Source organism: Nitrincola sp., from assembly GCF_048264025.1.
In the GTDB taxonomy this organism is placed as follows: Bacteria; Pseudomonadota; Gammaproteobacteria; order Pseudomonadales; family Balneatricaceae; genus Nitrincola.
In genome coordinates, this window is record NZ_JBLXDN010000022.1 from 1 (window position 1) to 57,671 (window position 57,671).

Here is a 57,671-nt window from a genome sequence, read left to right on the forward strand (position 1 = left end):
CTATCAGCACCAAACTGGTCAGGCTATAGCGGCCTGACTTAAAGCAAACTGCCTCCACAAAACCCGGTACGATTCAGCTGGTGATGGCAGAAACGGTTTTAAAGGATCACTTAACAGCCGGTCTGATTGAAAAATTACCACTTACACTTGGACAAACGCTTGCGCCGTTTGGCTTGCTGACCAGAAAAGACACGGTTTATGGCGAACCCATCACTGGATTCTGCGAGATTATTAGGAATAATGCCCGCCAGTGGAGAAAACTTGAGGCGTAAATCAAGGAAATCAAGGGGTCAGCCAGCTTGATCTACTGATACAGTTAGGGTGTAAGCGCCTAGTCATGTGTTGTCGCAGACCTTAGCTGAAATCAAACACACTGATCCGTGTTTGCTAGCCAGGAAGGTAGCAAAGAGTTGAATCGGTTTATGCGAAAGGATAAATATGCGCAAATATCTATTATTAACTGGGGTATTGTTTTCTTCTCTGGTGCACGCGACGTCGAAGGAAGGCTGTTACTCATTCGAAGAAGCTATCTTTAGCGCTGTATCAGAGGAATCGGCGTTAAAAGAGACTTATGTTCAGGTTTCTAAGGTATCTGATCAGTACTTTGCTGAAGGAGTTATTTGGGGTGCCAACTTCCATATCTGTCATTTGAGTTCACCTTCAGAAGGACACGAAGGTCCGTTACCGCTAAAAGTAGAGGGTGACAATTTGGTCTACGAAGAGTTAGATCCTGAGTACAATATTAATTGTAAGCTCGAGATCTCTTTTGCTGACGGCGCATTAAAGATTAGCGACAATAATCACCATTGCTCAAATTATGTTTTTTCTTGCGGTGCTCGTGTTGGGTTAAATGATATTGAGTTACCCAAAAGCGCTAAAGAATGCCCAGTTCCCCTCACATACTGAAGATCAACAATCAAGGCGATCACAAGGGGTTAGCCACCTGATCAAGTTGGCTGACCCCTTGATATAATGGAGGAATGTTTGAAAGACACTATTATGCTAGACCTTGACGGTGTCATTCGACATTGGTCGGATGTTGAGGTCAATAACGCAGAAAGGGAACTCGGAATAGCGGTGGGCACTTTGTATTCTTTTGCATCGTCTCAGGAGTTGTCATCACTGGCTACGATGGGAGCGATTACTCATGATGAATGGTGTGATCGAATCAGAGCGGCGCTGTCTTCTGAGTATGATGTAAATATCGCTGAACGGCTGGTATCGGCTTGGTATACAGCAAGCTGTGAAATCGATTTTACCCTTCTTGATAAAATCAAGCGCTTAGCTCCTATGAGCAAGCTGGTTTTAGTGACCAATGCGACATCGCGTCTTATAGCTGATCTGGATAAAGTAAATTTACTCTCAAGGTTTGATGTTGTAGTGAACTCTTCGACAATAGGTGTCGCGAAGCCAGATCCTAAGTTCTTTGAAAAAGCCTTGGCTTTATCTGAGAGCCAGGCAGCTCACACAGTATTTGTAGATGACAAACTCAGCAATGTACATGCCGCTAGTTCGTTGGGTATTGAGAGCTTTCATCATCAAAATGTCGTGGATACACTTGAGTTTATCCGCAAGCGTTTCACTTCTACGGCAGTTTAGTAAAGGCTGCGTTCTGGATAGCAGAGTCCACACAGTCAAGAGCGCTTGTCGCAGGCATTAGATGCCATGGAGCTATGTTAAGGGGGATAGGTGGTATAGGCAGCGCTTCCGTTGACAGATAAGGCTAACGACAAAACTACTAGCCTATCAGATACTACAAGATATGAGAGTCTAATCATCTAGGCTATCATAGGTTCACGACAAAACCACTAGTCTCTCAGATATCACTAAAAATGAGAGTCTAGATCGTTAGACCTTCATAGATTGACGACAAAGCCGCTAGTCTCTCAAACTCTACGAAAAGTGAGAGTCTAGAGGGACATCGTTCTTTTATAGTGACGATAGCGTGTCTTTAGAATCCTATGTATCAATATTTGACATGCAAAAAGACGTAGATATACTGGATAAAATCATTTGTCATTAATAATTGATATTATTTGAGAGGCTAGTTGGGCGTATGGATCTAGATCTAGAGAACGCGGTGCATTACCACTACGATCAATTTCCACCTAATCAACTGGATTATGGCAGTTTTGTTAATGCCTTACTTAAAGCAACCGACGCGATTGCCCGCTATGATCAGATGCTCAAAAATATGCACAACAGTGAGATATTACTGGCCCCATTAAGGAATCAAGAGGCCGTTATTTCCTCAAGGATGGAGGGCACTGTGAGTACGATGGATGAAATCCTTAAGTATGAGGCAGATCATGAGAATGATGCGACAGGTACGTCTACGGCTCGATCAGAGGTAATAGAAACCATTCTTTACCAAAGAGCATTAAAAGCAGCACAGGGAGCAATGAGCGATGGACATCCTATATCTCAGTCCTTTGTTAAATCGATTCATCAACGGCTGCTATCTTTTGGCCGAGGAGCTTCAAAATCTCCGGGTGAATTCAAAACAGAACAAAACTACCTCGCCGACAGGAATAAACGAAAAATACTGTTTATCCCTGTTCGTCCCGAGAAACTGCAGGATGGCTTAGATACACTGTTTGAATATATCAATAACAGTTCTGACCCCGCTCTCATTAAAGCTGCAATGACTCATGTTGAATTTGAGGCATTGCACCCGTTTAAAGATGGTAATGGCAGAATTGGCCGCATGTTAATAACGCTTATGTTATGGCAATCAGGAACGATAACGGCACCTCATTTTTATGTGAGTGGTTATTTTGAAGAAAATAAAGATGAGTACATTGACAGGATGAGGCATGTATCGGCGTCTGGGGATTGGAACGACTGGTGCTCATTTTTTCTGGAGGCAATCGAGCAACAAGCAATAAGGAACTTAGTTATTGCTGAAAATATAAGATCTTTATATGAAGAAATGAAGCAAACATTTGCTGATGTTCTAGCGTCGAAATGGAGTATGACAGCACTTGATTTTGTGTTTACAAATCCGGTTTTTCGAAACAACAAATTTACATCAAACAGTGGCATACCTTCAGCTAGTGCCGCACGATTTACAAGGATCCTGCTGGATGAAGGGATAATAAAAACTGTCGAAGAAGCCTCAGGAAGAAGGCCTGCTCTTTATTCATTTGAGCCATTGATGGAGCTTGTTAGAGTATGACGCAGTGAGAGCCTAGCCCAATGAAAGGGTAGAGGTTAGGGACATCTCCGGCAATGGATCAAAAGGTCAGCCACCCGACGATAAATCGAGCTGGCTGACCCCTTGATCTTTGAGATCACAATTTGAATTTATCTACTTCTTTACGTAATGACTCAGCTAATAGCTTGAGATTATGGGCTTGCTTTAGGCCCTCATCCATTTCATCTTGTAATTGCGTAGATGCATCGCGAATCGCATGGGTATTTTGACCTATCTCACTAATCACGCTAGTTTGCTCTTCGGCAGCGGTGGCAATTTGTGTCGTCATATTATTAATATGCTCAATGGCCGAAGCTATCCTTTCAAAGCCACTTCCCGATTTTTTGGTATCATCAACGCTGGTGTTGGCTAGATTATGGCACAGCTGCATGACCTTCACGGCCTTGGTTGTCATCGTTTGCAATGAGCCAATCATGCCGGAAATTTCTTCCGTTGAAGCGTGCGTGCGCTGTGATAATACGCGAACTTCATCAGCTACTACCGCAAATCCACGCCCCTGATCACCTGCACGAGCCGCCTCAATGGCCGCGTTTAGTGCTAATAAGTTTGTTTGTTCAGCGATACCACTAATCGTAGAAACAATCGTATTAATCTTATCTCCCTGTGCACTTAATTCAGTAATAACTTGGCTAGCCAGGTTCACTTCGTCGGCCAATTGGCTGATCGACGTTAAGCTCGCATTAGAAAGCTGTTGGCCTTCGTTGCTGATTTTAACGGTTTCATTAGCGCGATAAGCTGTTTGTTCGGCATTGGTTGCAATTTCTTGTGTTGCCGCCGTCATTTCCTCTACTGCGGCAGCGACAGATATCATTTCATTTTGCTGCACATTGATCTTTTTTGAGCTTTCTTCTGCCGAATGAGCACTGGTTTTGGATTGATCAAATAACGTGTCACTCAAGTGATCAATGTTCTTAATAATGTCGCGTAGCTTATAGATAAAGTTGTTAAAGTTTAACGCGAGCTTTCCTACTTCATCGTTACTGTTTGCTTCAATTACAACGGTTAGATCCCCTTGTCCCTGAGCAATGTCTTCCAAGGCGCTTGAAACTCTCAATAAATCTGCCAATAAAAAGCGTATTAAAAATGTTAGTACAATAATGGATAGGATTATTAAAATAACTACCGCAATCATCTGGTATAAGACCAAATCTTTAATAGGCGCTGTTAAAATGTTTTTATTGCCTAATAATATTAAAGACCAATCTGTCCCTGCGATTTTTACAGATGACATGAGGTAGTCAGTGCCATTTAGGCTGATATCAGCTAATGTTTTAGAGTTAGCCCGGATTTTTCATTAAGGTATAAACAAAAACGGCTGAAAGCCTTATAGTTGTTGGTGTCGAAGCAATTTCAATAAGGAATCAGCCGTGAGCAAAATGTTACCACAGACGATTCAGTTTTCCTCCCTTTCTCGCCATAAAATCGAAGCCCAATTTAGCGGTGGTCATATCACCAGTGATGCCGGTTTACTTCTGTTGCGTGAAGTAGACCGCCAGTTAGGTCTTACTGATCGGTTGGCACGTAAGCTGGTGGATTGGAGAGAGCCTGGTAAGGTTAAACACTCACTGAAAGCCATGTTGCGTCAACGATTACTGGGTATAGCCGCCGGTTACTGCGATCTCAATGATCACACTCAATTACGACAGGATATGGCACTGCAAACCTAGGTAGAATCACTGCAAATGCTCGCAAGTTGCTCAACCCTCTGTCGCTTCGAGTCCCAGATGGATCGTCAGGCTATTCTTGATGCCCATCACTGTCTTTGGGAGCAATTTATTGCCTCACATAAAAAGCCTCCAAAGCGCGTCGTTCTTGATTTTGATGCCACAGATATCCCATTGCACGGTGACCAGCCAGAGAAGTTCTTCCATGGGTATTACGACCATTATTGCTACCTACCGCTGTATGTCTTCTGTGATCGATTTCCGCTAGTCGCCTATCTACGCCCCAGTAAAATCGACGGTGCAAAGCACACGGCCGCCATCCTGAAACTACTGGTCACGTTTATTCGTCAACACTGGCCGGAGGTGCAGATTGTCTTTCGTGGCGACAGTGGATTCTGTCGTCAGTTGGTACTGAATTGGTGTGATCGTAACGGTGTTGACTACATCGAGGGGATCGCTCGCAATGCCCGTTTGGAGGCCATGATTGATAGCAGTTGGGACTATGTTGAATCACAGCATCAGCAACGCAAAACACGGGGTATAAAAGGAGCGACCCGTTGCTTCTGGCGCTACACCTATCAAGCCGACAGTTGGCGACATCCCCGTGAAGTGATCGCCAAAATTGAAGTGACCGATAAAGGCAGAAATCCTCGATTTATTGTCACGAGCTTATCTGGTAGGGACAGCGAACTCTATTGCGAAGAATACTGTGCGCGTGGCGATATGGAAAATCGAATTAAAGATCAACAGCTTGACCTATTTGCCAAACGCACCTCCTCTAAGTACTGGTGGAGTAATCAATGGCGACTCACACTCTCGATGCTGGCCTTTGTATTGTTTGAAGAACTCAGAGAGCACTGCTCTAACAAATATGACACGTTGAGCGTGCAAAGCCTGAGACTCAAGTTGATTAAAATTGCGGCTGTGGTCGTGACTAACACCCGTCGAATCCGTTTCCTCTTGAGTGAGTGCTGTCCAGATCAAAAAGAGTTCTCGCGACTCGTTGAGCGTCTATTACCGAGTTAGTTGACTGAGCGCCCCCTGCTCGAACCAATGGGGGAAAGGGGGAACTGTGCCCAAAATGCGAAAAACGAGTCAAAATCGACGCTAAGTGCCAGCTTAGCGCTGAAAAAATCGGCTACGTCAGACTAATATAGTGATTTCGGTGATTATGAAAAATGCGGGCTAAGCGCAGTAGTCTGCCTCTGGCTGTATTGTTCATGGATCTTGATGGCTTTAAGGACGTTAACGACTCGCTTGGTCATGAGGCGGGGGACCGTTTACTGGCTGAGGTGGCTGTGCGCCTTAATGATTGTGTACGGGAGGCGGATACGGTTGCCCGTATGGGGGGTGATGAATTTACGGTGATTCTTGCCGGTGCTAAGCAGCGTAAGGATGTTGAACTAGTGGCCCAGACTATTATTGATGCGCTTGCGCTACCGTTTCAAAGTGCACAACAGGCTGTGCAAATCTCTGTCAGTATTGGTATCTCTTTCTACCCCCAGGATGCAGCCTCGCCTGTTGCTTTGTTAAAAGCAGCAGACAAGGCTATGTATAACGCCAAAGACACCGGCTCAAATCGGATGTGTTTTTACCCAGCCGTTGGCTCCTCCTCCGGATGAATCTTAATCCGGTAGAGTACACAGTACATCACCGGTAGCACCACCAGCGTTAGCAGTGTGGCTACGCCAAGACCGCCAATCAGCGCGACCGCCATGCTGGCAAAGAACGCATCGCTGATCAGTGGGATCATCCCCAGCATGGTGGTCAGTGCGGCCATCGCTACGGGGCGTACCCGGCTAACGGCTGCGCGCACCACAGCGTGGTAGCGATCTTGGTGCAGCGGTAGTTGCACGTTGATCTCTTCCACCAATACGATGGCATTTTTGATCACCATACCGATCAGGCTCAGTGTGCCGAGTAGCGCCATAAACGAGAAGGGCAGGCCACTGATCAGCAGTGCGCCAACTATGCCGATGATTGTTAGTGGCACCAGTGACCAGATGGCCAATGGCTGGCGGAAGTTGTTGAACAGCACTACGGTGAGAATAAACATCGCGACCAGCCCTAGTGGCAATGAGGAAAAGAGCCCACTTTGGGCTTCGCCAGAGGTTTCATATTCACCTCCCCATTCCAATCTATAGCCTGAGGGTAGCGCTAGTGCATCCACGCGTGGACGAATCTCGGCCAGGACACTGGCAGCCGTCATATCGCTGAGTGGGTGGGGTTCACCATATATAGCCAGCATTCTTTCGCGGTTACGGCGCATGATCAATGGGTCTGCCACTTTAGTGATGACGTCACTTATGACCTGGTCAGCGGTGATGTAGCGTGATTGTTCATCGCTCCATACGTTCAGTGAACCAAGGTTATCCACATCGTGGCGCTGTTCGGGGATTGCTCGGGCAATAATGGGAATCAAATCACTGCCATCGCGATAAATTCCTACTTGACTACCGCTGGTGCTCACCGCCAGTGTGCTGGCCAGGTCTTCGCGGGTAACACCCAGCCGACGCGCGGTATCCTCCAGAAAAACCGGTTGCAGGGTTTGTACGCGATTACGCCAGCTGGAGCGCACACTGGTCATGTGTGGGGTATCACGGAACATAGCTTCAATCTGATCGCCTAACTGGCGCAGAATCTCAGGATCGCTGCCGTAAATCCGTGCCTCCAGTTTGGCTTTGGGTGCAGGGCCGACTTCCAGTGCAGAAATTTTATAGTCGATATCACTATGATCGCGCTGCAGTACCCTTTCAACGTCAGCGATGCGTGCGCGTTGAGTGACTTTGTCATCTGTTTCTATGATCAGTTGGGTGTAGCTGGCGTAGCGGTCTTCCGGCGAATAGGTCAGGGTAAATCGCTGAGCTCCGCCGCCCACCGTGGTGGTTAAGTGGCGAATACCATCCATCTCCATCACGCTTTTTTCCAATTCACTAATGCGACGTTGGGTCTCAAGGATATCTGTGCCTTCTGGTGTACGGTAGTCAACAAAAAAGATCGGCGTGTTTGATGCCGGGAAGAAGGCATTTTTGACCGAGCCAAAGCTGAACATCGCCCAGGCTAGTGCAGCTACCATCAACGCCAAGGTTAGCCAGTGCCAACGGATGGCCGCAATAATGACGCGCCCTACCACTTGATAAACTACACCTTTATAGGGATCTTCTTGACCATCACCGGGTGCGACATTGTGAAAAAACAGTTTGAAATAGAAAGGCGTGAGCGTCAGTGCCGTAATCCAGCTCAGTAGTAGTGAGTAGAGCAGCACGTAAAATAGTGAGCCGACAAACTCTCCGGTAGTATCCGGTGACAAACCAATGGGGGCAAAGGCGGCAATCGCAATCAGTGTGGCGGCTAATAAGGGCCATGCATTTTGGCGGATCACCTGGTGGGCTGAATCGCGAATCGTATTGCCACGTTTCAAGCCCATCAGCATGCCTTCAGTCACTACGATGGCGTTATCCACCAGCATACCGAGGGCGATAATCAGGGCGCCGAGCGATATTTTTTCCAACTGAAGGCCGTGAATGCGCATCAACATAAAGGTGCCGATGATGGTGATCAGCAAAATAAAGCCCATTAAAAGGCCGCTACGCCAACCCATGAACAGCATCAACACTACAATAACAATGGCCACCGCCTCTAACAGGCTCAGCAAAAAGCTGGATACGGCGTCATCGACCACCTGAGGCTGGTTGTAGACGATATTCAGCTCCATTCCTAGCGGGGTGCGAGATTGCAGCTCGGTCAGTCGCAGCTGAAGCTGTTCACCGACCTCGACTACGTTGACGCCGCTTTCAAACGAAACGCCCAGCGAAATGGCTGGTCGGCCCATATCCCGGTAAAGCTGTTGGGGTTGTTCTGTCAGTTCACGGCTAATATCGGCCACATCGCTCAGCCGCACCAACTCACCCTCACCCTCACTGATAATGATTGCACGCAGATCATCCATATTCGCCGCACTACCTGTCGGAGTGATGCGAAAGCGCGTACCTTCCTGTTTGAGATGCCCAGAGTCGGACACCGCGTTTTGGGTGTCGAGCAACTGCTGCAGGCGGGCGAGGGGCACATTCAGTGCAAGCAGGCGTTCGCGGTCAACTTCGATATAAATACGCTCTTCGTGTTCGCCGCTTAGCGACACTTTCGAGACTCCTTTAACCAAGGCGAGTTCGCGTTTGAGGAAATCAGCATGGTCAGCAAGATCTGGCATGCTGTAGCCAACGCCGGTCAGGTTGATCATCAGTCCGAACACATCACCAAAGTCATCGTTAACGAAGGATTGGCTGGCCCCTGGCGGCAGTGCTACCTGAGCGTCCTGGACTTTACGCCGAAGTGAGTCCCACAGTTGTTGTAGCTCTGCATTTTTTACCGTACTTTTAAGCTCGACGGTAATCTGCGAGAGGCCATCGGAACTGACTGAACTGACGCGCTTGATCGATGACATTTCCTGAATCGCTTCCTCCAGGGTCGATGTGACTTCCTGCTCAACTTCTTCTGGTGTTGCACCAGGGTATTGAGTTGTAATCAAGGCATTGCGAATAGTGAATTCGGGAAATTCCAACTGGCCCATGCTGAAAAATGACAGCGCACCACCCATAAGCAGCACTATCGTCATTAAATAGCTGGCTGTTTGGTGGCGTAGAAAGTAGTCAACCATATTACAGCCCCTGTTCCTTTACCCACGGGATTACTTTGGTATACGCCTGTATTTGGTGAGTGCCGGCGGTGACAATGCGGTCACCCGCCCTTAACTCACCGCTAACTTCCAGTCCGTTGGAGGTTAACCGATTGACCTCTACTGGCACGGCTTCAACCTGCTCGGCTCCGACATAGCGCCATACCTGAGCCTGGCTGGGGTTATCACCGGAATAGCTCACGGCTTCAGGAGGGAGGTGCCAAAGTGGTTGAGCTTGATCGGAATGTAGTCTGCTCAAATCCAGTCGAACAGTGGCACTCATACCATCTAATAGGGTGATGTCGTCTGGTTGGGGTAGTGTCAGTTTTATTTCGTAGGATAGGCTTTGAGCGCTGGCTTGGGTGGTATAAGAGGCTAGTTCGGCAGGATAGAGGTTAACACTGTTGCCAAAGCGCACTTCAAACACTAAGTCATCACCGAAAGGGTGTCCGTTGTTACGCGGTATGCGTTGCACTATCTGCTCGGGCAGATGAAATACTACATCTAACTGCCCTGGCTGCTGGATCACGGCGACAGTCTCCTGTACCTGAACAAACTGGCGGTTATCCACGGGCACTTGGGCAATCACACCATCATAAGGTGCGCGTAATTGCGTATGCGTGACCTGCTCCTCCGCCTGCTCAAAAATGGCGCGGGCGGCTCGCCACTCACTTTCGGCTTCATCAAACTGAGATTGGCTCACGGCACCACGCTCCAAGGTGTAACGCATGCGGTCTAGTGTGGCTTTGGCCAAGCCTAAGCGCGAGCGTGCACTATCCAGCTCACTTTGTACCGTACGGTTATCAATGCGTGCAATTACATCACCGGCCTGCACCTGCTGGCCTGGTATGACGTTGAGCTCAATTAGTTCACCTGCCATACGAAACGACAGGTTGCTACGAGTTGAAGCTTCCACCCGGGCTGGAAACTGCCGTAAAGCTGCGGTATTTGCTGATTCAAGCGTCATCAATTTTATCGGCCGGGCCGACATTTCTTGCTGTGCCTGGGGGTCGTTGCAGCCCATTAGTACAAGCATGGCCAGCGCGACCGGCAGTAAACGGAGAAGGGTAACTTGCACGATAGGCTCCTTGATGGCGGTCAATGCAATCTTTCAAACAAACAAGGTATTATACATTTCACTGACATTCATGAATGTCAGTGAAATGTATAGTAATATCCACGCGCAGACTTTGCCATCTATAAATGTCAAAATATCAATAATTCTATGAATTGGAGTTGCTATGTCCCGTCGTAAGGCTGATGCCGAACGTACCCGTGAGATTATTCTCGATGCGGCAGAAAATACTTTTTTAACCCAGGGTGTATCTCGGACCACCTTGGCGCATATTGCCGAGGCAGCGGGTGTTACCCGAGGGGCAATCTATTGGCACTTTGAAGATAAAGCCGCATTATTTGATGCACTACTTGAGCGGGTGCGTACCCCACTCGATGAAATTGTCGATGCGGCTGTTGAGCTAAACGGAGCAACCCCTGCCATTTGCTTACGCGACATCGCCTGTCGTTCGCTGTTAGCAACTTGTAATGACTTGCCGTTGCAGCGGGTAGCAACCATCGTACTGCACCGCTGTGAGAAACTCGAAGAGGACCATCCGCGAATCAGCATGATCACGCGACCCTCTGAATACGCTGAAGCGCAGGTGGAAACGTTGTTCGAGCAGGCCCAGTTAGCGGGCAACTTGCGAGCTAATCTCTCTCCCGTCAGTGCTCGCCGCCAATTTCATGCCTTTTTGATTGGCACTTGTTTTGACTGGTTGCAGGATACCCAGAAATACTCTTTAGCCAATGAGTGCGACAGCTTCGTAGAGACGCTAATGCGCGGCTTGTTTGTCGAGGGTGCCTTGGCTGCTGAATGATAATTGGATGTCGGTAATGTTTGCCGGACGCTGGATCGCCTTTCTTTAGCTTCAAAAAAGGAACGATACCAGCGATTATCCGGCAACAAAGCTCAGCTTTTAGCAGTAGGCTCAATCGTGCTGCTGTCAGCGATTGCTTCTCCTTGATCTTTCCACAATTGACGTTCCTCATCGGTTGCCCGTGGAGAGAAAAGGCCAAGTTGGGCGTAGATAATCCCGATTACCGGGGACAACCAGCAAGCAAACGCGAGTGGAATATACAGCAGGTTCTCTACTTGACCATTTGCGATGCCCAGCCCTAGTGCGCTGATGACGAAAGCACCACCGGCATTCCAAGGTATTAGTGGCGACATCAGGGTGCCACCTTCTTCAATAGCACGGGACAGGTTCAACGTCGAATAGCCCATGCCGCGATAGATCGGTGCATACATCCGGCCTGGTAACGCAATCGAGAGGTAGGGGTCACCTGCTACCAGGTTGGTGGACATGGAGGTACAGACGGCTACAGTTTGCAGACTACGAAAGCTGTGTACTTTGGTCATGATCGACTTGATGATGGATTCCAAACAGCCGGTTTTCTCCAGTGCGCCACCAAAACCCAGCGCGATCAATACCAGTGAGATGGTCCACATCATAGACTGAACGCCACCGCGATTCAGGAGGCTGTCGATTGCTGCAACACCGGTTTCAATCGAGTAACCGGAATTAGCATAGGTCAGCAGATCGTGCACGCCAACGCCTTGAGCGATCATCGCTGCCACCGCGCCGGCCAGAACACCTGCAAAAAGTGATGGTATGGGTGGCATGCGCTTGACAGCCAGAACAATAACCAGCAAGGCTGGCAAGAGTAACCAGGCTGAAATAGAGAAGTTGGCATTCAGTGTGGTGGTGATGGTGTTGATTCTTTCGAAGGAGGCATCACCGTCTTCAATCAGCGTAAAGCCGGCTACAAAATAGATCGCCAAAGCAATCAACATCGCTGGAATCGTTGTTGGCATCATATTTTTGATATGTGAGAACACATCAGTTCCGGTCACGGCTGGAGCCAGGTTGGTGGTATCGGATAAGGGGGATACCTTGTCACCGAAAAAAGCACCGGATACCACGGCTCCAGCGGTCCAGTACATCGGGATATCAAATCCTGCCCCTATCCCCATCAGCGCCAGCCCTACGGTACCTACGGTGCCCCAGGAGGTCCCCAGCGACACTGATACCACGGAACACAGTATCATGGCGGCGGCCAGGAATATCGATGGTGACAGAATTGTCAGACCGTAGTAAATCAGGGTCGGTACCGTACCACTGGCAATCCAGACACCGATGATCATGCCGACACAGATCAATACTGATACGGATGGCAGGGAGACGTGGATAACATGAAACACACCTTCCTCGATGTTTTTCCATTTGTAACCCAGCTTTATTCCCACCAGGCCCGTTATCGCCAAGCCGATGGCTAGCGGAATATGTGGCGTAAAGTCACCGAAATAGAACAGTTGTATACCCAGTACAACCAAGGTCAGCACGACCGGTGTGAGCGCCAGGCCGAGCCCCGGCTTTTGGATGTCCTGCAATTCTGATGAATCAGTCATAGCTATATCCTTTTTTGTGCGCATTAATAAAGCGAGAAATCCTGCGCTACTTTTAAAGTAGCCCAATTCTGGGTTTTCTCATCTTTGACCGGATACCGCGTCGCGTACGAGGGCCGGGTTGGCACGGATCCGGGGATTATTATTGTTAGCCCTCATAACTACAGTATCAGCCTTTATGCCTAGGAAGTGGCTCTAAATAATGCTAGATTGCTTACCAATAGGCCTATAAATGAATATTTAACAGGAAAAAAGACTATTGAAAATCGACCGTATAGATCGTGAAATTCTACGACAGCTTCAGGAACATGGCCGTTTGCCCATCGTCGAACTGGCCAGCCGGATCAACCTCACCAAGACCCCTTGTGCTCAGCGAGTCCGTCGGCTGGAAGAGGCCGGTGTTATTCGTGGGTATCGTGCTGATCTGGATCCGGAGCAAATGAATGCCGGTCATGTGCTGGTGGTGCAGGTCACTATGGATAAAACCAGCGAAGATGCGCTTGAGCGTTTTAACGAGGCGGTGCGCAAAATTCCGGAAGTACAGAGCTGTTATATGGTGGCGGGAAATTTCGACTATCTGCTCAAGGTCAGAACACACGATATTAACCATTATCGCTCTGTTCTGGGTGCCCAGATTGGGCAATTGCCGCATGTCCACCAGACACACTCCTTTGTCGCAATGGAAATTGTAAAAGACGACATCACTGTGCCGGTACCAAATGAAGGACTCAGGTGAAGTAGGCCCTTCTCATGACGAACGATAGGTTCCCAATCGGGCAAATTTATCAGCAACACTCCCGTCAGGTACTGGCTACGTTGATTCGCTTGCTAGGTGATTTTGAGTTGGCGGAGGAAGCAATGCAGGAAGCCTTTGCATCGGCGATCCGGCAGTGGCCTAAAGACGGCATGCCAGACTACCCTGTTGCCTGGCTGATTCGTGCGGGTCAGCGTAAGGGGATCGATCATATTAGGCGCAGACAGACGGTGCAGCGCTATGCCCATCTGATTTCTGTTGATGAGGAAATATCCCTGGCAGCGGTTGAACAGGATATTCAGGACGATCAACTGCGGTTGTTGTTCACCTGCTGTCATCCTGGTTTGGCTCTGGACGCACGAATTGCGCTGACGCTACGGGAAATGTGTGGATTGACAACTGAGCAGGTAGCCAACGCACTGCTGCAAAAACCGGTTACATTGGCGCAGCGCATTGTTCGGGCCAAGAAAAAAATCCGTGAGTCAGGTATTCCCTATGAAGTGCCCGAAGCGCGAGAGCGGTTGGCGCGGTTACCAGGTGTGCTGCGAGTAATTTATCTGGTGTTCAATGAAGGTTATTCCTGCAGCGATGGTGATTCGGTGGTGGATATTAGCCTGTCCACCGAAGCGATCCGTCTGGCCGAGGTGCTGGCCAGATTGCTGCCAGAAGGTGAGGTGTTTGGGCTTTTGGCGCTGATGCGGCTTCAGGACTCACGGCGCTTTGCCCGTCAGGATCGCTATGGCGAGTTAATAACACTGGAAGATCAGGACCGATCTATGTGGGATCAGGACAGTATCCGGCAGGGCCTGCAGTGGCTGGAGCTGGCACTTGCCAGTACACCAACAGACCCTTACACCTTGCAAGCCTCTATTGCTGCCGTGCATGCACAGGCTACATGTGCTGATACTACTGACTGGTCGCGTATCGTGCGTTTATACGAGGCTTTATATCATCAGCAGCCGTCTCCGGTAATTGCACTTAACCATGCAGTCGCTGTTGCCATGCGAGACACACCGGCTGCAGGTCTGCAGCTATTGGATGAACTTGCTAACATCCGTGAAATCCGTAATTACCATCTTTTCCACGCTGCCCGAGCCGATCTTTACCGTCGGGCAGGCAATATCAACGATGCCAGCGCTGCGTATCAGCGGGCACTGGCACTCGCTACACAAGGCCCGGAACGGCGTTTTCTGGAACGTCGACTGAATACATTGACGTCCACTCGCTAAAAATTTTTTCCCCCTGTGTCGATTCCCGTTCGAGTCAAACGACTCACTGTTAAAAGCAACTAACAAGGAGAAGCTCATCATGAAATATGCCGCTTTGGTCTATTACCAGGAAAGTATCATCAACGCCATGACCGAGCAGGAATGGCATGATCTAAATCAGGAATGCGTGGCAGGCGTCGAGCGTCTGTCCAGTCAGGGGCATTATGTGGCTGGGCAGGCGTTACAACCCGTGGATACTGCGACTTGCGTGCGCGTGCGCGCGGGAGAGGTGCTGATTACAGACGGTCCTTTCACGGAGACCAAAGAACAGCTAGCCGGGTTTTATCTGTTGGAGGCCAGGGACCTGAACGAGGCCCTGCAACTGGCCAGCCGGATTCCACCCGCACGCTTTGGCAGTATTGAAGTCCGCCCTGTGCGGGAACTGCCACCAAAAGATTAATCGAGGAGAAAAATCATGAGTTATGTCGATGGATTTGTGGCCGCTGTACCGACTGCCAACAAGGCGAAATACATCCAACACGCCAGAGATGCCGCGCTAGTCTTCAAGGAGTACGGCGTGCTGAAAATGGTGGAGTGTTGGGGAGATGATGTTCCTGAAGGCAAGGTGACCTCTTTCCCCATGGCCGTTAAGTGCCAGCCAGATGAAACAGTGATCTTCTCCTGGCTAGTTTGGCCATCACGGGAGGTTCGAGATCAAGCCATGCCAAAAATTATGGAAGATCCACGTCTGCAACCGGATGTTAATCCCATGCCGTTTGATGGAAAGCGGCTGATCTATGGAGGATTTGAGGTAGTGTTAGAGGAGTAATCAGCGAGTGGGCGTCTAGTGGTGTTTCAGCGTAGGGGTAAAATATTGACCTCAAGCAGTGGAAACATAATAATTGCTGGAGATTCAATGAACTGAACTATAGAGCCGTATGGATACGATTTTTGCACTGATTACTGCGCTTGCCCTTATCTGGGGTATTGTTATCTACAATCGACTTGTTCGCGATCATAAGCGTGTGCTGGCTGCATGGAGTGATATTGACGTGCAGCTTAAACGCCGTCATGACCTGCTGTCTAAATTGGTCGAGGCCGTCAAACAGTACGTTTCTTATGAACAAGCTACCCTGGTTGCGACAATGGAGCTTCGTGCTCACGCTGTATCGGCTAAGCAGGTTGTTGAACGGGGGGAACGGGAACAGGCCTTGGCATCTGGTATCCAGCGCTTGCTGGTGCTTGCCGAGGCTTATCCTGACCTCAAGGCCAATCAGAATTTTCTTGATCTACAACGCAATATCAGCGAAGTAGAAAATTACATTCAATATGCGCGGCGTTACTACAACGGTAGCGTGCGTAATCTTAATTCACGTATCGACTCTTTCCCTGATCTATTGGTGGCTAAGGCATTCGGCTATCGCCATGCTGAATATTTTGTTTATGAAAAGTGATATGAGACGTTTATTGCTAATCGTGTTTTTTTCCCTCATGGCCGTTTCAGTATGGGCTGATGAACGTATTCTCGATTTTAACAGTGATATCACTGTACACGAGGATGGCAGGATAAGGGTTGTGGAAACGATCAAGGTGCGCTCCAGTGGGACCTTGATTAAGCACGGTATTTATCGCGCTATTCCGATTCTTTCCAGAGATGCTTACGGAAACTTCATTAAAGCGCCTTTAGACGTTCTGAGTGTAACCCGTGAGGGTGAGCCAGAGCCTGTGTATATGGACTCAAAAAATAAGTCTCTTTATATCTATATAGGTAGCCCGAATCATCTACTGGAACAGGGTGAGCATACCTATACCATTACCTACACTATGGATCGACAACTCGGCTTTTTCAGTGACTATGATGAACTGTATTGGAATGTTACTGGTAACTATTGGCAGTTGCCCATTGATCGTGTTAGCGCGAGTGTGCATTTACCTGCAGGGGTTGATGATCTAACGGCTGAAGCCTACACGGGACGTTTGGGTGCTAAAGAGCAAAACTTTGAAAGCCACATTGACAGTGGTAGAAGCTATTTCGAAACCACCCAATCACTGGCTAAAGGTGAGGGGTTGAGTATTGTTGTGACCTGGCCGAAAGGCGTAGTTCAGGAGCCGACATTTTTGCATAGTTTCAACTGGTATATAAAGGATAACCGCGACACTGTGGCTATGTTGCTTGGTCTGCTGGTGCTAAGCATTTTTTATCTGGTGGTGTGGTTCGCTTATGGACGTGATCCAAAGCCTGGCGTCATCATCCCGCAGTATGATCCTCCGGTTGGTTATTCACCGGGTGCTGTTCGTTACATTATGCGCCGGGGTGCTGATAATAAAACCTTCAGCGCCGCGCTGGTCAGTTTGGCCACCAAAGGATATCTATTACTGGTTCAAAAGGACGCCGAGTATGCAGCCACTCGGACTGACAAAGTCATCGGTACCGATCTTGGGCCGGGCGAAAAAGCCCTGCTGAAACGGCTTTATAAGGGTTTTTCATCTAAAACTATTGATTTTAATCAGAAAAACCAGATGCGAATTCAATCGGCTATGGGGGCTAACCGACTTGAATTGCAGAAGCACTATGACAAAGACTATTTTCTCAATAACAGCCATTGGCTGGTGCCGGGTGGGCTAATTACCCTGGTTACTCTGGTGTGCAGTTTGATATTCAGTCCATCAGGTACGGGCTTTTTTATGGTGTGGTTGACCCTGTGGACGATGGCGCTGATATTCCTTTTTAGTCGAGCATTCAATGCCTGGCGACACTATAAAAGCACCAAAGATCTATTCTCTGTGATACATAGTAGTTTTTTTTTCATAGGTTTTCTTGTATTTGAGTTGGCGTCCATTGTTATGCTGCTTGGCATAGCCTCAGTGATAAAAGTAGTCGCTTTTCTGTTGCTTCTGATAATAAATCCTATATTTTATCAATTGCTCAAAGCACCAACTCTTGCGGGCCGTGCATTATTTGATAAGCTAGAAGGGTTAAAGCTCTATCTGGAAGTGGCGGAGCAAGATGAGTGGCAGTTCAAGCATCCCCCTGAAAAGACACCGGAGCTGTTTGAACGCTTATTCCCTTACGCCATGGCGCTGGATCTGGAGCAACGTTGGGCTGATCGTTTCACTGCCGTATTTGCCGACTTGGAAAGACGGGCTCAGCCTTATCAATTTCGTGGGGTAAGGAGCAACACGCTTTCCTATCAAAATGCAGGATTCTCCACGGCATTGTCCAATTCAATTAATCGTGCCGCTTCGCCGGTATATTCAAGTTCGCGTTCAGGCAGTAGCCGCTCTAGTGGACGTAGTAGTGGTTCATCTGGCGGAGGTGGAGGCGGCGGAGGTGGCGGTGGCTGGTAGGTGCTTATGAAATCATTACCTAAGGCATTATTTATTTCACACGGCGGCGGCCCTTTACCCCTGTTGGGCGATCCTGGCCACCGTGACATGGTGGCCTGTCTGCAAGGTATTGCGGCGAGTATACCCCGACCCGATGCCATACTCCTGGTCAGTGCTCACTGGGAAGAACGGCTGCCGACGCTGACAGCGCTGAGTAAGCCTGCTTTGATTTATGACTATTATGGCTTCCCGTCAGAGTCTTATGATATTCACTATCCATTGGCGGGTGAGCCGTCTTTGGCCCGAGAGATATATCACAAGCTTGGCAATGCGGATATTGAAGCCAGTCTGGATGAAACTAGAGGGTTCGATCACGGCGTGTTCGTACCGTTAAAAATCATGTACCCAGATGCGGATATTCCCTGTGTTCAGTTATCTTTGGCGAGCAGCCTTGATCCTGCTTTTCATATTAAGGTGGGTAATGCACTTCAGAACCTCGCCAGCCAGAATGTGCTGGTAATCGGTTCAGGGTTTTCCTTCCATAATCTGAAAGCCTTCTTCTCGCCAGGTAACCCTGAATCCCTGCAATTGAATGAGTCGTTTGAGCAGTGGTTGCAAGCGATCACTACAGATACGGCGATCTCAGAACAGCAGCGACGAGAGTTGTTGATCAATTGGGCCGACGCGCCAGGCGCGCGCTTCTGCCACCCAAGGGAAGAGCATCTTTTACCGCTGCATGTGTGTTACGGCGTGGCTCAAGCGCCTTGTGCCGAGCTGTACGAAGTCACCATTATGAATAAAAAATCGAGTATGTATCTGTGGTGATGACGTCCCTGTCATCGCCAGACTGCTAAGTGGATTGCAGTGGTCTCGTTTTGAATACCAGTGTTAATCCACACAGAATGACCAGCATTCCTACAAGGCTCAGCAGCGGCAGGGCATTCCCTAGAAACAGATAGTCCATGATGGCGGTTACGCCAGGAACAAGATAGAACAGGCTAGTCACATTGACGAGGTTGCCAGCCTGAATCAACTTGTACATCAGTAGCGTTGCTACAATGGAAATCACGATGGCCAGCCAGAACAAGGCGATAAATAGCTGCCTGCCTGGCGTGATTTCTATCGGTTGATAGGGCACGAACAGCAGGCAAAGCAGCAGCGTCATCGCGTATTGCAAAGGCAGTACGGATAAGGGGGCCTGCTTTTCGCCCTTTTGTAGCAAGGAGCCAGTGGTTATAGCCATCAGAGCGCCCAGTGCAAAAAACACTCCAGAAATCGGCAACTGGCTTAAGCCCAGGTTTTGGTAAACGATAAGCGTTAGCCCAGTCAGTGCCAGTCCCAACCCAGCGAGACGCTTTATTGAATACTGACGCTCAGTAATAAATAGCGTCAGTATGGGTTGTGTACCAAGCAGGGTGGCCAGTGTGCCGGGTGTAACCTGGTGTTCCAAAGCCAGGATATAAAAAATTGAATAGCTGCCGATCAGCAGTAATCCCGTTATAGCCACGCGTAGACGTGTTCCCCGTTTGGGTAAACCTTGTCGTCGATACACGCTGATGATCAGTAATATTATCAGCGCAATACTGAAACGCAGGACCAGGAAGGCGAAGGCCGATGCCGACTCTAAACCTATTTTGGAAAATATAGCACCACTACTCCATAGCAGTACAAATAGTGACGTGGCACTATAAGAGAGTAACACTGTACGATTAATACACATGTTCTGTTTCCCGTTGTTGAGAAGCATATGACTAACTGGGTCTGTGGTGAGCAAGGTGGCTCGGTGATAACGCAGACTCAGCGTGTTATAAGCGTGTATTCAACAGAATACCGGTGGCGGCTGATGCGCCACAGGGGGATTGGGAGGAGAACATGAGAGTGGCTTATTTAGCGCGAACGAAAGACTACCAAACAGAATGGGTGTAGTGGAAGCAGCAATTGCGGACGCAAATATAGCCATCTGATTCGAACCAGTAGTCTTGATGTAAACTGAAGCTTAGCAGGTCACAAGTATGATTAAAAGAATAGTGTGTTTATGGATTTTGCTGCTGTTCAGCAGCGGATCTGGTGCGTCAGATTATGATTCAACCTATGTGTCAGTAACAGTGGTGGGATCCGGAGACGATGTTATTTTAATCAATGGACTCGCCTCTTCACCGGAGGTGTGGGCTGAAACAGTAGAGCAACTTCAGTCCAGTTATCGGGTGCATCTGTTTAGCATCAAGGGGTTTGCAGGCACTCAAGCTGCCTCGTCAACGCCAGAGGTTTATCTTGAAGCCCTGCGCGACGAGGTACTGAATTATATACAGGTTGCTCAGTTGGACTCACCGGTATTAATCGGGCATTCAATGGGTGGACTGGTGTCTTTAATGGTTGGCAGTGCCAGTCCTGATGCGGTCAGTAAGATCATTGTAGTGGATGCGCTGCCCTTCTACAGCTTGTTGTTCAATGCTGAAGCGACTTCGGCACAAGTGACTCCATTTGCCTTGGGGTTGGAGCAACTGCTGTTGGTAATGAGCCCTGCGCAGTATGAGGTTCATGTCCGCAAGGCCGCGAGTATTATGGTCAAGTCTCCTGAGCGGATTGAAACCATCATCCATTGGGCCAACACCACGGACCGGGCTGTTTATGCTCAGTTGGTGGGTGAGGTAATGACCTATGATGGTCGGGTGTTACTGGATCGGATTACCGCGCCTATCCAGGTGCTATATGCCTATGACCAAAGCATGCCGATAACGGCTGAGCAACTGGCCAGCCTTTATCAAACTACTTATTCCGGTGCTGAGACAGTGGAGCTGATACAAGTTGATGATGCCTACCACTTTATCATGTGGGATCAGCCGGATGCTTTTCATGCGCATTTGGAAAGTGCTCTGTAACGGCGATAATATAATCCAGGTTGTGGCGATGTTTGGAGAGAGGTTCAGGTGAGACACTATCCTTCTATTTCGGCTTTAAGAGCCTTTGAAGCTATTTCACGGCTTGGTAGTGTGTCGTCCGCTGCGCGAGAGTTGAACCTGACACGCAGTGCCGTGAGTCACCAGGTGAATGTTCTGGAGCAGATGCTTGGTTTTGTGCTGACCGAGAAAGTGGGCCGAGGAATTGGCTTGACGCAGCAGGGTGAACGTTACGCTACGGAGGCTCGACGCGTACTGAAAATACTGCATGAGGCGGCGCGCTGGAATGATGGTCCTGAGGTTACTGGTCGTTTATCTGTCAGTTGTGTGCCGGGTCTGGCTAACTACTGGCTGTGCAGGCATCTGGGAGATTTCATCCTTCAGTACCCTAAGATAACCCTGCATATATCTGCACCCTCTGCACCAGATGACACCCGTAACGACAATGTCGATCTATTTATCGCCTACGGAAATGGCAGTTGGCCTGAGCAGTATGTGCGTCAGTTGATGACAATACGGCTGTTTCCGGTATGCAGTCCAATGTTTTCTCATCAAGTGGGTGGGCTTTCCAGTCCTTCACGTTTGTTGCAGATGCCGTTGTTACATTTGGTTAGCTACACAGATTGGCGGGTATGGTTGGCTGCCAGTGGCGTGAGTGATATTCATCTGGAGGGTGGAATTACCTTTTCAGATGCCAATTTTGTTCAGTCTGCCGCACTGGCCGGGCAGGGAGTAGCTATTGGCGATAATATGGTGAGTGGGGATGCGTTAGCGAAGGGATTGTTGATCAGGCCTTTCGATATCAGTATTGAGTCGCCTCGAGCCTATTACCTGGTTGCTTCGCCTGAAAAGGTGGAGCGACCTGAAGTTCAAGCTTTTATTGCTTGGTTGGAAAGCCGAGTGGCTGAGGCTCAAGCTCGCTACCATGCAGATTAATGTTGTTTATGCCCGTTTTTTCTAAATGAGATGCAATTGCGAAATTTCATTTCTACTGTTTGTTCGAATAGAACTTATATTTATTAGACACGCCTTAAATCTTTTTTTGATTTGAATGTTTATTTTTGGTGCGTAATGCACCGAAAAAGAGCGCTCTGAGACGCTTTAAATAGGCCCTTTTTATTTTCGTGCACTATATATGTGCCATACGTCCTTTTTTGTTTGTGGCATATACTTTGCTTCATTCCTAATGTCCAATTCTATTAGCCCATTAAATCCCATGTGGTTGAACTGCATGCCCTATTTCTGGGCGTAATTGTCAAATTTAATTTGACAATTACGATAAAATTATTCGATTGATGTTTAGAATTTTTTGTTAATAATCAGTGGTAATACATTTGAGAAATATAGAAGTTTTATTTTCATACTCTAATGATTTATACAGAAGTGAGTGCAAAGGTTTTTATGAATAGTATTTCGGAAACTGATTTTGTTCGGGATATTTATCCAACGCTTTCAGAACAGGAGCGTGTACGAATAGATTTGGCTGCGGCCTATCATTTAATCGAATATTTTGAAATGAGCGACAGTATTTATACGCACATTTCGGCCAGGGTTCCCGGCGATCAGGAGTATTTCCTGATTAACCCCTATGGCAGTCGATTTGATGAAGTGAAAGCAAGTGAATTGGTCACGATTGACCTGGATGGCAAGGTGATCGATGACCCGTGCAGTATGGGCGCAAATCCAGCAGGTTTCACGATTCATTCAGCTGTGCATGCTGCGCGTCCTGATATTCAATGTGCTTTGCATACCCATACCGTTGCGGGAGTCGCTGTTGCCTCTATGAGCAACGGGATACTGCCCATCAATCAATGGGCGCTGCAGTTTTATCAGGGGGTTTCTCGACATGCGTATGAAGGTATTGCGCTGAATCTGGAAGAGCGCGAGCGCTTGGTGAAGGATTTGGGTCCTGATAATAAAATCATGATTCTTGATAACCATGGTTTGATGACGTTGGGCACCAGTATTGGTGAAGCGTTTACCCTGATGTACAACCTGGAGCGCACCTGCAAAGTACAGCTGGCGGTGTTGGCCAGTGGCCAGTCGATCAATCCTGTCGATCCGCAAACCTGCGAGTTAGTTTACAAGCAATATCAATACTTTGTTGAGATCAGCCAGCGAGGAGGTTTCCACGCTGAGTGGTTGGCTTATCTGCGTCTCTTGGAAAAGGTTTCACCGTCTTACAGACAATAAAGTTTATCTTTAGGGGATTTGATATGAAAAAAGTAATTATGGCGACCCTTGTGGCCAGTATGTCTTTCTGTGGTGTCTTGCAGGCTCAACCGACAGATGGCGGAACAATCAATGTTGTAGTGCAGCCTGAGCCGCCTAGTTTAATGATGGGGATGTATTTTAATGCAACCACCCAGCAGGTCGGGGGAAATATTTTTGAGGGCTTGCTACGTTATGACAAGAACCTAGATCCATTTCCCTTGCTGGCAGAGACCTGGGAAAGCTCCGAAGATGGTAAAACCTGGACCTTTCATTTGAAGGAAGGTGTAACCTGGCATGATGGTCAGCCGTTCACGTCTGCCGATGTGGTGTTCTCTATCGACGAGCTGTTGCGAGAAACCAACCCACGGTTAAGAGCGTCTTTGGCATTTGTAGACAGTATCACTGCGCCGGATGATCACACCGTTGTATTTGAACTGAATGAACCGTTTGGTCCGTTTATCCGGCTATTTGAAGTAGGCACTACACCGATTTTGCCTAAGCATATTTACGCCGGTACTGAATATAAAACCAATCCGGCCAACCACCATCCTGTGGGAACAGGCCCCTTCCGGTTCGTCGAATGGCAGCGGGGTTCTTATATCCACTTAGCCAAAAACGAGGCCTATCACGTTGAAGGGCTGCCTCATATCGATGACTTGTATTGGCATGTTATCCCCGATGCTGCTTCACGATCAGTGGCTTTTGAAACGGGTCGGATAGATGTGCTGCCTGGCGGTTCGATTGAAAATTTTGATATTCCACGTATCAGTGCATTAGACAACAGCTGCACTACCACCGACGGATGGGAGTTATTTTCGCCGCATGCCTGGTTGTGGTTGAACAACCGTCAGGGACCTATGGCCGATGTGCGCTTTAGACAAGCGGTGATGTATGCCATGGATCGAGAGTTTGCCAAGGATGTGCTGTGGAACGGTTATGGAAAAATTGCTCAAGGACCGGTGGGCTCTAAAACCCGCTTCTTTGATGCTTCAGTACCTGCGTACGAATATGATCCGGCTAAAGCGAAAGCCTTACTGGCAGACATGGGCTATGACGGAACACCTGTAAGCATTATGCCGATGCCTTATGGGGAAACCTGGCAGCGTTGGGCTGAGGTGATTCGACAGAATCTGGATGACGTTGGTATTGAGACAACGATTGTTTCCACAGATGTGGCTGGTTGGAATCAGCGGCTGTCTGACTGGGATTTTGATATTTCATTCACCTATCTATACCAATATGGTGATCCTGCTTTGGGTGTTTCTCGCACTTACACCACTGACAATATTGCTCAGGGCTCTCCCTGGAACAATGTACAGGGTTATAGCAATGCTGAAATAGATCAATGGTTCAGTGAGGCGGCAGTGGCTTTTCCGGATGAAAAGCGCATGGAACTCTACAGTCAGATCCAGCACAAGCTGGTGGATGAAGTTCCCGTGGCTTGGTTGATGGAGCTGGAATTTCCAACGATTTACAACTGCAAAATTGAGAATTTGATCGATTCGGCCATAGGTGTCAATGATGCCTTTGGTACGGCTTGGATCAAACAGTAATGAAAAGGCTGCTGCGAAGCAGCCTTACCTCGCCGTACGCATGGTATCGAGCATGACAATTAAAACCGTATTTTACATTGGTGGCAGACTGGTCAAAGGGTTGCTGGTGCTGCTGGTTATCGCCATTTTTAACTTTTTCCTGATTCGTGCTGCGCCAGGTGATCCAGCCAAAGTGATGGCTGGCGAAGCTGGCGCAACAGATGAGCTTTTTTTGCAGCAACTTAGAGAGCAGTTCGGACTGGATCAACCGCTGTATTATCAACTCTGGGTTTATATCAGTAATTTGGTACAGCTTGATATGGGGATGACTTACCGGCAACAGATGCCGGTGTTTGATCTGATTATGGAGCGGATGCCTGCCACATTACTCTTAACTGGTGCCGCCTTTCTGTTTTCACTGTTATTGGGTGTGTTGGCTGGAGTCATTGCAGCGGCCAATCACCGTAAATGGCTCGACTCTGCGATCACCGTAATAGCATTGGTGTTTTACGCTACCCCATTGTTCTGGCTAGCGATGATGGCATCGTTGCTATTCTCTGTACACTTGGAGTGGTTACCCAGTTTTGGTATGCAAACGGTGGGCGCTAACCTGACAGGGTGGGCTCATCTGCTTGATGTGGCTAAGCATCTGGTGTTGCCAGCGGTGACGCTGGGCCTGTTTTTCACCGCTGTGTATGCCCGTATGACGCGCACCTCCATGATAGAGACAGGGCGATTGGATTTTGTCAAAACGGCTAAGGCGAAAGGCATGTCTCCTGCGCGTGTTACTTATCGACATGTTCTGAGAAACGCCATGTTACCCGTTATTACGTTAGCAGGGCTGCAGGCGGGACAGTTGATAGGCGGTGCTGTACTAACTGAAACGGTATTTGCATGGCCTGGTATCGGACGTTTGATGTTCGAGGCGCTGTTTCAGCGTGACTACAACCTGTTATTGGGCGTGTTCTTCGTCTCTTCGGCGATGGTCGTTCTGTTCAATCTGATTACTGACGTCATCTATTGCTTTGTTGATCCACGAATCGAGTTGTCAAAATGAAGATTATCAAAACACTTGCTCATAATAAGGTGGCGATGGTGGGGCTGATAGTGTTTGTTCTGTTAGTTCTTGTCGCCGTGTTTGGTCCCTATTTATACGGTGTTTCGCCCTGGAAAATGGTACAGAGACCCTTTCTGCCACCCTTTGAAAACAGTCAGTATTTGTTAGGTACAGATACCCTCGGGCGCGATGTACTTGCTGGCTTGATTCATGGCGCGCGAATCTCGCTACTGGTCGGCCTGATCTCTACGGTTATTGCATTGATGATCGGTGTTCCTTTGGGTGCTTTTGCGGGCTATCACGGCGGATGGATCGATGATGTGCTGATGCGTTTTACCGAAATCTTTCAGACAGTGCCCAGTTTCGCGTTGGCGATTGTGCTGGTCGCTATCTTTGAACCCTCGGTTTATTCGATTACTGCAGCGATCGCTTTAGTCAGTTGGCCTCCCGTTGCACGCTTGGTCCGGGGGGAGTTTTTGTTGCTGCGTAGTCAGGAATATGTGCTGGCCGCAAAGCTAAACGGTCAGTCCAATATTAATATCATTCTGCGTGAAATACTGCCGAACAGCCTGTCACCTATTATCGTGCTGGCATCCCTTATGGTTGCCACAGCGATTCTTCTAGAGTCCTCGTTATCGTTTTTGGGTTTAGGTGACCCAGATATTATTTCTTGGGGGTACATGATTGGTGCTTCCCGTACCGTTATGCGTCAGGCCTGGTGGTTGAGCTTTATCCCAGGTGTCGCTATCGCGATCACAGTGCTGGCGCTGAACCTGTTAGGTGAGGGCCTGAATGAGGCGTTAAATCCTAAGCTGTCTGGCAAGCGAGATAATTGATATGAAACCGATTTTGAAAGTTGAAAACCTCAGTATTTGCCTGCCAGCGGGTGCCGATCGTGACTATGCCATTCATCAGGTCGATTATGACCTGATGCCCGGTGAGATTTTATGTGTGGTCGGTGAATCAGGTTCGGGTAAATCCATGACGGCGAATGCCATTATGGGGCTTCTGCCTAAAGGCATTGAGGCTACCCAAGGGGCTATCATTTTTGATGGATATGACTTGATATCTCTGGAAGAACGCCGAGCTCGTATGATGCGTGGAAATCGTGTGAGCATGATATTTCAGGAGCCTATGACCGCATTGAACCCGCTGATGCGCATCGCGGATCAAATCGGTGAAGTGTTTCAGATTCATAGTCAAATGCGTGCCGCTGATCGTCGACAGAAAACACTAAAACTGTTACAGGATGTGGGTTTACCTGATCCGTTGAAAATGATGCGAGCTTATCCGCACCAGCTATCAGGCGGTCAACGCCAGCGGGTGATGATTGCGATGGCATTGGCATTGGAGCCTGCCATTCTGATTGCTGATGAACCGACAACGGCGCTGGATGTTACGACGCAAGCGCAGATTTTAGAATTAATCAAAGAGCTGCAACGCAAGCGTGGAACGGCTGTGCTTTTTATAACGCATGATTTTGGTGTGGTTGCCGAGATCGCCGATCGTGTTGTGGTGATGGAAAAGGGCGTAATGGTTGAGATTGGGGATAAAGCACAGGTTCTAAATCATCCCAAGCATCCCTATACCCAAAAGCTGATTGCTGCCGTCCCACCACTGACAGCACCTGAGCGGAAAGTACGCACTCAACTGGATGATGAGCCAATACTCTCTGTACGCGATTTGTGTAAGACCTACGTCACAGGCGGTGGCTGGTTTAGCAAACCGCGCATAGTGAGTGCTGCAGATCATGTCAGCTTTGATCTCTACCGAGGTGAAACCTTGGGGCTGGTAGGAGAATCGGGTTCAGGTAAATCGACGGTGAGTCGTTGCATCGTTAGGCTACTGGACTCGGATAGTGGCGAAATTCTGCTTGGAAATAGCCCGATCCAGTCATTGAAAGATAAAGAGTTGGCGCCTTTTCGTAAGCGCATACAAATGGTATTTCAAGATCCCTATGCATCGCTTAATCCGCGTAAAACCATTGGACAGATCATTGCTGCGGGTCCGATTGCGCAGGGCGTCCCAGCGGCCGTGGCATTAGCCAAAGCGGTCGAGTTACTGGAGCTTGTTGAGTTGCCAGCCTCCGCTCTTAAGCGTTATCCACACGAGTTTTCTGGCGGACAGCGTCAGCGCGTCGGCATTGCTCGTGCATTGGCACATGATCCGGAAGTGCTGGTTGCAGATGAAGCGATATCGGCGCTGGATGTATCGGTACAGGCGCAGATTCTGGAACTCATCGATACGTTGAAGAAACGCTTGAATCTTGCCGTGCTGTTCGTTGTGCATGACCTCCGGGTCGCCGCACAGGTGTGTGATCGCGTGATTGTGATGCAGTATGGCCAGATTGTTGAGGCTGGGAACACGACTGAGGTGTTTGAATCACCGTCTCATCCTTATACGCAGAATTTGATTGCTTCTATCCCGGGAGCTCACTGGAGCTCGCGACCTGAACTGGACGTCGTGGGGGCTAGTAGATAAATGCAGTATGGCATTTTACACAGCAGTAGCGTCGATATGACGCCCTATCTGTCTCATTTTCAGCCCTATGCAGGTGAGTTGAGCGTGTTCACGCAAGCGATGCCGCACGACCCTGAAAAAATCAGCTTTGCACTGCTATGGCAACCTGACCCTGACTTTTTCGAGCGTTATCCGAATGTGCATTTGGTGGCATCGATCGCGGCCGGCGTAGATAACATTCTTGCCTGTCCAAGCCGCCCGGCTGATCTGCTGGTTTGTCGCAATCGTGATCCAGAGCAAGCGGCGATTATGAGTACCTTTGCTATCTGGCATTTGATCGGCCATCAGCGAAACTTCATGACCTATCTTGAGCAGCAAAGGCGCCACCAGTGGCTACGTCAGCCAATGCGAGCACCCAGCGAAGTGAATGTCGGTGTTTTGGGGCTTGGGTTTATGGGAGAACGGATTGCCAGAGACTGCTATGCATTGGGATTCAATGTGGCCGGGTGGCGTAAGCAGGAGAAGTCGACGGCTTGTTCGGGAGTGCAAGTCTTCCATGGTGAAAAGCAATTACAGGGCTTTTTGCAACGTACGGAAGTACTGATCTGCGTGCTACCGCTGACGCATGAAACTCAGGGTATTTTGAATGCCTGGTTATTCCAACAACTGCTGCCGAATGCTTACCTGATTCATATCGGCCGGGGTGCGCATCTGAATACCGAAGATCTGTTTAATGCACTTGAGCAGGGCACGCTTACGGGAGCTTCAATTGATGTATTTACCGATGAACCCCTGCCGGCTAACAGCCCCTTTTGGGATCACCCTAACATCATTGTGACCCCACATGATGCCAGCGATGTACGCCCAGCAACGGCCGTTAATAACCTCGTAGATGAGTTGCGGTGCTATCTGCAGCAGCAACCACTGAAAAATATTGTACAACCTGCCATTGGATATTAAACAACATGACAGCGCCTAGATGTAACCGTGAAAGACTCTGGAATACGTTGATGACCATCGGAGAGATAGGTCATGTCGAGGTTGAAGGCAGTAAAGCTGGTGGGTGTCATCGTCTGGCGTTAACAGCCAAAGACAAGCAGGCGCGAGACCTTTTTATCAGTTGGGCTGAGGCTTTGGGATGCAGCCTGAGAGTTGATGCCATAGGTAATTTATTTCTCAGAAGAGAGGGTGCAGACTCCAGTTTGGCCCCAGTAATGACTGGGAGTCATCTGGATACTCAGCCAACCGGAGGTAAATTCGATGGCGTGTATGGTTGTATTGCCGGATTAGAGGTGTTGCGTTGTTTGCATGAGCAGGAGATTTCGACACGCAGGCCCATTGAAGTAGCCGTTTGGACCAATGAAGAGGGCGCTCGCTTCAAACCTGCCATGCTGGGTTCGGGAGTATTTGCGGAGGTGTTTTCACTACAGGACGCTCTGGATACCCAGGATGCTGAAGGCGTGCGTGTCGTAGATGCATTGAGCGATTTGGGGTATGCGACACAGGCGGCCGATAGTCGGCCTGATTACTATCAATACTATGAACTGCATATAGAGCAAGGCCCCGTATTGGAGGCGAAGGATATTGATATTGGCATCGTATCAGGTGTGCTGGGGATGTGTTGGTATCAAGTGGACGTGGTGGGGCGTTCCTGTCATGCGGGTCCTAGCCCTATGCATCTGCGCAAGGATGCGCTTGTTGGAGCGTCGCGAATGGTGCTGGAGTTAACTGACATGACAGCGGCAAATGGCGACAACAGCCGTTGTACGATTGGCGAGTTAGCTATCCCTAATGCATCAACGAATGTGTCACCTGGGGAAGTCAGCTTTTCGTTGGATCTCAGGGAGGCAACCGAGGAGCGGCTTGAACGACTGGAACAACGCGCGGTGGAAATCATGCATCGCATTGCCGACGAGCAAGATCTGACATTGTCTGTCCGTAAAACCTGGACCTTACCGCCATGTCATTTTGACAAGCACTGCCTTGACTTCATCAGCAAGGCCGCCGAACTGAACGATCCCGACATGAAGACGTACACTCTGACCAGCGGGGCCGGTCACGATGCGGTTTATATCAATCGAGTGATACCGGCGGCGATGATTTTTGTCCCTTCAGAAAAAGGGCTGAGCCACAATGAGTGTGAATATACCCGCCCAGAGCACCTTGAAACAGGTTGCAACCTGTTGCTGAGCACACTCCTTCTGGCGGCAAACGCTGTCGATAATTAATACCCGACCACTCTGCCAGGAAGTACAGAATGAAAGCATTTTATCATCCGGATCAGACTAAGCATGATCCCAAGTTTTACATGAAAAATGGTAATCGAATTCAGGCACGGGAAGTGCCTGAGCGTAGCCTGATTTTTCAGCGCACCTTGCAGCAAATGGGGATTCCTTTGTGTACGGCGGAAGACGTAGGTATGGGACTGATTGCGAGAGTGCACTCGCCGGACTATCTGAGTTTTTTGAAATCTGTTTATGCACGTTGGGAGACATTACCGGAAGCCAGTGAGGAGATTATCCCTAAAAGCAATCCGGGGCGTTATGCCGCAACCTATCCGAAAGATATTATTGGCCAAGTGGGTTGGCATTTGATGGATACCTCATGCCCAGTGGGAGCGGGCACTTGGCCGGGTGTTTATGCGTCAGCCCAGACGGCAATCAGTGCGGCGCATGCTGTGGCTAGCGGTGACGTAAACTCCAGTTATGCTGTCTGTCGTCCACCGGGGCATCATGCCTATAGTGATGGCTGTGCCGGTTTTTGTTTTTTGAATAATTCGGCTATTGCGGCTGAGCGTTTGCTGGAGTCTTTTGGACGGGTGGCCATTTTGGATGTGGATTTGCATCACGGTAATGGCACACAGGCGATATTCTGGAATCGTCGGGATGTGATGACCTTGTCGATCCATGCCGATCCGGCTTGTTGTTATCCTCATTTCTGGGGGTATGCACATGAACGGGGAGCCGGTGATGGATTGGGTTATAACTTAAATCTGCCTATTCCTGAAAATACCGGTGATGCCGAGTACATGAGATATTTGGATCAAGCACTGGAGACTTTGGAAGGATTTGCTCCAGATGCCATTATATTGGCATTGGGGCTGGACGCTTCGGAACAGGACCCGTTCGCTGTGCTCAAGTTGACTACTGAAGGCTTCGCTGAAATTGGACGTCGTGTAAACAGCTTGAAAAAGCCTACAGTCATTGTCCAGGAAGGAGGCTATGTTTCTCCAATCTTAGGGGAAAACCTGGCGGCTGTGTTACAGGCATTTAATTCATAACGGTTTGCAGCAGCCTGTTGCATTTATCGGGCAGGCTTTTTTTTCTATACAACTAGGCATGATTCTTCTACCTTAAACGCTGTATTAATTGGCAATCACTTCTGCACAATCTGCAGATAACAAGGAATTAGGTCATGTCTATCACACCGCTCTATGCTGCTTTATTGGCACTGCTGTTTGTCTTTCTAAGCTTTCGGATTATTCGCCTGCGCCGGGCATTACAGGTTGGTCTGGGGGATGCCGGCGACAAACAGTTAGGTCGGGCTATCCGGGTGCATGCTAATTTTGCGGAATATGTGCCGCTGGGACTGTTGCTAGTATTTTTTGTTGAAGCGCAGCAAGCTCCGTTTTGGTGGGTGCATTTGTTAGGATTACTGTTACTGCTAGGGCGTCTATTGCATGCTTATGGACTGGGGCAGGTAAATGAAACGCTAATATACCGTATGATCGGGATGGTGATGACGTTTGCATCGGTAGTTTTTTCAGCCGTTTACTTGCTGGTGAGCGTGTTATTTTAATTGTTTTGGCAACAATGACTGCTCCCTGAGGAGCAGTCATTAGATGATTAGAGTTTTTCTAGCGCCTTCTGCAGGGCACTTTCCAGTGATGTGGTAGGTTGGCCGGTTAACTGGCTGAGTTGCTGACTGCCATCAAACAGCGCGCCTTGGCTAGCACCTGCATCCGAATCGGCGAGTAACTCTGCCAGAGGCTCTGGCAAGCCTACGCTGATCAAGGTGTTTCGGAAGTCGGTTTCTGTGAGATCCTGATAAGCGATGTTTTTCCCAGTCAGTTGACTGATTTTATCTGCATATTCTGCCAATGAATAACTGCTGTCTCCAGCCAGTTCATAGGTTTTATGGTAGTGTTTGGCACCTTCCAGCAATACAGTGACGGCGGCGGCCGCATAATCATGACGTGTTGCCGATGCAATGCGTCCTTCACCTGCACAGCCAAGTACTACGCCATGCTCCAGTGCGGCGGGTAGGCTGGCAAGGTAGTTTTCTGTGTACCACCCATTACGTAACAACACCCAGTTTAGTCCAGATGCTTGCAGCAGGGTTTCTGTCTGTCTGTGTTCATCTGCCAAACCTAAAGGTGAGCTATCTGCATGCAGCAGGCTGGTGTATGCCAGCATGGTAACTCCCGCTTTTTTAGCTGCATCAATCACGTTGCGATGCTGATTCGTTCGTTGACCCACTTCGCTTGAAGAGATTAATAACAGCTGCTGAATACCTGTTAAGGCTAGGTCTAAACTTTCTGGTTGGGTGTAATCCATTTGGCGTACCTGCACGCCTCGTGATTGAAGATCGGAAACGCTTTCAGGCGTACGTACGCCAGCCACAATTTGTTCGGCCGGTAGGCTCTGTAATAACAGTTCAATGACCTGACGGCCTAACTGTCCAGATGCTCCAGTAATTAAAATCATGATATTACCTCAGTGGTGTATTTAATTGTGGATGCAAGACTAGCACTCATGCTAACTTATAGTAAGTACATACAAAAAGGTAAGTGTTAAATGAATGGTATTTCTTCGAAAACTAAACTGCTGGGTAATACGCTGGCTGAGCAGATGCAGCGCGGTCAGGTGTTTTCTGATCGCTGCCCTTCGCGACAAGTGTTAAATCATGTGACCAGTCGCTGGGGGGTACTGGTGTTAATTGCATTACTGGAAGATACCTACCGTTTCAGTGAGTTGCGACGGAAAATAAACGGTGTCAGTGAACGGATGCTGGCGCAGACGTTGCAGGCCCTGGAAGCCGATGGCTTCGTATTGCGAACGGCCTATCCTGTGGTGCCACCACATGTAGAGTACAGCCTGACGCCTATGGGAGAGGAAGTGGCTGTCAGGGTACAAGCACTGGCCGATTGGGTTGAAGAGAATCTACAGCGGGTGTTGCAGGGTAACACAAACGCCGCTGAGGCTAGTGTATTGAGTCATCAGGAATCGAAGGTGGCACCATAGGCTTTCATCCCAGATTCTTTCAAGGCATGCATAGCATCAATGGTAAACTTTTGATTCGACATGACAAAAACGGCTTCAGGGTTATAATGCTCACAGGCTTGGAGTAGTAGGGCAATATAGGTTTTGTCTGTAAAGGATTTTAGATCGGGATCCTTGGTGTTCAGTATATGGACATTGATTTCCTGATCGGAAATTTTGTTCATCAGGCTTTCGAGCAAAGGTTGGGTAAACTCTTCGGGCTGATCCTTGCCAATCCATAGCACATTGATACGTGTATGGGTATTTAATACCAGACAAGGAATCACTGGCGCGATACCACCTCCCGTTACTAAAATCAGAATGTTGTCATAGTTTGCATGGTGGTACATAAAGCCCTTGAAACGGCGCATTTTTGCTGTGGTTTCTGCCAGTAAAAACCTGCCGTTTTTGGCCGATTCGACCACTTCCGTCGTTCTATCACCCGCGGGCGTGATATAAATCACACGATTATCCTTATCATCGAAATCAAGCATTGAGTCGCCAAATGGATGGAAATAACGGTTGCCCAGCGTCATCCGTGTATAGGTGCCGAAGCTCGGTTTACCCGGCAATCGCATTCCGATTACATGAGGGCCAACATGGACTAACTTTGGATAGACTTCACTTACGCCGATCCAGGGGGCTGTCAACATGGTGATAATGGTAAGGATTAGATAGGGTTCTGGCTGACTTATAAAGTGAGTCAGCGAGTATGAAGATTCAATCCCTGTTAGCAAAAAATAGGCAACTAACAGGGTGACGGCTAGATAACCTCCATAGCGGTGAATATTTTCGAAGTGGTTGTGATACTTGCGTCTGAAGACGGCAAACGATGTGAGAATAATGATCGTTACCAGCCCAAGTAGAGCTACCAGTAGTACTTCATCCACGTAGGGGGCTGCAAACGGCTTGTATCCTGCATGAACACCTAGCCACACCAGCGTTGAAACTGCCATAAAGCGGTGAAAAAAGCCTATTCTGTCTGAGAGGTTATGCCAGGTTGGTAGTTTGCCCAAGCGGCCGATGGAGTGGTACATCAGGTGATTTACAGTGTAACTGCGGGACGCAATTGTCAGTACCAAACTGATCAGTGTGATAAGTGCGGTGCTTTCCCCGGCATTATTGCTTCCCTGTAAGTATTGCCAGGCAATCAGGTTTAAAAGACTGGCTATAAGTAACCAAAAAATAAATGCAGGTAGTGCGTTGTGCAGTTGCCGAGTCAGACGGTTGTTGATCTTCCTATGATAGTCCCTGGGAGCTTTTCTGAATGCGGTAATGACCTTCTCAAATGCCCGAAACTCTTCCATTGATTCCTTGCTTCTCATAGCGACTTTCCTGTTTAGTTACTCCAGTTAGTCAATATCATAGTCCTCTACAAAAGTGTGTCATTGAGCCTGATCACTTCATTGATATTTATCAACTATTTCAATCGATTGCTACGATAGTATTAGAGTCTCTCCCGTCTGGTATCAGACCTATTACCTGTGAGCAGTCGATGAAGAAAAATCTTCCCGTCACGGATACAGAACACCTCCTCAATGAAGAAGACATGATTGTTACTCTGACTGATCCTAAAGGCATTATTACCTTTGCTAATGAGGCCTTTATCCGTATCAGTGGGTTCTCAAAAGAAGAATTAATCGGCACATCGCATAATCTGGTTCGTCATCCAGATATGCCTGAAGCTGCATTCAAGGATATGTGGGATACCCTGAAATCAGGGCAGTCATGGATGGGACTGGTAAAAAATCGTTGTAAAAATGGTGATTTTTATTGGGTTAGTGCATTTGTGTCCCCTTGCCATGACAACAATCGCCTGGTGGGGTATCAGTCAGTACGTTTTCGGCCCACGCGGGCGGCAGTTAAACGTGCGGAACATCTGTACAGGCAGTTACGTCTAGGGCGTAAACCGCGTTTGATGCATCGTTTGGACCCCCGTAATCTTGGCACTACTGTACGCCTGATGGTGGCGCTGAGTTTTGCCTTCTCGTTGCAGTGGCTGTACGCCTGGTTTGTTTTTGAACTGCCAAAAACCGGGGCATTTCTCAGTGCTATGGGTGCGATTATCCTGACACCCCTTTTGGCATGGTTATTTTCGGGTAAAAACCGTCTGATCGCTGCCAGAGCGAAAAAGGTGGTTGATAAGCCCTTAATGACCCTGGCTTATATGGGGTCGCTGGATGAAAGTGCGTTGGTGGCGCATGAGGCCTTGTTTAACAAAGCTAAAATATCGACAGTTGCTAGCCGTATACATGAAATCAGCCGGGATTCAGAGCTGATTTTCAGTCAAATGAATAGCGCCGTAGATCAGACGCTTAAAGGTGTTGATCAGCAGTTGGATAAAAGCCAGGTGGTGGCTAATGCCATGCAGTCTCTGTCAGCTACCCTTCGGGATGTGGCTAGAAATACCGGTAATGCGTCAGCTGCGGCGCAGCAGACAGAAGTATCGACTCGAAAGGGTAAGCAGGTACTGCAGGATTCAGTATTGGCAATGGAGTCTCTAGCTGCAGAAGTTACTCGAGCAAGTGATGTAATTCATCGGCTGGAAGGGGATGTCACCAGTATTAATCATATTTTGGATGTGATTTCAGGCATTGCAGAACAAACCAACCTGCTGGCACTTAATGCGTCTATTGAAGCTGCCCGGGCAGGAGAGCAGGGACGAGGCTTTGCCGTTGTTGCCGACGAGGTACGTTCGTTGGCTTCACGAACACAGCAAGCCACCCAGGAAATTCAACAGATGATTGAACAATTGCAGACGGGTTCAAAAGAAGCCGTTAAGGTGATGTCTCGATCTGAGCAGAAAGCCAGAGAAGGTGTTGATCAGGTTAGTCTGGCTGATAAAGCACTGGATGAAATTGCTGAATCTTCGCAGATTATATCTACTATGAATCGTCAGGTTGCTGGCGCTGCTGATGAGCAACTCAGCGTGGCAGAAGATGTGAATGCTCATATTCAACATCTCGCTGAGCTGGGACGAAGCAACGCAGACATTGCCTTGGATTTACGCAAGCAGGGTGATGAGTTACACGCGTTCAGCCATTCGATCAATATCACGGCAGAACAGTTACAGCGCTGACTATGCAACAAACCTGACAATTGTCAGGTTTGTTGGCTGTGTTGTGACGCTTCTCCTTCACTATCAGTGAGTTAAAAGGCTCTTTTAGCTAGGTTTTATTGATCTGTGACAATTTAGTGCCAGTTAACGCTTAGCTTTGGTCTGGCTGGTGCTGCTTTTGCATCCGAGCAATAGACTTTAACATTATTAAGGAGACTGGTATGGATGGAAGGCTTAAGGGCGAGGATGAAATAGATCGCTATGTAACCTTCAGGGGAATTGATTGCGATGGCAATGCGGCACGGGTTATGGGACTGATTGAACAATATGCTGCAGATCATCGCTATACATCACCTTTCTGGGACTATTTTTTTAAAAAACGTAAACCCTTATCTGGGCCTGAACCGGATGATCTGTTCCTGATTCATACCAACATTAATCAGATTTATGAGCTATTTCAAAGTGCTGAAGATGAAAGTGCACTGGCGCTGTTGCAGTGGGTGGAGTTCAATTGTTGCTAAGGTTGTGAGTCACAGGCTGTTGCAAGGGAAAGTGTGAGCTTTTTGAAATGGGGTGTACACTGTTCCCATTAAATGGGTAAACCTGTCGGAGTATTGGGTAATGCTGCGTTGTTTTCGTCCTGTCTATCTGGTTTTTTTGCTGCTGTGGCTGGTGTCGGCATGCAGCCAACCTTTGCAATCATCGGCACAGCAGGCCGAAGTTGTTTCGTCTATCCGTGAGCATTATGAAGAGCGGCTGAGCGAGTTACCTTTATCGTTACAGAGGCACTATGCTCAGCGCCTTTATCGTATGACTGGGGATGAGGTTTTCCTGCCTTATAACCAGCATTACGCACAACAACTGATCTCAACCCTGCGCCGGGACCTGGATTCTCTGGCGGAGGAGCCGGATTACTTGCTGTATCGTGATCAGGCTTTGCTACAGGCTCGCTCGCTAAGAACTGTTCGCCAACGTCAGCGTGTTGAGCTTTTGCAGGCTCATCCGGGAATGACGTTTGCTACGGATCTGGTGTTTCGTATGATTCAGTTGGACTACTATGGTTTATTGGATAGTGCACTGGGTGAACGCTCTGATCCAGCATTTGAACTGCTGGCATCTATGCCATTTGATGAGTTCGTTCTCAGTGAAAAGGCGGTACGTCATTATGCTGCTCAGGCCGCTAATCTGGTCTGGTTTCTGCAGCAGTTGGGCGTGACGGATTTACGTGAGCCTTTTTTAGCACGTTTTCAGTCGATTTATCCGCATGATCGGGATAATTTACTCAGCTCTCAGGAGTTTCATAACAAAATTTACGGCATGACACATATTGTCATTGCAGCTAGCCGCTACTATCAGGATACCTTGCCATCTGACACCTTTCCGTGGATTACTGATTATTTTATTGATCAATTGCCTCGGCTGCTGGAGACGGCGACCGAGGATATTCTGGCGGAAGTAGGTATCAGTCTGGCATTGACTGACCATATCGATCACCCCGCGATAGGGCAACTACGACAGGCGTTGACGGCAGCTTATGATAGTGATGCTAGGATGATCCCATCACCCCAGGGGAGTACGGATTTTGCTCGTGGAGAACATCGTAACGTACTGGCAGTGATGCTGCTGAGCTGGCCGGAGGAACTCTACCCTGGGCCACATATCGATCCGAAAATGTTGGAAGAATTCAGATATTCACAGCCAGTGTCGGCGCCGGAAGTAGAGTACTAAGCCCAGGGTGACAATCAGCATAAAACCTATCACGGCAGGATAGGCCCAAGGATAGCCCAGTTCCGGCATGAATTCGAAGTTCATGCCGTAGACTCCGGCAATAAAGGTTAATGGCATGAAGATGGTGGCTATCAGAGTCAGGGTTTTCATCACATCGTTCATGCGATTATTAATACTTGAAAGATACAGATCTAGCATGCTGACCAGTAGCTCACGCAAGGTCTCGATGGTATCCAGAATATGGATAGTGTGGTCGTACACATCTCGTAGATAGAGCCGAGTTTCATCGCCTATGAGGGGGTTTTCATCTCGCATTAAGCGGCTTAATAGTTCTCGCAAGGGCCAGACAGCTTTGCGTAGTAGTAACATTTCCCTTTTGAAGTGATGAATTTTGCTAAGCGTATTGGGAGTCGGTTGTGTGACCAGTTCATCTTCCAAAGCTTCGATTTGATCGCTCAGGCTTTCCAGCAGCAGGAAATAATGATCTACCACGGCATCTATCAGTGTATAGGCGAGATAGTCGGCTTGCAGTAGACGCTGTCGACGGCCATTACGGAGTCTTTCACGCACACCGTTAAAGACATCACCTGGGCGTTCCTGTACAGAGATCAACAGGCGATCGCTCAGAATCAAGCTGAGCTGCTCGGTACGAATTTCCTGGGTTTTGTCACAAAATTGCAGCATTTTGACTACGATGTAGAGATAACCATCGTATGCCTCCAATTTGGGGCGCTGATCAGTATTAAGAAGATCTTCCATGACCAGTGGATGCAGTTTTAATAGCTTGCCCAGCGATTCAATGATAGGCACCTGATGTGACCCGTTCAGGTTGATCCAGGAAATGCTGTCGCTGGTTAATAAGTCAGCGCAGTCATCAGGGTGATGTAATTCAAACTCCCGGAGGTGATGCTGATCATAATCGATGACTTGCAGAGTAACCTCCGCGTTATTCTGTTCACCGACATGCACCAGAGTGCCAGGGGCTGCTCCAGCTTTTTTCCCGCGTTTTATTACCAGCTTGTGCGCCATCTGAACCTTCCTGAAAGTGTAACTGCACTTGATAGCATATCTGAGATGTTTTGGTGGGTACAATTAAAGCATGCAGGGTTGCATTCTATGAATTATGCTCAAGGTAGGGTTGGACTGGTTATTCAGCATGGCTGGCGGGGGTGAGCGCTTGACGCAGATTGACATATTTCCATGGGAGCGGGATTTTGAAATCGGAATTGCAGAGCTAGATAAACAACACCGGCAATTGGTGGCTATTCTTAATCGCCTGGCAGCCAAGTTTATGGCCAGTGTTTGTGTTGAGACATTGGATGATGAATTTGATGAGTTGTCTGCTTATGCCGCCCATCATTTCGAGACTGAAGAGGCGCTTTGGCTGCAGTATCTTGCTGATGAATCGTCAGAATATACACACCATCAGGCTGGGCATCAGGCATTTAGCGTACAGTTGGATCGGCTACGGGCATCCTTGGCGGAGAAACCTGTGGATGATGTTGCCGAACAGACCCTGAGCTTCCTGGTGCGCTGGTTAGTTTCGCATATTCTGGAATCTGATCGTTTTCTGGCCTCTGTTGTGAAAGCAAAACAGCAAGGCTTAACGACCGACGAGGCTCTGTCAGTCGCGCAGACGTCCATGCAGGATGCATCCGGTGTGCTGATGAGCATCATCCGCTCTATGTACGTGTCGCATTCGTTGAATACATTGCGTTTAGCCCGCGAAGTTTCGGAGCAGCGACAAGTCGCGGCTGATGCTTTGCAAGCTCAATCTGAAACCCTGTCGATTTCACATCGACGCTTGTTGAATATTCTCGATGGTACCAATGCCGCCGTGTACGTTGCTGATATGCAAAGCTATGAGGTGTTGTTTGTTAATGCACATGCTCGTCGACTAATGGGGGATGTGGTAGGTAAGATCTGTTGGCAGGCGTTGCAAGGGCGATCTGCACCCTGTGAGTTTTGCACCAATGACCGTCTGCTTCAGACTGATGGCAAACCAGCCGATCCGGTGATCTGGGAACATTACAACGAACAGGTACAGCGTTGGTTTCAACTGCATGATCAAGCAATTCCCTGGGATGATGGGCGCTACGTTCGTCTGGAGATCGCGCTGGATATAACAGATCAGAAGTATCTGGAACAGTCTCTACGTGACAGTGAAGAGCGTTATCGAGTGATCTTTGAACAATCACGTGATGCCATGATGATTGTAGCACCACCGGATTGGAGCTTCAGAGCGGGTAACCCTTCTATGGTGGAACTCTTTGGGGCCGGTAATTTTGCTGAACTTCAGGCGTTGACGCCCATAGACCTTTCGCCAGAGCAACAACCCTGCGGGCGCGATTCATCCAGTATGGCAAAGGACATGCTGCAGATCGCGATGCGTGATGGCGCCTATTATGGTGAGTGGTTACATCGACGACTGGATGGTCGCGATGTTCCCTGTACAGTACTGCTTACACGTATCGAAATTGCCGGCGAAGTGATGGTGCAGGGCACAGTGCGCGATATCAGTGTGCAAAAGCGGCAACAGCAAGCGCTGGAGCGTATTGCTCATTATGATCCTTTGACAGGGTTGCCCAACCGGGTATTGCTGGCGGATAGAATGCAGCAGGCGATGTCTCAGGCTCTGCGTCGCGGTACAAAACTGGTGATTGCCTATCTTGACCTGGATGGCTTCAAAGCGGTCAATGATCGTTATGGGCATGATGCTGGCGACCGTTTACTGGTGTTGGTTGCTGAGCGGATGCGCCATGTGTTGCGTGAAAGCGATACGCTGGCCCGCTTGGGGGGGGACGAGTTTGTCGCTGTGTTGGTGGATAACCAGGACACTGACGCCTGTACCTCAATATTGGTACGCTTGCTCGAGGCAGCGGCCCGTGAGGTGCTGGATCGGGGTTATGTACTGAAGGTATCAGCCAGCCTGGGTGTGACCTTTTATCCACAGAGTGCGCCTATTGATGCAGACCAACTGCTACGTCAGGCGGATCAGGCCATGTATCAGGCCAAATTGTCGGGCAAAAATCGTATTCATCATTTTGATCTGGCCCGTGATAATGCCGTGCGAGGACATCACGAGAATATGGCGCGGTTAACTGCGGCGCTTCGGGCTGAAGAATTCGTGCTGTTTTATCAACCCAAAGTGAACATGCGTACCGGCTCAGTGGTTGGGATGGAGGCGTTATTGCGCTGGCAGCACCCAGATCGCGGTGTACTGCCTCCAGTCGAGTTTTTATCACAGATCGAAGGCCATTCTCTGGAAATTGCACTGGGTAACTGGGTGATTGAAACAGCGTTGGCGCAGCTTAATAAGTGGCTGGATGTTGATTGGACAGTCAGTGTCAACGTGGGTGCGCATCAGTTGCAGCACCCGGCCTTCGTTGAGCGTTTGCAATCAGCACTGTCACGCTACCCGGATGTTCCCTCTCACCGTCTGGAAATTGAGATATTAGAAAGCAGTGCGTTGTTCGATCTTGAGCGAGTGACTGCGATTATAGAAGATTGCCTGGCATTGGGTGTCAGCTTTGCTCTGGATGACTTTGGTACCGGTTATGCGTCTTTGACTTACCTGAAGCGTCTACCAGTGCAGACCTTGAAAATTGATCGCAGCTTTGTTCGCGACATGCTGGAAGATCTGGATGACAATGCCATGCTGGAAGGTATTCTAGGTCTGGCCACTACGTTTCGACGCACACCGGTGGCCGAAGGCGTGGAAACTCTGCTTCAGGGTGAACGCTTGTTGGCATTGGGGTGTGAGCTGGCGCAGGGGTACTTCATCGCACGTCCCATGCCTGCTGAAGCCATTCCGATCTGGATAGCTGAGTGGCATTTGCCTGATGTCTGGAGCCAGGGTTAAATATTTTTATTCCTGTAGGCAGTTTACCGAACCACACGCTTGCTCACAGGCGGAATGTACCTGTTCAAATCGTTTATAATCATTACAAGAGTAAGCACTGGCAAAGTCAATCATGGCACTCCGGCACTGCTGAGTTCTGTAATGCAGGGGAATGTCGTTGCTTGTACCTGAAGGGCAACTGACCCGATAGGTTTCCGTCTGGAAGCCTGGTGCCGGCGGCAATGCGGCAGAGGTGTTACTCTGGGTGGTTGTATTGGGTTGAGTAGCCTGCGGCTGCAGTTGTTGCTGAGCCTGCTGAATGCCCCCTGCACGTCCTTCGGTCATCACATCCGCAATCCCACCGCCAACAATTTGCGCAATTGCACTTGAGTCTACTCCGGCATTGCTGGCTGCTGCGCCAACCGTTGTAAGGCCAGCAATGGCGATAGCCTTACCAAACAGATTGCCTGAATCAGTTTGTTGCTGTTGCTGTTGCTGTCTGGCCTGGGCTGCTCGTTGTTCCTGTGCTCGGCGACGCTGATCTTCCAGTGCGGCAACTTGCTGTACAGTTCGCTCCATCAGGCCGGTGACCTGTTCCGGAGTCTGCCCTGTGCTGGTCAGGGCTTGGGGGTTGGCTCCCATGGAGATCAGGAAGTTGACTAAATCAGGATTTCCATAAGGTTGGTTCAGGTGCATATGATAGGTATGTAAGGGTGTCCATGCTGCCATGGGCCGATCATCAGGGGCACTATAGCTAAAAGTGGCCTTGGCGTTGATATCAGCACCTGCATTAATCAGCACTTGGGCCATCTCCACCGCGCGCTGTCGGCTGCGGGTATCTGGTGTATAGATCGGCAGGAAATAGAGTGGGGTTGCGTCGAGTAAATAACTGTGGATTGCAACACCGTCGAATCGGGGTTGAAGGCGGCGGTGGGACGGTGTGCTGAAGTGACTGTTGGGATCAGCGCCTTGAGCCAGTAACCAGGTCATCATCTGTGGATGCCCTTGACTGGCAACAGCAAAAATCGTCGGTAGTATTTCTGGATGCAGGCTGGCTGTCAGATCGCCACCCATGTGTAATAGGCGTTCAGCCAGTTGAGGTGTTTCAGCAAATACGGTGGCAATTTTCAGAGCGGCATTAAGTGTTTCAGAGTTGTAGTCTGCACCGGCAGCAACCAAGCGTTCAAATGATTCCAGATCACGCACCAGCATCGCCGGAGTGACCTGAGCGCGGTTATCAATGGGTTGATTCATTGGAGGAAGTGACATCAAGGTGTAAGCAGCCGATAGTGGGGACGGCAGGGTAAAGTCACTTTGTGGGTAACTTACAAGTAACCGGTTTGGAATGGGTTGATTGGGCGCTAGTCCACGTGATAAAGCCGCTTCTAGCAATGCAGGGCGTTGATCCCACAGTCCGATAACGGCTCCCAGAGTGATTTGCTCTGGGTTGCGTGATGTAGTAATAATTCGAACGGCTTGAGCATCAGTGGCATCTTTAAACGGCTCACCAAGCCGATATATGGCAGCGTATTGGCGAGTTTGTTCATCCAGGCCGGACAGGGCGATATTGTCTATGACGGCGACGCAACCAGAAAGTGATAGAGTGGCTGCCAGAAGCATGGCCGGAAAGTGAATCAAGCGACTGACCATACAGGAATCCTCGGCTTTTTTTGAATAGTAGATAACTGATTCCCTACTGTCCAGAATTCAAAGCTGGTAAAAGCAGTGTTAAGCTGCACGGCTAAGACGATCCCAACACTGTTCATAGGAGATGCCGGTGTGATGCCCTCTGATTCTGCACCATCAATAACCTCTGCCCGGTTGGCACCCAAGCGTGAAATCTTTGGCTGGGCCATGTTTGATTTTGCTAATCAGGGCTATACGCTGCTGATTATCACCGTAATCTATGGTGACCTGTTTACTCGGGTCATTGTGGGAGATGCTCCAGATTATAGATTGGGTAATCTGCTCTGGAGCCTGGCGTTGGCGGTCAGCTATCTGATGGTAGTGGTCGCTAATCCAGTGTGTGGTGCGATGATGGATTATGCCTGCCAGCGTAAACGCTATCTGTTTTTTAGCTATCTGCTGACTGTTGTCGCCACCGTGTTGCTATATTTTGTCGAGCCGGGGTGGTTAATTCCGGCTATGTTGTTGATCATCGTGTCTAATTTTGCCTATGCCTTGGGCGAGGGGTTTATTGCCAGCTTTTTGCCTGACCTTGGACCACGCAAGTCGCTGGGGTGGATATCGGGCCTGGGGTGGGGCTTGGGTTATATCGGTGGATTGATTGCGACAGCCTTCACATTATATTTTCTGGGAGATGTGACGGCAGAAAACTATGCAACTATTCGCTGGGTAGGACCTTTTGCTGGTGTGTTTTTTCTGCTGGCGGCGATACCGACTTTTATCTGGTTGCGTGAGCGGGGTACGAAACAAGCCTTGCCTGAAGGACAAAATCTGTTTAGTGCTGGCATACAGAGGCTTCAAACAACCTGGCGTGAAATGCATTATTTCAGGGATTTACGCAGTTTGTTAATTTCGATTTTTTTCTCTATGGCCGGTATTTATATCATTATTTCCTTCTCCTTTATCTACGGCTCTCAGGTTATTGGCTGGGATGAAGAGGTGAGGGTGCTGATGTTTGTGATTGTGCAAATTACTGCGGCAATTGGTGCGATTGGATTTGGTTATATTCAGAGTCACATAGGTGCGCGTACCACCTATATTATTACCTTGCTGCTGTGGTTGGTGGCAATATTGGCTATTTGGCAAACGCCTTCTCTGACCGCTGCCATGCACCAGTGGTTAGGGGTGAGTTGGCAGGCGCAGTATGTGTTTTTATTTGCTGGTGTATTGTCCGGCTTGAGCTTGGGGTCGTCACAGTCGGCAGGCCGTGCACTGGTGGGTATTTTAACACCACAAGGTAAGTCGGCGGAGTTCTTTGGCTTCTGGGGCATGTCAGCCAAACTGGCGGCTGTTTTCGGTATTTTAGGGCTGGGGCTGATCCAGTGGGTGTTTGGTCTGGCCGATGCGATACTCTTTTGTCTGGCGCTGTTTGTCATGGCGATAATGACGCTCCTGCCCGTGAATGAGAAGCGTGGTGAACAGGCGGCTGATGACTGGGAGCACAGGGATGCGGCTGAATAGCTGTCAGTTGTAGCTATCTGTTTCGCTGTTTATGTTGTTTGTCTGCTTCAGGTAACAGGCTCAGAATGTGGTCAGTAAAGATCCAGTCGACCCCACGATAGGCTTCACGATTTAGGATGGCGTGGTTTTCAACCATGCCGGTACCTACTTGCTTGCCTGCCTGTTGCAGCTGGCGCAGGTTGGTTGTAGTAATCAGGGCGAAGGAGCCAGCAACCGCGCCGTGGCCCAGCGCAAGGTTTTGCCTGATGATCTCACCGGTATTGGTTTCAGCAACATCGACAAATGCGGCCGGTGGGATTTGAGAAAACCCTTCCAGATGGTCAGGCACGAGCGACAGCAGATGGTAATCCTTTACCGGTGTGAGTGAGCTGAGTGATTCGGTAATTCGATGCGGTAGTTCAGCTCGGTCACGCCAGGAGCTTTTTATCTCTAGCATCAGGTGTAACTGACCACCATAGCGAGCCACCACCTCATCCAGATGGGGGATGTCGGGTATGGCTTGGCGCAGGGTGTTGAAATTGGTATCAGCAATAATCAGGTCGGGTCGGTTAAATGGCTGACCGCAGTCTGGGTCGTGATGAATGACTGGTTCAGCATCACGGGTCAAATGTATGTCCAGCTCAATTCCCCAAACACCCATCTGCAGGCAAATATCAAAGGCTTTCAGGGTATTTTCCTTTATGCCCCTTCCGTGCGCGCCGCGATGGGCAATTAATCTTGGCTGGATGCTGGGTGGTGTGCAACTACCGGGTGCCAGTGCCCAAAGGTAATTAGCCAGACTGTTCAGATAACTGGAGACGTTGGCCATGGTGTGAAGTTCCGCTTTTGCGTTGACCCCCAGTGTACAATATTTGTGATGATAGAACCTGAACTCTGCTCGGCCGAGTGTCTGGCCAGCGTTACTTTTTGCTTGTATCTGCTTACAATACGCGCATGTCTATTCATATTCGTTTAATGCAACCCACTGATCTACCCTCAGTCTGGCAGGTTCAGTGTGCTTGCTATAGTAATTTTGAACCGGAAACTCAGGTCAGCCTGGGGGCTAAACGTGAGGCGTCACCACAAAGCTGCTTTGTCGCTGTGCAAGGGGATGTTTTGCTGGGGTATGTTATTGCGATGCCCTGGGCATACGGGGTCGTACCTGCCTTGAATGATCCCAGCTGTAACCTGCCTGCTGAGGCTGACTGTTTGTATCTGCATGATATGGCGATTGCCCCAGCAGCGGCCGGTCAGGGTGTGGGGCAGCGCCTGTTTGAGGCCGTGACTGAAGCTGGTCACAAGCTGGAATTGTCTAAGCTGGCACTTACGGCTATAGAGGGCGCTAAAGGCTACTGGCAGCGGCATGGTTTTGTGCCGGTGGCACTCCCCCTGAGCGCGGCGAAGGTAGCGCAGTACGGTGGCAATATCACCTATATGTCGAGAGAAATGCATTCATGTTGAGTTACCTGCACGGCTATCATGCCGGAAATTTTGCTGACCTGCACAAGCACCACCTGTTGGTGTGTCTGTTGGCCGCACTGAACCGAAAGGGTAAGCCCTGGAACTATTTGGAAACCCATGCTGGCAAAGCGCATTACTCCCTCAATTCTGAGCAGTCGGAAAAAACTGCAGAATACCGTGAAGGGATTGCTCGGTTATGGACGCAGCAGGGGATGCCTGATTCTGTGGCTAATTATCTGGAGCAGGTGCGCACGGTTAACCCGGAAGGTTCGCTGGATTTTTATCCTGGTTCGCCGGCCTTGGCCGCTGGAATGGCGCGTGAAGACGATCGATTGCACTTGATGGAGCTGCATCCAGGTGAAGTGCAGCAATTGAAGCAGGCTTTCAGTAGTCGTGCAGACATAGCGGTACACCATCGGGATGGTTATGAGGGGGTGTTAGCATTACTGCCACCCAAGCCTAATCGCGGACTGGTACTGATTGATCCGTCCTATGAAGTGAAAAGTGAATATGATCAGGTGGCTGCCTTTTTGCCTAAAGCCCTGAAACGCTGGCCTAACGGTTGTTTTGCTGTCTGGTATCCGCTGTTGCCAGCGGGACGCTGGAAAATGATGGTAGAGTCGATTCGGCGTTCGGGTCTTCGCAATATTCTGCGCTCGGAGCTGTGGGTGCGTAACGCGAGTGATCAGGGAATGTACGGTAGTGGCATGCTGATTATCAACCCACCCTGGCCACTGGCCGATACCCTGCAACAGTCCGAGCCTTGGTTAGCTGAATGCCTGGCTCAGGATGCCGGTGCAGGACAATCGATAAGCTGGCTGGTGGAGGAGTAGTGCCGGCCGCTGAGAGTCCGGCACCTGTTCACTTATGTTTGATCGATCAGTAGAGCGCCTGTTCGTCTTTGACAACCTCTTTCAACACATGCAGAAATAACTTGTCAGCTTCGCTAAATTCAATCGGGATTTTAACGCTGGTCAGGGAGGATAGTTCTTCGGCTATCAGGTGGTCAGCATCTTTCTGGTCCATGTGTTTGCGGGCGATGGCGATCGCCTTGTCGCAGATCTGTGGATCGGCGAGTACTTTTTTGATAAAACGCATCAGTTCGTTAATCACGCGTTCTTTGTTTTTAATCTCAGCAATATTGTTACTCATCTTGGCTTCCTCAACTGAAAATACTCTTGTATAGCATACAGCTTAGCGGTTTCTGCGACAGGAAAAAACAGCTGATTATCGAGAGAGGTGAGCCCATTGGCGGTAGAACACTCCTCCTTTAGTCATATTCTATTGCAATATAGGGTAAAACATCCGCTTGTTATGGTTGAACCGGACTTGACTCGGTGCCAAAATAGCTGGCTTATTCGCGAAAATCTATAGTTGCCGGGTTGCATGAGGAAATCCCCGCTTATTTCGGCAATTTTAAGCAATACCCAGCTTATATCTCAGACAGGTCTGACAGAGTGAGAGATCCTTTACTCTGGTCAGCGCCGCATACAGAAATTTTAGCTGTTTAATGCCGACATGAGATCGGTGCTGAGTAGAGGAACATAGAGTGGAATTACTTTCAGGCGCAGAAATGGTAGTACGCGCTCTCAGAGACGAGGGTGTTAAGTACATCTACGGCTATCCAGGCGGTGCATTGTTGCATGTGTATGATGCACTGTTCCAGCAGGACGAAGTCGAACATATCCTGGTGCGCCACGAGCAGGCTGCAACCCATATGGCGGATGCCTATGCCCGTGCCACCAATAAACCGGGTGTTGCACTGGTAACATCCGGCCCTGGCGCAACCAATGCGGTTACCGGTATCGCGACCGCCTATATGGACTCCATCCCGATGGTGGTCATCACCGGTCAGGTCATGAGTTTCCTGATAGGTGAAGATGCGTTTCAGGAAACCGACATGCTGGGTATCTCTCGTCCTATTGTGAAGCACAATTTTAGTGTGACGCGTGCCGAGGATATTCCGTCGATTATCAAAAAGGCATTTTATATTGCCCAGACGGGTCGCCCGGGTCCGGTTGTGATCGATATTCCCAAGGATATGACCACGCCGACGGAACGTTTCCCGTATGAGTACCCCAAATCGGTCAAGCTGCGTTCGTATAACCCAGTTACCAAGGGGCACTCAGGTCAGATCCGTAAAGCCGTGGATATGCTGCTGGCCGCCAAGCGCCCAGTAATCTATAGCGGTGGCGGCGTGATCATGGGTGATGCCAGTGCCGAATTGATTGAGCTGGCGCGCCAGTTGAACTTTCCAGTCACCAATACGCTGATGGGACTGGGTGGTTTTCCAGGAACGGACCGTCAGTTTGTCGGTATGCTGGGCATGCACGGTTCTTATGAAGCCAATATGACTATGCACCACAGCGATTTGATTCTGGCTGTCGGCGCACGTTTTGATGACCGTGTGACTAACGGTGTGGACAAGTTCTGCCCGACAGCACGCATCGTGCATATTGATATCGATCCAGCGTCTATTTCCAAGACTATCCAGGCTGACGTGCCGATTGTCGGCCCCGCTAAAGTAGTGTTGGAAGACATGGTGCAGTTGGTCAAAGACAGTAAAAAGCGTCCGGATGCCGATGCCATTGAAGCCTGGTGGAAACAGATCGACGAATGGCGTGGTCGTCACGGTGGGCGCTATCGTACCGATGACTCTGAAATGATGAAACCCCAGCAGGTTATTGAAATGCTGTGCAAAGTCACCCAGGGTGATGCCTATGTCTGTTCCGATGTAGGTCAGCATCAGATGTTTGCGGCACAGTACTACCAGTACAACAAGCCCAATCGCTGGATCAACTCCGGTGGTCTCGGCACCATGGGGTTTGGTTTGCCAGCGGCTATGGGGGTTAAGCTGAATTTTCCGGAAGCTGAGGTAGCCTGTGTAACGGGTGAAGGCAGTATCCAGATGAATATTCAGGAGTTGTCGACCTGCAAGCAGTACGATATTCCGGTTAAGATCATTTGCCTGAATAACCAGTCATTGGGGATGGTGCGTCAGTGGCAGGATATGAACTATGAGTCCCGTCACTCACAGTCCTATATGAATTCTCTGCCAGATTTCGTCAAACTGGTTGAGTCTTATGGCCATGTGGGCATGAAAGTGACCAAGTACTCCGAATTGGAAGCCGCTATGCGCGAAGCCTTTGCGATGAAAGATCGCCTGGTGTTTATGGATATCATGGTAGACCCGTTTGAGCATGTCTATCCGATGCAGGTGCCGCGTGGTTCCATGCGGGATATGTGGTTGAGCAAGACGGAGAGGACTTGATCATGAGACATATAATTTCAGTTCTGATGGAAAACGAACCGGGTGCTCTGTCTCGCGTAGTGGGTTTGTTCTCACAACGTAACTTCAACATCGAATCCCTGACAGTGGCGCCGACAGAAGATGAAACCCTGTCACGTATGACAGTCATGACCACGGGTGATGACCGTGTTATTGAACAGATCACTAAACAGCTGAATAAGCTGATTGATGTGGTCAAAGTGGTGGATTTGTCTGAAGGCGAGCATATTGAGCGTGAGCTGATGATGATCAAGTTCAAGGCTAACGGACAGATGCGTGCTGAGATCAAGCGTACTGCGGATATCTTTCGCGGTCAGATTATCGACATCACCCCGAACACTTACACAGTGCAGTTGGTCGGTTCGAGTGACAAGCTGGATGCGTTTATTGCCTCACTCGGCAATACCAGCATCATGGAAGTGGTGCGCTCCGGTGTGTCAGGTATCGCCCGTGGTGAAAAAGTTCTGACTATCTGAGTAAGATAATCTAATCGGTTATACTCTAAAGGCCATTCCCCTGCGAATGGCTTTTTTATGTACGGGCAGAAAACCACTTCTGCGTTTTCAGCATAGGCGCCGTCCCTGGCGCTATAGGGCGCGAGCGCACATTAACAAAGGCAGCCTCAATGGAAACATTACAGCAACTCTTGGGTCGTATTGCACAGGCGCTGGAAGCGCGTCTTCCTTCGGTCATAGCACCTCTGGATTGGTCTGAGCACATGGCCGCTGTCTGGCGGGTTGAGCAAGGGCGTGGGTACTTGGCTCCGGTGTCTGCGAGCAGTCCGGTGGTGCTTGACGACCTTGTCGGTATTGAGTCCCAGCGCGACAGGGTAGTGACCAATACCCTGCAGTTTTTGCAGGGATTGCCTGCCAATAATGTGCTGATGTGGGGTGCGCGTGGAACGGGTAAATCGTCACTGGTGCGAGCGTTATTGGCCGCTTATGCGTCGGAGGGGTTGCGGCTCTTGCAGGTGGACCGTGAAGACCTGATTCAGATGCCCCAGATTCTGGATTCACTGGCCGGACAACCCTGGCGTTTTATTATCTATTGTGATGACCTGTCGTTTGAAGAAGATGATGTCAGTTACAAACGACTGAAAAGCGCGTTGGATGGTGCCTTGTCCCTCACGCCGGACAATGTATTGCTCTATGCAACTTCGAATCGTCGTCACCTGCTGCCGGAAGCCGCGGCTGATAATCTGCAAGCGAAGTGGGTGGAGGGTGAGCTGCATCCCGCGGATGCAATAGAGGAGAAAATTTCATTGTCGGACCGCTTTGGCGAATGGGTTGGGTTTTATGCCTTCGATCAACCTACCTATTTGCGTGCAGCTCAGCACTGGACAGAGGCGCTGGCGGCTCGTTATGACTTAAGCGTCAGTTGGGATGAGTCACTGGCGTTGGACGCTGTGCGTTTCTCACAAGGGCGCGGGGTCAGAAATGGTCGCGTGGCCCACCAGTTTGCCAGTCACTGGGTGGGCCGACAGTTATTGAAACGGAAAGAGTAACGGTGTCATCACCAGTGTAACAATCATTGCCAGTATCTGCAGCGGTATGCCGACTTTGGCAAAATCGACAAAGCGGTAGTTACCGGGCGCCAGGACCAATGTGTTGACCGGAGATGCGATGGGCGTGGCAAAGGCAGTGGAGGCAGCAATAGCCACGGTCATCATGAAGGGTTCTGGATTGAGTCCCAGGAGCTGAGATGTTGTCAGTGCAATAGGGGCAACTAATACCGTGGTTGCGGTGTTAGAGATAAACTGGCTGAGCGATGAAGTCAGGATAAATAGACCGGCACAGAGCAGTAGTGGACTGGTGTCGCCAAAGTTCTCGACCAGATTGCTGACCACGTAGCTGAGTGCGCCACTGGTTTCCATGGCCAATGCCAGGGGGAGCATTCCGGCTATCAGTACTAAACTCTTGGCATTCAATGATTGATAGGCTTCATTCATGTTCATGCAGCCAGTCAGAATCATGGCCAGGGCGGCCAGCAGTACCGCTGTGAGATTAGGTAATAGCCCGAAGGTCATGCTCACCAGCATAGCTAGCATGATACCCAGGGCAATTGGTGCTTTGCTGGCATTGGCTGCGATTTCATGCATTTCGGCAGGGGTTTCTATAACCACCAGATCCCGGCGATTTTCTAACTTGCGAATATGTTCCCAACTGCCGGTCAGTAGCAGGGTGTCACCCGCTTCCATACGTGTCACACCAAACTCAGTAGTCAGTGGTTCACGGTGGCGTCTGACACCTATGACACTCAGGTTGAAACGCTCACGAAAGTGGCCTTCCTTGAGAGACTGATTAATCAGGCTGGAATTGGGTGGCAAAAGTACTTCGGCAAATCCGAACTGCTGCTGTACTTTCATTATGTCGCGCTCGGGAAAGCCCTGACGTCTTAGCTGTAATGCCTGGCAGAGTTGTTCAACAGCACTTTCCGCTCCATACACCATCAAGGTATCCAGGTGCTGCATTCGCGTATTGGCGAGCACAGGCATTATGGATGAAGCTAAGCTGCCACGGCGTTGGATGGCAAACACGGTTGTTTCATACTCAGTGCGCAAGCCCATTTCAGCCAGGGTTTTGCCGGCTAGTGGACTGTCGGGTTGTATCAGTAATTTATGCAGTTGATCGCGAATGCCATAGCGTTCTGCAAATTCACTGAGGGTGGGGTGGCTGTCTTCAGGATCACGGGCTTCGCTTTTGGGTAACAGAAAACGTCCGATAAATACCAGATACAAGCAGCCTACAATCAACATCACCAGACCAATAGGGGTGAAATCAAAGAAACCGAAAGGCTCTCCGGTTTCACGCATCTGGCCGCTGACAATAATGTTCGGTGGTGTGCCGATCAGGGTGAGCATACCGCCGATCAGGGCAGCAAAGGCAAGTGGCATAAGTAGCCGGGAAGGTTGCATGCCGGATTTTCTGGCCATGCTCAGGACCACAGGAATCAGCAGGGCAACTGCGCCAGTAGAGCTCATAAAGGCCGAGAGAAGCGCAACGACTGGCAATAAAAACAGCAGTAGCCGGACCTCACTGCTACCACCTACTCGCAGAAGCCAGTTGCCCGCCGCAGCGGCAATGCCGGTGCGGAACAAGCCTTCCCCAACTACGAAAAGCCCGGCAATCATGATAACAACGCTGTTGCCGAAACCGGAAACGGCTTCAGTCGGAGTGATGATCCCTGAGGCTGCCAGCACGACGACGACCAGTAGTGCGACTACATCCATGCGCAGTTTATCGATAATGAACAGTACAACAGTGGCGGCCAGCAGGCCGAACACAAACAGCATTTCAGGGGTCATAGAGCGCGTGGTCCGTTAGCTAAACAATAAAGGGCTAATGATGACGGTTAAAGTGGGCTTTCTCAATCTTTCTGATGGCGGTTTTCAAGTTGTGTCCAGAAGGCATGAATCAACGGATGGCGCAGCTTCTTTTCCTGGGCAAAGATACCTACTTCAAACGGCGTGAGTTCGGGGGTTGCCTTAAGGGCGATGACGCGAGACGCCAGCGGGCTGTTATCCAGTACGATCTGCGGCACCAGTCCTACACCAAACCCTAAGCTGACCATGCTGACAATGGCTTCGTTACCTGCCACCTGCGCATAGATTAGCGGCTTGATGCCGAGTGAGCGGAACCAAAGGTCAGAGCGTTTTCTCGCTAGGCCGGCCTCCGACAAAATCATTGGCACATCCTGCCAATTCGCTTTGCTGGCCGCTCCGCTAAGGCGTTGTTGCAGTTCTGGTTGATCAGCCGGAGTGATGAATACCAGTGGCGAGCGGGTAATAGAGCGGAAGGCTATATCCTGTGGCAACTGATCAGGGCGGGCGCCAATGGCGATATCTTCAGTGCCATTCTGCACTCTCTGAATGGCTTCAGCCGGATCACCGGTATGCAATTTGATTTCGATGCGTGGATAGTCCTGACGGAAACGACTCAGAATCTCATACAGAAAACTGTAACTGGCTGTAACTGAACAGTACATGCTGAGCTCACCTTGTAGCTCTTGTTGATCAGCCTGCAGGGTGCTGCGCAGGGTTTGCCATTGCAGCAAGGTTTCACGTGCATAGGTTTGCAGGCGTAGTCCTTCCGCTGTCAGGCTGACGGAGCGGTTATCACGGATAAACAGCGTGACGCCCAGTTCGTCTTCAAGTTGTTTGATGGTTCGGCTCAGCGTTGACGGGCTGATATGACATGCGGCACTGGCGCGGCTAAAGTGCAACGTATCGGCGAGCATTAGAAAATGCTGCAGGCTTTTGCTATCCACGATGACTACCCAAATTTATATTTCATATTATGCAATATAATATTGCAAATATATCATTTTACGCAATGATGCTAATCCCTTAGAGTAGCGGCATTGCACCTCAGGTGTAACCTATTTAGACCTCTAGTAAAGGATAAGTAACATGCAAGTTTATTACGATAAAGACTGTGATCTGTCGATCATCCGTGGCAAAAAAGTATCTATCATTGGTTACGGTTCACAGGGTCATGCGCATGCGTGCAACCTGAATGACTCTGGCGTTGATGTGACTGTCGGTCTGCGTGCCGGTTCTTCTTCACGTGCCAAGGCTGAAGCCGCTGGTCTGAAAGTAGCTGACGTTGCCGATGCTGTTAAATCAGCTGATCTGGTCATGATTCTGACCCCTGACGAATTCCAGGGTCAGCTTTACAAAGCCGAGATCGAGCCAAACATTAAACAGGGCGCTACCCTGGCGTTTGCTCATGGCTTCTCTATTCACTATAACCAGGTTGAGCCACGTAAAGATCTGGACGTGATCATGATCGCGCCAAAAGCACCGGGTCATACCGTTCGTTCTGAGTTTGTTAAGGGTGGTGGTATTCCTGATCTGATCGCTATTTTCCAGGATGCGTCAGGTAATGCTAAAAATGTAGCCCTGTCTTACGCGTCTGGTGTGGGTGGTGGTCGTACCGGTATTATCGAAACAACCTTTAAAGATGAAACTGAAACTGACCTGTTCGGTGAGCAGGCTGTTCTGTGTGGTGGTTGCGTTGAGCTGGTGAAAATGGGCTTTGAAACGCTGGTAGAAGGTGGCTATGCACCGGAAATGGCTTACTTTGAATGTCTGCACGAACTGAAGCTGATTGTTGACCTGATGTACGAAGGCGGCATCGCGAACATGAACTACTCCATCTCCAACAATGCGGAGTATGGCGAGTATGTGACGGGCCCTGAAGTGATCAACGACCAGTCACGCGAAGCCATGCGTAATGCACTGAAGCGCATTCAGAGCGGCGAATACGCCAAAATGTTTATTGCCGAAGGTGCCACTAACTACCCTTCAATGACTGCACGTCGTCGTAACAATGCGGCGCACCAGATTGAGCAGGTAGGCGGTAAACTGCGTGAAATGATGCCTTGGATTACGGCTAACCAGTTGGTCGATAAATCTAAAAACTGATCCTTGCCTGGTCGTTAGACCAATCAAGTTAAAGACGCCCGAACCGGTTTGCCGCTTCGGGCGTCCTGCTATTCGCACCCAGGCTAAAAACTCAGGTATGATCAGGGTGGTTGCTGACAGGCTAACAGGAGGTGCCCGGTATGAAACTGAATCTTGCATTACAGGGTGGTGGTGCGCACGGTGCGTTTACCTGGGGCGTGCTGGATAGATTGCTGGAGGATGGAATTACGCCTGAAGCGATCAGTGGCACCAGTGCTGGTACCATGAATGCCGTTTTGCTGGCAGAGGGGTGGCGTCTCGATGGTGCAGATGGCGCCAGAGACATGCTGGATCGCTTCTGGCAGAAACTGGCTTTACCTGAAGGTTTTGCCCATAAAGATTCAGGTGAGTGGTGGCGCAGGCTGACGCGCCATTTGTCGCCCTATGATCTCAATCCATTTGACTATAATCCCCTAAAGCAACTACTCGATGAGCTAATTGACTTTGAAGCCTTGCGTCAGGTGTCTAAAATTAAGCTCTATATTGCCGCCACTGAGGTGGAAACCGGAGTGTTGCGGTTGTTTCGTGAAAATGAACTGGATGTAGAGCATCTGCTGGCAAGTGCTTGCCTGCCAACGATGCATAAAGCCGTTGAAATTGATGGCTGTCACTATTGGGATGGCGGGTTTTCCGGTAACCCAGTTGTCAGGCCGTTAGTTACTGATTGCAAAAGCAACGATCTTTTGTGTGTGTTGCTACAGCCTTTGCGGCGCAAGGATCTTCCTACCAGTGCGGCAGCAATCTCCGAGCGGATGACGGAGTTGTCTTTTCAGACTGCCTTTGTGCGTGAGTTGGCCGAAATCAATCAGCGTCGAGAGCATTTACATGGCAGACCTTGGTTAGTGGGACAGGAAGAGTCTCGCTGGCGTAAACTGCGTATGCACTTGATTGAACCGGATGATCATCTTGCCTCACTGAAGTCGGCCACTAAGTTTGATACTCGAAAAAGCTTTTTGGAATCGCTGCGAGAGCTGGGTCGGACGCAGGCTGAGCTATGGCTTGAGCAAACAAAGGATCAACTGGGTAAGTCTGCAAGTTGGAAGCTTGAGGCGCTGTTTCATCGATGAATTGGGCGCTGGCGTTATTCTCAAGTAGAATAGTCATTACATTCACTGATCAATTGGCATTTTATGATAGATAAAAAATTGCATGACACTAAGTCAGAAGAGCCGGGTGCTGAAACGTCTGAGGTAGATAGAGTAAAGCCTCATAAAGGTGTCTATCTGTTACCTAATCTATTTACAACGGGCGCACTTTTTTCAGGTTTTTACGCTGTTATTGCCTCAATGAACGGGCAGTTTGAAGCCGCGGCTATCGCTATTTTTGTTTCCATGCTGTTTGATGGTCTGGACGGTAGGGTGGCTCGGATGACCAACACCCAAAGTCCCTTTGGCGCTGAATACGATTCGCTGGCCGATATGGTGTCTTTTGGTGTTGCACCGGCCATAGTTGCCTTTACCTGGGCGCTGGATGATCTTGGTAAGATAGGCTGGTTTGCGGCTTTCTTATATGTAGCGGGTACTGCATTGCGCCTGGCGCGTTTCAATACTCAAATAGGCTCTGTTGATAAGCGCTATTTTGTCGGGCTACCCAGCCCGGCTGCCGCGGCGGCTGTAGCGGGTCTTATCTGGATGTCTACGGTATTCGAATTTGCGGCAGAGGATATGGCCTATCTTGTCGCTCTGTATGTGGCATTGGCTGGCGTGCTGATGGTGAGTAATATTCTTTATTACAGTTTCAAGGATGTGGATCTGAAGGATAAGGTTCCTTTTCTGATTTTGTCAGCCATAGTGCTTGGGATCGCTGTGATTTCAATCAGTCCGGCTTTGTTTCTTTGGCTGCTGTTTGTCGTATATGCCTTCTCGGGTCCGGTACTCTGGCTGGTTCGTAAAAAGAAACACTTGGCAAAATAACTGGCTGGTCTATACGGTGCAGTTATTCATTATGCCGAGTGTAGTTAAGCTGGTGTTGACCCACT

51 protein-coding genes and 1 pseudogene are annotated in these 57,671 nt (G+C 49.3%); 39 read left to right on the top strand and 13 right to left on the bottom strand.

The features are described 5' to 3' along the window. Positions 1-83: 83 nt before the first annotated feature. The 4 genes from ACN0R1_RS14635 to ACN0R1_RS14650 all read left to right on the top strand — a co-directional run bounded on the left by ACN0R1_RS14635 (position 84) and on the right by ACN0R1_RS14650 (position 3,178). Positions 84-272 carry a hypothetical protein gene (locus ACN0R1_RS14635; protein WP_417584130.1) on the top strand — a complete coding sequence of 63 codons (189 nt, stop codon included), beginning with the start codon at positions 84-86 and terminating at the stop codon, positions 270-272. A gap of 166 nt (positions 273-438) precedes the next feature. Then, positions 439-906, top strand: a complete 468-nt coding sequence (locus tag ACN0R1_RS14640; RefSeq protein WP_417584132.1) for a hypothetical protein — start codon at positions 439-441, stop codon at positions 904-906. A gap of 78 nt (positions 907-984) precedes the next feature. Beyond that, positions 985-1,599, top strand: coding sequence for an HAD family hydrolase (locus ACN0R1_RS14645; RefSeq protein WP_417584134.1), 615 nt, complete (start codon positions 985-987; stop codon positions 1,597-1,599). A gap of 457 nt (positions 1,600-2,056) precedes the next feature. After that, positions 2,057-3,178, top strand: coding sequence for a Fic family protein (locus ACN0R1_RS14650; RefSeq protein WP_417584136.1), 1,122 nt, complete (start codon positions 2,057-2,059; stop codon positions 3,176-3,178). A 115-nt stretch (positions 3,179-3,293) separates the two neighbouring features. Here ACN0R1_RS14650 and ACN0R1_RS14655 read toward each other — a convergent pair whose 3' ends face one another. Next, positions 3,294-4,448: a methyl-accepting chemotaxis protein gene (locus ACN0R1_RS14655; RefSeq protein ID WP_417584138.1), complete on the bottom strand. Its 1,155-nt coding sequence runs from the start codon at positions 4,446-4,448 to the stop codon at positions 3,294-3,296. A gap of 145 nt (positions 4,449-4,593) precedes the next feature. Here ACN0R1_RS14655 and ACN0R1_RS14660 point away from each other — a divergent pair. Then, a pseudogene (locus ACN0R1_RS14660) lies at positions 4,594-5,907 on the top strand (IS1380 family transposase). A gap of 152 nt (positions 5,908-6,059) precedes the next feature. After that, positions 6,060-6,503, top strand: a complete 444-nt coding sequence (locus tag ACN0R1_RS14665; RefSeq protein ID WP_417584140.1) for a diguanylate cyclase domain-containing protein — start codon at positions 6,060-6,062, stop codon at positions 6,501-6,503. On the opposite strand, the gene ACN0R1_RS14670 is transcribed toward ACN0R1_RS14665, so the two are convergent. Both ACN0R1_RS14670 and ACN0R1_RS14675 read right to left on the bottom strand, forming a co-directional pair. After that, complete coding sequence (locus tag ACN0R1_RS14670) at positions 6,473-9,535, bottom strand: efflux RND transporter permease subunit (RefSeq protein WP_417584142.1); 3,063 nt, start codon at positions 9,533-9,535, stop codon at positions 6,473-6,475. The two genes, ACN0R1_RS14665 and ACN0R1_RS14670, sit on opposite strands and share 31 nt — an antisense overlap. 1 nt (position 9,536) lies before the next feature. Then, on the bottom strand, positions 9,537-10,631 hold the full coding sequence (locus ACN0R1_RS14675) for an efflux RND transporter periplasmic adaptor subunit (protein WP_417584144.1): 1,095 nt from the start codon (positions 10,629-10,631) through the stop codon (positions 9,537-9,539). 163 nt (positions 10,632-10,794) lie between these two features. Here ACN0R1_RS14675 and ACN0R1_RS14680 point away from each other — a divergent pair, with 163 nt between their 5' ends. Beyond that, the gene (locus ACN0R1_RS14680; protein WP_417584146.1) at positions 10,795-11,427 is read left to right on the top strand and encodes a TetR family transcriptional regulator; all 633 of its coding nucleotides are present in this window, start codon (positions 10,795-10,797) and stop codon (positions 11,425-11,427) included. Positions 11,428-11,519: 92 nt separating this feature from the next. On the opposite strand, the gene nhaC is transcribed toward ACN0R1_RS14680, so the two are convergent. Further along, complete coding sequence (gene nhaC, locus ACN0R1_RS14685) at positions 11,520-13,019, bottom strand: Na+/H+ antiporter NhaC (protein WP_417584148.1); 1,500 nt, start codon at positions 13,017-13,019, stop codon at positions 11,520-11,522. 256 nt (positions 13,020-13,275) lie between these two features. Here nhaC and ACN0R1_RS14690 point away from each other — a divergent pair, with 256 nt between their 5' ends. From ACN0R1_RS14690 to ACN0R1_RS14720, 7 genes are all read left to right on the top strand, one after another. After that, positions 13,276-13,752: an Lrp/AsnC family transcriptional regulator gene (locus tag ACN0R1_RS14690; RefSeq protein WP_417584150.1), complete on the top strand. Its 477-nt coding sequence runs from the start codon at positions 13,276-13,278 to the stop codon at positions 13,750-13,752. A gap of 14 nt (positions 13,753-13,766) precedes the next feature. Further along, on the top strand, positions 13,767-14,999 hold the full coding sequence (locus tag ACN0R1_RS14695; RefSeq protein ID WP_417584152.1) for an RNA polymerase sigma factor: 1,233 nt from the start codon (positions 13,767-13,769) through the stop codon (positions 14,997-14,999). A 79-nt stretch (positions 15,000-15,078) separates the two neighbouring features. Continuing rightward, positions 15,079-15,438: a YciI family protein gene (locus tag ACN0R1_RS14700; protein WP_417584154.1), complete on the top strand. Its 360-nt coding sequence runs from the start codon at positions 15,079-15,081 to the stop codon at positions 15,436-15,438. 15 nt (positions 15,439-15,453) lie between these two features. Further along, positions 15,454-15,807 (top strand): DUF1428 domain-containing protein, encoded by a 354-nt coding sequence (locus tag ACN0R1_RS14705; RefSeq protein WP_417584156.1) that lies wholly within the window; start codon positions 15,454-15,456, stop codon positions 15,805-15,807. 109 nt (positions 15,808-15,916) lie between these two features. Further along, positions 15,917-16,432 carry a LemA family protein gene (locus ACN0R1_RS14710; protein ID WP_417584158.1) on the top strand — a complete coding sequence of 172 codons (516 nt, stop codon included), beginning with the start codon at positions 15,917-15,919 and terminating at the stop codon, positions 16,430-16,432. Between the two features lies 1 nt (position 16,433). Next, complete coding sequence (locus tag ACN0R1_RS14715) at positions 16,434-18,326, top strand: DUF2207 domain-containing protein (RefSeq protein ID WP_417584160.1); 1,893 nt, start codon at positions 16,434-16,436, stop codon at positions 18,324-18,326. Positions 18,327-18,332: 6 nt separating this feature from the next. Next, on the top strand, positions 18,333-19,130 hold the full coding sequence (locus tag ACN0R1_RS14720; protein WP_417584162.1) for a DODA-type extradiol aromatic ring-opening family dioxygenase: 798 nt from the start codon (positions 18,333-18,335) through the stop codon (positions 19,128-19,130). A 25-nt stretch (positions 19,131-19,155) separates the two neighbouring features. On the opposite strand, the gene ACN0R1_RS14725 is transcribed toward ACN0R1_RS14720, so the two are convergent. Continuing rightward, positions 19,156-20,025: a DMT family transporter gene (locus ACN0R1_RS14725; RefSeq protein ID WP_417584164.1), complete on the bottom strand. Its 870-nt coding sequence runs from the start codon at positions 20,023-20,025 to the stop codon at positions 19,156-19,158. 292 nt (positions 20,026-20,317) lie between these two features. Here ACN0R1_RS14725 and ACN0R1_RS14730 point away from each other — a divergent pair, with 292 nt between their 5' ends. The 11 genes from ACN0R1_RS14730 (at position 20,318) to ACN0R1_RS14780 (ending at position 32,263) form a co-directional block, all read left to right on the top strand. Then, positions 20,318-21,184, top strand: coding sequence for an alpha/beta fold hydrolase (locus tag ACN0R1_RS14730; protein ID WP_417584166.1), 867 nt, complete (start codon positions 20,318-20,320; stop codon positions 21,182-21,184). A gap of 48 nt (positions 21,185-21,232) precedes the next feature. Then, positions 21,233-22,138, top strand: coding sequence for a LysR substrate-binding domain-containing protein (locus ACN0R1_RS14735; protein WP_417584168.1), 906 nt, complete (start codon positions 21,233-21,235; stop codon positions 22,136-22,138). 465 nt (positions 22,139-22,603) lie between these two features. Beyond that, positions 22,604-23,395, top strand: a complete 792-nt coding sequence (locus tag ACN0R1_RS14740) for a class II aldolase/adducin family protein (RefSeq protein WP_417584170.1) — start codon at positions 22,604-22,606, stop codon at positions 23,393-23,395. A gap of 23 nt (positions 23,396-23,418) precedes the next feature. Next, positions 23,419-24,969, top strand: coding sequence for an ABC transporter substrate-binding protein (locus tag ACN0R1_RS14745; RefSeq protein ID WP_417584172.1), 1,551 nt, complete (start codon positions 23,419-23,421; stop codon positions 24,967-24,969). A 52-nt stretch (positions 24,970-25,021) separates the two neighbouring features. Next, complete coding sequence (locus ACN0R1_RS14750) at positions 25,022-26,005, top strand: ABC transporter permease (protein WP_417584173.1); 984 nt, start codon at positions 25,022-25,024, stop codon at positions 26,003-26,005. After that, on the top strand, positions 26,002-26,841 hold the full coding sequence (locus tag ACN0R1_RS14755; protein WP_417584175.1) for an ABC transporter permease: 840 nt from the start codon (positions 26,002-26,004) through the stop codon (positions 26,839-26,841). Before ACN0R1_RS14750 ends, ACN0R1_RS14755 begins: the two co-directional genes overlap by 4 nt. A gap of 1 nt (position 26,842) precedes the next feature. Next, on the top strand, positions 26,843-28,486 hold the full coding sequence (locus tag ACN0R1_RS14760) for an ABC transporter ATP-binding protein (RefSeq protein ID WP_417584177.1): 1,644 nt from the start codon (positions 26,843-26,845) through the stop codon (positions 28,484-28,486). Between the two features lie 36 nt (positions 28,487-28,522). Further along, positions 28,523-29,425 carry a 2-hydroxyacid dehydrogenase gene (locus ACN0R1_RS14765; RefSeq protein ID WP_417584179.1) on the top strand — a complete coding sequence of 301 codons (903 nt, stop codon included), beginning with the start codon at positions 28,523-28,525 and terminating at the stop codon, positions 29,423-29,425. Between the two features lie 5 nt (positions 29,426-29,430). Further along, on the top strand, positions 29,431-30,693 hold the full coding sequence (locus tag ACN0R1_RS14770) for a Zn-dependent hydrolase (protein WP_417584181.1): 1,263 nt from the start codon (positions 29,431-29,433) through the stop codon (positions 30,691-30,693). 29 nt (positions 30,694-30,722) lie between these two features. Next, positions 30,723-31,745, top strand: a complete 1,023-nt coding sequence (locus tag ACN0R1_RS14775) for a histone deacetylase family protein (protein WP_417584183.1) — start codon at positions 30,723-30,725, stop codon at positions 31,743-31,745. Positions 31,746-31,879: 134 nt separating this feature from the next. Beyond that, entirely contained in the window at positions 31,880-32,263 is a 384-nt protein-coding gene (locus ACN0R1_RS14780; RefSeq protein ID WP_417584185.1) for an MAPEG family protein, read from the top strand. A gap of 47 nt (positions 32,264-32,310) precedes the next feature. On the opposite strand, the gene ACN0R1_RS14785 is transcribed toward ACN0R1_RS14780, so the two are convergent. Next, positions 32,311-33,171 (bottom strand): SDR family oxidoreductase, encoded by an 861-nt coding sequence (locus tag ACN0R1_RS14785; RefSeq protein ID WP_417584187.1) that lies wholly within the window; start codon positions 33,169-33,171, stop codon positions 32,311-32,313. A 90-nt stretch (positions 33,172-33,261) separates the two neighbouring features. Here ACN0R1_RS14785 and ACN0R1_RS14790 point away from each other — a divergent pair, with 90 nt between their 5' ends. After that, entirely contained in the window at positions 33,262-33,708 is a 447-nt protein-coding gene (locus ACN0R1_RS14790; RefSeq protein WP_417584189.1) for a winged helix-turn-helix transcriptional regulator, read from the top strand. On the opposite strand, the gene ACN0R1_RS14795 is transcribed toward ACN0R1_RS14790, so the two are convergent. Further along, positions 33,684-35,051 (bottom strand): hypothetical protein, encoded by a 1,368-nt coding sequence (locus ACN0R1_RS14795; RefSeq protein ID WP_417584191.1) that lies wholly within the window; start codon positions 35,049-35,051, stop codon positions 33,684-33,686. The genes ACN0R1_RS14790 and ACN0R1_RS14795 overlap by 25 nt on opposite strands. Before the next feature lie 170 nt (positions 35,052-35,221). On the opposite strand from ACN0R1_RS14795, the gene ACN0R1_RS14800 reads away from it, so the two are divergent. The 3 genes from ACN0R1_RS14800 to ACN0R1_RS14810 all read left to right on the top strand — a co-directional run bounded on the left by ACN0R1_RS14800 (position 35,222) and on the right by ACN0R1_RS14810 (position 38,512). Beyond that, positions 35,222-36,805: a methyl-accepting chemotaxis protein gene (locus tag ACN0R1_RS14800; RefSeq protein ID WP_417584193.1), complete on the top strand. Its 1,584-nt coding sequence runs from the start codon at positions 35,222-35,224 to the stop codon at positions 36,803-36,805. A 200-nt stretch (positions 36,806-37,005) separates the two neighbouring features. Continuing rightward, positions 37,006-37,305 carry a N(2)-fixation sustaining protein CowN gene (gene cowN / locus ACN0R1_RS14805; protein ID WP_417584195.1) on the top strand — a complete coding sequence of 100 codons (300 nt, stop codon included), beginning with the start codon at positions 37,006-37,008 and terminating at the stop codon, positions 37,303-37,305. 100 nt (positions 37,306-37,405) lie between these two features. Then, positions 37,406-38,512 carry a DUF3541 domain-containing protein gene (locus ACN0R1_RS14810; protein WP_417584197.1) on the top strand — a complete coding sequence of 369 codons (1,107 nt, stop codon included), beginning with the start codon at positions 37,406-37,408 and terminating at the stop codon, positions 38,510-38,512. On the opposite strand, the gene corA is transcribed toward ACN0R1_RS14810, so the two are convergent. Beyond that, a complete protein-coding gene (gene corA, locus ACN0R1_RS14815) occupies positions 38,477-39,541 on the bottom strand; it encodes a magnesium/cobalt transporter CorA (RefSeq protein ID WP_417584199.1) in 1,065 nt (354 codons plus the stop codon). The two genes, ACN0R1_RS14810 and corA, sit on opposite strands and share 36 nt — an antisense overlap. 94 nt (positions 39,542-39,635) lie before the next feature. On the opposite strand from corA, the gene ACN0R1_RS14820 reads away from it, so the two are divergent. Continuing rightward, entirely contained in the window at positions 39,636-42,374 is a 2,739-nt protein-coding gene (locus tag ACN0R1_RS14820) for an EAL domain-containing protein (RefSeq protein ID WP_417584201.1), read from the top strand. A 6-nt stretch (positions 42,375-42,380) separates the two neighbouring features. Here ACN0R1_RS14820 and ACN0R1_RS14825 read toward each other — a convergent pair whose 3' ends face one another. Beyond that, complete coding sequence (locus ACN0R1_RS14825; RefSeq protein ID WP_417584203.1) at positions 42,381-44,003, bottom strand: ankyrin repeat domain-containing protein; 1,623 nt, start codon at positions 44,001-44,003, stop codon at positions 42,381-42,383. A 132-nt stretch (positions 44,004-44,135) separates the two neighbouring features. Here ACN0R1_RS14825 and ACN0R1_RS14830 point away from each other — a divergent pair, with 132 nt between their 5' ends. Beyond that, complete coding sequence (locus ACN0R1_RS14830) at positions 44,136-45,500, top strand: MFS transporter (protein WP_417584205.1); 1,365 nt, start codon at positions 44,136-44,138, stop codon at positions 45,498-45,500. Between the two features lie 13 nt (positions 45,501-45,513). On the opposite strand, the gene ACN0R1_RS14835 is transcribed toward ACN0R1_RS14830, so the two are convergent. Next, positions 45,514-46,308, bottom strand: coding sequence for a glycerophosphodiester phosphodiesterase (locus tag ACN0R1_RS14835; RefSeq protein WP_417584207.1), 795 nt, complete (start codon positions 46,306-46,308; stop codon positions 45,514-45,516). A 125-nt stretch (positions 46,309-46,433) separates the two neighbouring features. Here ACN0R1_RS14835 and ACN0R1_RS14840 point away from each other — a divergent pair, with 125 nt between their 5' ends. Both ACN0R1_RS14840 and ACN0R1_RS14845 read left to right on the top strand, forming a co-directional pair. Beyond that, positions 46,434-46,940, top strand: a complete 507-nt coding sequence (locus tag ACN0R1_RS14840) for a GNAT family N-acetyltransferase (protein ID WP_417584209.1) — start codon at positions 46,434-46,436, stop codon at positions 46,938-46,940. After that, positions 46,934-47,773: a 23S rRNA (adenine(2030)-N(6))-methyltransferase RlmJ gene (locus tag ACN0R1_RS14845; RefSeq protein ID WP_417584211.1), complete on the top strand. Its 840-nt coding sequence runs from the start codon at positions 46,934-46,936 to the stop codon at positions 47,771-47,773. The genes ACN0R1_RS14840 and ACN0R1_RS14845 overlap by 7 nt, the downstream gene beginning before the upstream one ends. A 46-nt stretch (positions 47,774-47,819) precedes the next feature. Here the strand turns inward: ACN0R1_RS14845 and ACN0R1_RS14850 are convergent, their stop codons facing one another. Further along, positions 47,820-48,092, bottom strand: a complete 273-nt coding sequence (locus ACN0R1_RS14850; RefSeq protein WP_417584213.1) for a hypothetical protein — start codon at positions 48,090-48,092, stop codon at positions 47,820-47,822. A gap of 397 nt (positions 48,093-48,489) precedes the next feature. Between ACN0R1_RS14850 and ACN0R1_RS14855 the strand changes: the two genes are divergently transcribed. From ACN0R1_RS14855 to ACN0R1_RS14865, 3 genes are all read left to right on the top strand, one after another. Beyond that, complete coding sequence (locus ACN0R1_RS14855; RefSeq protein ID WP_417584215.1) at positions 48,490-50,211, top strand: acetolactate synthase 3 large subunit; 1,722 nt, start codon at positions 48,490-48,492, stop codon at positions 50,209-50,211. A gap of 2 nt (positions 50,212-50,213) precedes the next feature. Continuing rightward, positions 50,214-50,705, top strand: coding sequence for an acetolactate synthase small subunit (ilvN, locus tag ACN0R1_RS14860; protein ID WP_417584217.1), 492 nt, complete (start codon positions 50,214-50,216; stop codon positions 50,703-50,705). A gap of 149 nt (positions 50,706-50,854) precedes the next feature. Further along, positions 50,855-51,733, top strand: coding sequence for an ATP-binding protein (locus ACN0R1_RS14865; protein ID WP_417584219.1), 879 nt, complete (start codon positions 50,855-50,857; stop codon positions 51,731-51,733). On the opposite strand, the gene ACN0R1_RS14870 is transcribed toward ACN0R1_RS14865, so the two are convergent. Together ACN0R1_RS14870 and ilvY are read right to left on the bottom strand one after the other, a co-directional pair. Next, complete coding sequence (locus ACN0R1_RS14870; RefSeq protein ID WP_417584221.1) at positions 51,713-53,533, bottom strand: SLC13 family permease; 1,821 nt, start codon at positions 53,531-53,533, stop codon at positions 51,713-51,715. The genes ACN0R1_RS14865 and ACN0R1_RS14870 overlap by 21 nt on opposite strands. Positions 53,534-53,595: 62 nt before the next feature. Beyond that, a complete protein-coding gene (gene ilvY / locus ACN0R1_RS14875; protein WP_417584223.1) occupies positions 53,596-54,495 on the bottom strand; it encodes an HTH-type transcriptional activator IlvY in 900 nt (299 codons plus the stop codon). Positions 54,496-54,637: 142 nt separating this feature from the next. On the opposite strand from ilvY, the gene ilvC reads away from it, so the two are divergent. The 3 genes from ilvC (at position 54,638) to pssA (ending at position 57,606) form a co-directional block, all read left to right on the top strand. Then, positions 54,638-55,654, top strand: coding sequence for a ketol-acid reductoisomerase (ilvC, locus tag ACN0R1_RS14880; protein WP_417584225.1), 1,017 nt, complete (start codon positions 54,638-54,640; stop codon positions 55,652-55,654). 140 nt (positions 55,655-55,794) lie between these two features. Further along, a complete protein-coding gene (locus tag ACN0R1_RS14885) occupies positions 55,795-56,760 on the top strand; it encodes a patatin-like phospholipase family protein (RefSeq protein WP_417584227.1) in 966 nt (321 codons plus the stop codon). Between the two features lie 63 nt (positions 56,761-56,823). After that, positions 56,824-57,606 carry a CDP-diacylglycerol--serine O-phosphatidyltransferase gene (gene pssA, locus ACN0R1_RS14890; protein WP_417584229.1) on the top strand — a complete coding sequence of 261 codons (783 nt, stop codon included), beginning with the start codon at positions 56,824-56,826 and terminating at the stop codon, positions 57,604-57,606. Positions 57,607-57,671 lie beyond the last annotated feature (65 nt).

Bases quoted from the DNA above. Each gene is read 5' to 3' on its own strand.
- ACN0R1_RS14635 (WP_417584130.1), top strand. From the start codon at position 84: ATGGCAGAAACGGTTTTAAAGGATCACTTAACAGCCGGTCTGATTGAA.
- ACN0R1_RS14640 (WP_417584132.1), top strand. From the start codon at position 439: ATGCGCAAATATCTATTATTAACTGGGGTATTGTTTTCTTCTCTGGTG.
- ACN0R1_RS14650 (WP_417584136.1), top strand. From the start codon at position 2,057: ATGGATCTAGATCTAGAGAACGCGGTGCATTACCACTACGATCAATTT.
- ACN0R1_RS14655 (WP_417584138.1), bottom strand. From the start codon at position 4,448: ATGTCATCTGTAAAAATCGCAGGGACAGATTGGTCTTTAATATTATTA.
- ACN0R1_RS14665 (WP_417584140.1), top strand. From the start codon at position 6,060: ATGCGGGCTAAGCGCAGTAGTCTGCCTCTGGCTGTATTGTTCATGGAT.
- ACN0R1_RS14670 (WP_417584142.1), bottom strand. From the start codon at position 9,535: ATGGTTGACTACTTTCTACGCCACCAAACAGCCAGCTATTTAATGACG.
- ACN0R1_RS14680 (WP_417584146.1), top strand. From the start codon at position 10,795: ATGTCCCGTCGTAAGGCTGATGCCGAACGTACCCGTGAGATTATTCTC.
- nhaC (WP_417584148.1), bottom strand. From the start codon at position 13,019: ATGACTGATTCATCAGAATTGCAGGACATCCAAAAGCCGGGGCTCGGC.
- ACN0R1_RS14695 (WP_417584152.1), top strand. From the start codon at position 13,767: ATGACGAACGATAGGTTCCCAATCGGGCAAATTTATCAGCAACACTCC.
- ACN0R1_RS14700 (WP_417584154.1), top strand. From the start codon at position 15,079: ATGAAATATGCCGCTTTGGTCTATTACCAGGAAAGTATCATCAACGCC.
- ACN0R1_RS14705 (WP_417584156.1), top strand. From the start codon at position 15,454: ATGAGTTATGTCGATGGATTTGTGGCCGCTGTACCGACTGCCAACAAG.
- ACN0R1_RS14710 (WP_417584158.1), top strand. From the start codon at position 15,917: ATGGATACGATTTTTGCACTGATTACTGCGCTTGCCCTTATCTGGGGT.
- ACN0R1_RS14715 (WP_417584160.1), top strand. From the start codon at position 16,434: ATGAGACGTTTATTGCTAATCGTGTTTTTTTCCCTCATGGCCGTTTCA.
- ACN0R1_RS14720 (WP_417584162.1), top strand. From the start codon at position 18,333: ATGAAATCATTACCTAAGGCATTATTTATTTCACACGGCGGCGGCCCT.
- ACN0R1_RS14725 (WP_417584164.1), bottom strand. From the start codon at position 20,025: ATGTGTATTAATCGTACAGTGTTACTCTCTTATAGTGCCACGTCACTA.
- ACN0R1_RS14730 (WP_417584166.1), top strand. From the start codon at position 20,318: ATGATTAAAAGAATAGTGTGTTTATGGATTTTGCTGCTGTTCAGCAGC.
- ACN0R1_RS14740 (WP_417584170.1), top strand. From the start codon at position 22,604: ATGAATAGTATTTCGGAAACTGATTTTGTTCGGGATATTTATCCAACG.
- ACN0R1_RS14745 (WP_417584172.1), top strand. From the start codon at position 23,419: ATGAAAAAAGTAATTATGGCGACCCTTGTGGCCAGTATGTCTTTCTGT.
- ACN0R1_RS14750 (WP_417584173.1), top strand. From the start codon at position 25,022: ATGACAATTAAAACCGTATTTTACATTGGTGGCAGACTGGTCAAAGGG.
- ACN0R1_RS14755 (WP_417584175.1), top strand. From the start codon at position 26,002: ATGAAGATTATCAAAACACTTGCTCATAATAAGGTGGCGATGGTGGGG.
- ACN0R1_RS14760 (WP_417584177.1), top strand. From the start codon at position 26,843: ATGAAACCGATTTTGAAAGTTGAAAACCTCAGTATTTGCCTGCCAGCG.
- ACN0R1_RS14765 (WP_417584179.1), top strand. From the start codon at position 28,523: ATGACGCCCTATCTGTCTCATTTTCAGCCCTATGCAGGTGAGTTGAGC.
- ACN0R1_RS14770 (WP_417584181.1), top strand. From the start codon at position 29,431: ATGACAGCGCCTAGATGTAACCGTGAAAGACTCTGGAATACGTTGATG.
- ACN0R1_RS14775 (WP_417584183.1), top strand. From the start codon at position 30,723: ATGAAAGCATTTTATCATCCGGATCAGACTAAGCATGATCCCAAGTTT.
- ACN0R1_RS14780 (WP_417584185.1), top strand. From the start codon at position 31,880: ATGTCTATCACACCGCTCTATGCTGCTTTATTGGCACTGCTGTTTGTC.
- ACN0R1_RS14785 (WP_417584187.1), bottom strand. From the start codon at position 33,171: ATGATTTTAATTACTGGAGCATCTGGACAGTTAGGCCGTCAGGTCATT.
- ACN0R1_RS14790 (WP_417584189.1), top strand. From the start codon at position 33,262: ATGAATGGTATTTCTTCGAAAACTAAACTGCTGGGTAATACGCTGGCT.
- ACN0R1_RS14795 (WP_417584191.1), bottom strand. From the start codon at position 35,051: ATGAGAAGCAAGGAATCAATGGAAGAGTTTCGGGCATTTGAGAAGGTC.
- ACN0R1_RS14800 (WP_417584193.1), top strand. From the start codon at position 35,222: ATGAAGAAAAATCTTCCCGTCACGGATACAGAACACCTCCTCAATGAA.
- cowN (WP_417584195.1), top strand. From the start codon at position 37,006: ATGGATGGAAGGCTTAAGGGCGAGGATGAAATAGATCGCTATGTAACC.
- ACN0R1_RS14810 (WP_417584197.1), top strand. From the start codon at position 37,406: ATGCTGCGTTGTTTTCGTCCTGTCTATCTGGTTTTTTTGCTGCTGTGG.
- corA (WP_417584199.1), bottom strand. From the start codon at position 39,541: ATGGCGCACAAGCTGGTAATAAAACGCGGGAAAAAAGCTGGAGCAGCC.
- ACN0R1_RS14820 (WP_417584201.1), top strand. From the start codon at position 39,636: ATGCTCAAGGTAGGGTTGGACTGGTTATTCAGCATGGCTGGCGGGGGT.
- ACN0R1_RS14825 (WP_417584203.1), bottom strand. From the start codon at position 44,003: ATGGTCAGTCGCTTGATTCACTTTCCGGCCATGCTTCTGGCAGCCACT.
- ACN0R1_RS14830 (WP_417584205.1), top strand. From the start codon at position 44,136: ATGCCCTCTGATTCTGCACCATCAATAACCTCTGCCCGGTTGGCACCC.
- ACN0R1_RS14835 (WP_417584207.1), bottom strand. From the start codon at position 46,308: ATGGCCAACGTCTCCAGTTATCTGAACAGTCTGGCTAATTACCTTTGG.
- ACN0R1_RS14840 (WP_417584209.1), top strand. From the start codon at position 46,434: ATGTCTATTCATATTCGTTTAATGCAACCCACTGATCTACCCTCAGTC.
- ACN0R1_RS14845 (WP_417584211.1), top strand. From the start codon at position 46,934: ATGTTGAGTTACCTGCACGGCTATCATGCCGGAAATTTTGCTGACCTG.
- ACN0R1_RS14850 (WP_417584213.1), bottom strand. From the start codon at position 48,092: ATGAGTAACAATATTGCTGAGATTAAAAACAAAGAACGCGTGATTAAC.
- ilvN (WP_417584217.1), top strand. From the start codon at position 50,214: ATGAGACATATAATTTCAGTTCTGATGGAAAACGAACCGGGTGCTCTG.
- ACN0R1_RS14865 (WP_417584219.1), top strand. From the start codon at position 50,855: ATGGAAACATTACAGCAACTCTTGGGTCGTATTGCACAGGCGCTGGAA.
- ACN0R1_RS14870 (WP_417584221.1), bottom strand. From the start codon at position 53,533: ATGACCCCTGAAATGCTGTTTGTGTTCGGCCTGCTGGCCGCCACTGTT.
- ilvC (WP_417584225.1), top strand. From the start codon at position 54,638: ATGCAAGTTTATTACGATAAAGACTGTGATCTGTCGATCATCCGTGGC.
- ACN0R1_RS14885 (WP_417584227.1), top strand. From the start codon at position 55,795: ATGAAACTGAATCTTGCATTACAGGGTGGTGGTGCGCACGGTGCGTTT.
- pssA (WP_417584229.1), top strand. From the start codon at position 56,824: ATGATAGATAAAAAATTGCATGACACTAAGTCAGAAGAGCCGGGTGCT.